Raw genomic sequence first — 57,671 nt, forward strand, 5'->3', positions numbered from 1 at the left:
GGGCCACCGCATGCTCGACCGCGCGCTGGAAGCGATGGACAGTTCGCTGGAGCGGCTGCCGAAGGGACGCCTGGATGCGTTCCTGGCCGAACACCGCTATCCGCGCCTGGAGGCCCTGCTGGCCGAAGTGGCCTTGGGCAACTGGATGCCGAACCAGGCCGCGCAGGCGCTGATGGCGTATGCCGAGCTGCGCGGCGGTGCGCATTCCAGGCACTCGCAGGAAAAAATCCTGATCAACGGCAGCGAACGTGGCGTGGTCAGTTTCGCCAATTGCTGCCAGCCGATTCCCGGCGACGAGATCATGGGTTACCACACCGCCGGCAAGGGCATCGTGGTACACCGCCTGGACTGCCCGAACCTGGCCGAGCTGCGCAAGTCACCCGAGCGCTGGGTGCCGATTGGCTGGGATACCACCGTCTCCGGCGATTACGACACCGCGCTGGTGGTGGAAGTGGAGAACGGCACCGGCGTGCTGGCCCAGCTGGCCGCCGCCATCGCCCAGAGCCACTCCAACATCGAGCGGGTGGACTACCTGGACCGCGACTTCAACGCCGCCGTACTCGCCTTCAACATCCAGGTCCGCGACCGCAACCACCTGGCTGAAGTGATGCGCCGGCTGCGGCGTTTGTCGGTCGTCCAGTCTGTACGCAGGCAATAACGCCGGACACGTGGAGCCACGCCCTGCGTGGCGGGCCGCGCAAAGCGCGGCAATGATCGAAACCGATACAATGGCCCCACCATTGTTCGACATAACGAGGCACTCCATGTCCCGCCAGATCATCAACACCGAAAACGCACCGGCCGCGATCGGTCCGTATTCGCAGGCCGTGCGTGCCGGCAACACCGTGTACTTCTCGGGCCAGATTCCGCTGGATCCGGCCACTGGCGACATCGTCGGCGCCGGTGATGTCGAAGCCCAGGCGCGACGCGCCTTCGACAACCTCAAGGCCGTGGCCGAAGCGGCCGGCGGCTCGCTGGACAAGGTGGTCCGCCTGGGCCTGTACCTGACCGACCTGGCCGAATTCGCCAAGGTCAACGCGGTCATGCAGGACTACTTCCAGGCGCCGTTCCCGGCCCGCTCCACCATCGAAGTGTCCGGCCTGCCCAAGGGCGCCAACTTCGAGGTTGATGCGGTGATGGTCATCGACTGACCGTCACGTGGCACGCAGACCGGCGGTCACTCCGGCGCTGGCGCCGTCCGGCGAAGCTTCGCTGGGCGTGCTCGCTGGCGTGGGGCCGGCCGTGGCCGCCAAACTGGCAGCCCGCGGCCTGGCCTCGCTGCAGGACCTGTGGCTGCACCTGCCGCTGCGGTATGAAGACCGCACCGCGCTGACCCGCATCCAGGACCTGCGCAACGGCGTGCCCGCACAGGTCGACGTCCGCGTCATCGCGGTCGACCGCGGCATGCGCTTCCGCCCCACCTTGAAAGTGGCGGTGGAGGACGAAGGGCAGGGCACCCTGGTGCTGCGCTTCTTCCACTTCCGCCAGCAGCAGGTGGCCCAGTTTGCAGTGGGCACCCGTCTTCGCTGCTTCGGCACGCCCAAGCCGGGTCAGTTGGGGCTGGAAATGGTCCACCCCAGTTACCAGGTGCTCGGCCGTACCGATGACCCTGCGCTGGGCGACAGCCTGGATCCGGTGTATCCCGCTGTGGAAGGCATCGGCCCGGCCACGCTGCGCCGCTTGATCGGCCAGGCGCTGGACCGTCTGCCGGAAGAATCCGCCCTGGAACTGCTGCCGTCGGGCTGGCTCGATGGGCTGGCGCTGCCCTCGTTGCGCAGTGCGCTGCTGACCGTGCACCGCCCGCCACCGGACGCCAATCTGGCCGCACTGGCCGCAGGCACCCATCCCGCGCAGCGCCGGCTGGCACTGGAAGAACTGCTGGCCCACCACCTGAGCCTGCGCCGCCAGCGAATTGCCCTGCAGGCACACCACGCACCGCCGCTCGCCGGTCCCGGAAAACTCGCCAAGGCCCTGCTGAAACAGCTGCCGTTCGCCTTGACCGGCGCACAGAAACGGGTGTTCACCCAGATCCGCGAGGACCTGGCCCAGCCGCGCCCGATGCTGCGGCTGGTGCAGGGCGACGTCGGCTCGGGCAAGACCGTGGTGGCCGCACTGGCGGCCATGCTGGCGGTGGAGCAGGGCAAGCAGGTGGCGCTGGCTGCCCCGACCGAACTGCTGGCCGAACAGCACCTCACCAATCTGCGCGGCTGGCTGGAACCGCTCGGCGTGCAGGTGGCCTGGTTGGCGGGCAAGGTTACCGGCAGGGCGCGTGCAAAGGTGATGGAGCAGGTGGCCAATGGGCAGGCCCAGGTAGTCGTGGGTACCCATGCGCTGATGCAGGAGGCGGTGGTGTTCAATGATCTGGCGCTGGCCATCGTCGATGAACAGCACCGCTTCGGCGTGCACCAGCGGTTGGCCCTGCGCGACAAAGGACCGGGCGGGCGCAGCGTACCGCACCAGCTGGTGATGACCGCCACGCCGATTCCGCGCACGCTGGCGATGTCCGAGTATGCCGACCTGGACGTGTCGGCGATCGACGAACTGCCGCCCGGGCGCACACCCGTGCAGACCGTGGCACTGAACAATGATCGCCGCCCGGAACTGATCGAGCGCATCGCCCTGGCCTGCCGCGAGGGCCGCCAGGTCTACTGGGTGTGCACCCTGATCGAAGAGAACGACGAGCTGGATGCCACCCCGGCACAGGCCACCTTCGAATCGCTGCAGGCGTTGTTGCCGGGCGTGCGGGTGGGGCTGGTACACGGCCGACTGAAGGCGAGCGAGAAGCTGGCCACCATGGTCGCTTTCAAGGCCGGACAGATCGATCTGCTTGTGGCCACCACCGTGATCGAAGTGGGTGTGGACGTGCCCAATGCCTCACTGATGGTGATCGAGAACGCCGAGCGGCTCGGCCTGGCCCAGCTGCACCAGCTGCGCGGCCGGGTCGGGCGTGGTTCGGCTGTATCGCGCTGCGTGCTGCTCTACCAGGCGCGGCTGTCGGCGATGGCGCGCGAACGCCTGGAAACCATGCGGCAGACCAACGATGGCTTCGTGATCGCCGAGAAGGACCTCGAGCTGCGCGGCCCCGGCGAGCTGCTGGGCACCCGCCAGACCGGCCTGGCCGGCTTCCGGATGGCCGACCTGGCCCGCGACGCGGACCTGCTGCCGGACGTGCATGCGCTCGCAGACCGTCTGCTGGCCGAGGCCCCGGCGGTGGCGGACCGCGTCGTCGAGCGGTGGATTGGATCGGCGGTGCGATACGCCGGCGCGTAACGACCAATGGTCGTTACCGCATCGGTACCGGCCTTGTATTTGTAACCTCCGGGTGAGACATTCCGTTGCCGCTAGATGAAGACGGCACGCATGACCAAGAAGATTCCGCTGTTGATCGACACCGATCCGGGTGTCGATGACGCCCTGGCCCTGTTGATGGCCTTTGCCGACGAACGCCACGACGTGGTCGGCCTCACCATTGCCGCCGGCAATGTCGGCCTGGACCACACGGTCCGCAATGCCCTGAAACTGTGCGAAGTGGCCGGGCGGGAGGACGTTCCGGTGTTCGCCGGAACCGCCGATCCGCTGCTGCACCCCTCGGTGGATGCTGCTCACGTGCACGGCGCCGATGGCTTCGGCGACGTCAACCTGCCGGCCGCCAGGCGCCAGGCCGAAGCCGAACACGCCGCGCTGGCCATCCTGCGCCTGTCCCACCAGTACGCCGGTGAGCTGTTCCTGGTCGCCCTGGGTCCGCTGACCAACCTGGCCCTGGCACTGAAGCTGGACCCGACCCTGCCCCAGCGCGTAAAGCGCTTCCTGGTCATGGGCGGGGCGGTGACCTGCCACGGCAACATCACCCCGGCTGCCGAGTTCAACATCGCCTTCGATCCGGAAGCGGCGCACGTGGTGTTCACCGGCTTCCCGCACATCGAAGTGGCCGACTGGGAAGCCACCGTCGCCCACGGCCTGCTGCACAAGGATGTCGAGCAGTGGCTGGCCTTCGACAGCGACAAGGCGCGATTCTACGAGCTGATTTCGCGGCAGACCCGCCTGTGGTCCGAAGACAGCCGCGGGGAGCGCTGGTTTGCTGCCGATGCCCTGGCGATGGCCTGGGCGCTGCAGCCCGAAGGCGCGCTGCGGGTTGAATCGCGTCCGCTGAACGTCGAACTGACCGGCACCCACACCCGGGGTGCTACCATTGTCGACTGGAACCGCCAGACCGGGCAGCCGGACAATTCCCAGCTGCTGATGGCCTACGACCAAGGGCGCTTTGAAGCCCAGGTCCGGCGTGCGCTCGGCGTTGCCTGAGGCCGCAGCGGCGGTCTCTTCACGCGGAACATGGCCTTGGCTTGCCCTAGGGGAAGGCCTCGGCTATAATGCCGCTCTTGCGTTTCCCTGACCTTATTTACGGTGTGTGCCCCATGAAGGACGATATCCATCCGAACTACCGTGACGTCGTTTTCCAGGACGTCACCTCCGATTTCAAGATCCTGACCCGTTCCACCATGGCGACGAAAGAAACCGTGAAGTGGGAAGACGGCAACGAGTACCCGCTCGTCAAGATCGAAATCTCCTCTGCTTCGCACCCGTTCTATACGGGCAAGCACAAGGTGATCGACACCAGCGGCCGTATCGACAAGTTCCAGAAGCGTTTCGGCAAGCCGGCCGCGGCTGCTGCTGCCGAATAAGCGCTCGACGCTGCTGTCCAAAAACAACGGTCGCCCTGGCGGCCGTTGTTTTTTTGTGCGCGCGATAAACCCTGCTGGCGGATGAACGGCGGTTCAGAAATTGCGTGGCTCGACGGAACGCAGTGTCCACCCCGGCCATGGTCGCAGCGCTGCCAGGCTTGCGCGGACAGGGCCACGGCCCGCTTCGTCTACGACTTCCGTCCTAGGGCGTGGCAAATGTTGCTGTGCGATAATGACGTGATCCACAGCACAGGTTGTGGACTTCATTCACGTGCCCGCCCCACGCGCTTGGGTGGGCGCCTTCCCCTGAGGAGCGCACACAGTGTCCGATCTTGATCAGGTCACGCTCAACGCCGGCGACAAGCCGGTTGTTCTGCCTGTCATCAAACCCACGCTCGGCAACGATTGCGTCGATATTTCGAAGCTGACCAAGGAAACCGGTCTCTTCACCTACGACTCCGGCTTTACCGCCACCGCCAGCTGCAAGTCCGCCATCACCTTCATCGACGGTGACAAGGGCGTGCTGCTGTACCGCGGCTACCCGATCGAGCAGCTGTCGGAAAAATCCAGCTACGTCGAAGTGGCTTACCTGCTGATCCATGGCGAGCGTCCGAGCGCCGAGCAGCTGAAGGCCTTCACCGATGAGCTGGCAGCCGAAGCCAACGTCGATGCCTCGATCAATGCCCTGATCGCCAGCTTCGACAAGGATGCCCACCCGATGGCCATCCTGGCCGCTGCCATCGCGCAGCTGTCGGCGAAGTACCACGCCTCGCTGGACCTGTCCGACGCCGAACAGCGCCGCCAGTCGGCCGTGCGCCTGATCGCCAAGGTGCCGACCCTGTCGGCGCTGATCTACCGCCACGGCAAGGGCCTGCCGGCCAATACGCCGGACACCTCGCTGGATTACGTCAGCCGCTTCCTGAAGCAGACCTTCGAATCGGCCGATGGCCAGTACGAGCTGAACCCGGATGTGGTCAAGGCGCTGGACCTGCTCTTCATCCTGCATGCCGACCACGAGCAGAACGCCTCTACCTCGACCGTGCGCCTGGTCGGTTCGACCGGTGCCAACCCGTATGCATCGGTTGCCGCTGGCGTCACCGCGCTGTGGGGTCCGGCCCACGGCGGCGCCAACGAGGCCGTGCTGAAGATGCTGGAAGAAATCGGTTCGGCCGACAACGTTGAATCGGCCGTGCTCAAGGCCAAGGACAAGACCTCGGGCTTCCGCCTGATGGGCTTCGGCCACCGCGTGTACAAGAACTTCGACCCGCGCGCCAAGGTCATCGGCGAGATGACCAGCAAGGTGCTGCAGCAGCTGGGCGTGCAGGACCCGCTTCTGGACGTGGCCGTGAAGCTGGAACAGGCTGCGTTGCAGGATGACTACTTCGTTGCCCGCAAGCTGTACCCGAACGTCGATTTCTACAGCGGCATCATCTACAAGGCGCTGCAGATCCCGACCGAGATGTTCACCGTCATGTTCGCCCTGGGCCGCACCTCCGGCTGGGTCGCGCACTGGCTCGAACAGCAGGTCGATCCGGAAATGAAGATCGGCCGCCCGCGTCAGGTCTACACCGGCCACGACGTGCGTGACTACCAGGGCTGATCAGCTGCCGTGGTACATGAAAAGACGCCTCCGCAAGGGGGCGTTTTTTTTGTTTCAAAAGCCTTCATGCAAGAGCCTTCAAGCAGCATCCTGCAAACGACGGCTCTGGCTCTGGCTTTAAGCCTTTCGCTTTCAGCCAATGCCAACACCACGCCGTGCCGCGGCGAGCATAAAGCCAGCAACCCGCAACATGCGCATGCGCGCGCGTCGGAATGCTTGCGTTGCGTCCGGTTCGCGTGCGCTGTCGCAGAACATGCGCGTGCGCAATGGGTTTAAGAATGGTTGCGTGGGGCGACATCGCGCACAGAACTAACGTGATCGTGTCGCCGGCACTGCACATCGCAGGGTGGGTGATCGCCTCGACCGAGGCGTTTTTCAATCATGGGAGAGAACCACATGTACCGCACCCTGAAGCAGGCCGCGTTGGGCCTGGCGATCTTTACCGCCGCACTGTCTGCCCACGCCGTTGAAGCGCACATCACCGTCTGGGCGAACGTCGACCCGACCCTGTCGCTGCTCCGGGCCGATGGCAGCGCGCTTCCCGCCGAGGTGGAAATGCCCTACCGCGCCGGGCAGGGACTGAGCAGCTGGAGCGAACGCGTGCGCGTGTTCTCGAATGACACCAGCCTGGACGTCGACGTTCGCCTGGCCGAACCGGCCGTGTTGATGCCCAAGGTCACCGCCGCCGGCGCGGTCGACATACCTCTCTCGGTCACTCTCAATGGACGCGAGCTGGGCCTGGCGCCGGTTGCGTTCACCGCGCAACAGCTGTTCTACGGTGCCATCCCCGGTGCTTCCATCGAAATGCCGCTGACCGTTGCCCAGTCCACGCCGGGCCCCATTGCCGCCGCCGGCCTTTACGACGGTCCGGTCAGCCTGGTGCTGGTGCAGAAGGCCAGCAGCCTTTAAGCCCCTGCGCGGGAGCCGGTCCTGCGGGGCCGGCATGCCTGCAGTCCTGCCATGCGCATTCCTGCTCCCGCCGTGGTCCGGCTGGCGGTGGCGCTCGCCCTGGTGCTGGCCTGCGTGGCCGTCCAGGCGGGCCCGGTGCCGGCAGGATTCGAAGATCTTGTCAGTGGCCAGCGCGAGCGCGTGGAAGTACGCGCGTTCGGGCGTTCTGCCGGCCTCTGGCCGGCCTGGGTGACGCTGGACCACGTGCAGCTGGAACAACCCGCGCAGGTGTTGGCCGCGCTGGGTGTGGCCGCGCCCGCGCAGCAGGCGCTGCTGCCCGCGCTGTCGCTGCCGCTGCCGCGCAACAGCCACATGGCCTGCGTCCACGGCCAGCCGCAGCCAGGCTGCGGCTGGCGCCCCCCGCCCGAGGATCCTTCCCACGTGCATGCCATCTTTGACGAAGGCGACAGTGCGTTGTTGCTGTTTCCCGCATTACGCTGGCTGCCGCGCGCGTTGCCCGGCAGCGCCGGGCTGCACGAGCCCAGCGAGAAGGCCGAAAACGCATTGCTGCACCAGCAGACGCTCGCGCTCAGCGGCAATGGCGGCCAGTACGCCCTCAACGCGCACGGCAGTGCCACGCTGGGCGTGCTGCGCAGCGGGCATGTCGGCGGCAACTGGAACTACGCACGCCACGCCTGGCCCGGCCAGCGCGCGCGTACGCGCTTCCAGTTCGACGATCTGTACTACCGGCATGACCTGGCCCGGCGCCACTACCTGCAGGCCGGAAGGATGGACCGGCGCAACCTTGCCAGCACTCAGGGAGGGCAATTCGGCTTCGGCCTGTTGCCGCTGGATCGCTTCGATGGCGTCCGCGCCGGTACCACCCAGGCCTACAGGGATGCCAGCGCCGACGTCGGCGCCGCGCCCCTGACCGTATTGCTGGCGCGACAGGCGCGCGTGGATGCCTACGACGGCGAGCGATTGCTGCAGACCTTCTACCTGCCCGCCGGCGTCACCGACCTGGATACCCGCCAGTTTCCGCCCGGCAGCTACGACGTGACCCTGCGCATCCACGAAGACGGGCGCCTGCTGCGCAGCGAGACACTGCCGTTCTCCCGCACCCGGGAATGGGGTGAACCGGGCCTGCAGTGGTTCGTGCAGGGCGGGCGCAGCCGCGCGCGCGACCTCCGCCCGGCCTCCGGCGACAGCGTGCTGCAGGCCGGCCTGCGCCTGCCGCTGGCCGACCAATTCGGCATGAGCCTGGGCGTGTCACGCCTTGGCCATGCCAGCCATGCCGAATTGCGTACCGGCCTCCGCCACCGCCTCGGCGGGCATGACCTGTACGCCGAAATGGGCGCGATCATCGGCAGCGACGGCCGGCGTGGCAGCCAGCAACAGCTCAGCGTGCGCAATACCGTTTCCTGGAACCTGTACCGGCAGCGCCTGGGCGGCGCCCGCTGCCGCGCCCACCCCCGATCCGCCAACAGTGCATCGGACTGCGCCGACGCCCTGGGGGCATCGCTGACCATCCCGCTGACCGGCGGCAGTCTCCATCTGGGGCACACCCGCCGCCGCGCGCTGGCACCCGGCCGCGGCCCGGACGGCAGCGCCCGCAGCCTGCAGGCCAGCTATGGCCTTACGCGGCAGTGGCGCAGCGTGAGCATCGGTACCCGCCTGGGTGCATGGCGGCAGACCGGGAGCGTGTCCGACCAGGGGCTGCAGTTCTCCGTCACCTTTTCGCAGCTGCAGCGTGCGGCAGGCGCCAGCACACTGCGCCGCATCGGCGCGGAAGCACGGCGCACGCAGTCCGGTGATGCCGGACAGCGCATGCTGCTGGCGCACTCCTGGCGCAAGGAACAGGATGCCGGCGCGCGCGAGATGGCCACCGAAATCAGCGTGCAGGACGCCGATGCCGTCGATGCGCTGCTGGCACTGCGCACCTACGCGCCGCTTGGCCAGACCAGTGCCGTGCTGTCGCACCACCGGCAGGCGCATGCCCGCGACACCGGCTACAGCCTCAGTCATGGATCGGCGCTGGCAGTATCGCCGCGCGGCGTGTTCTGGGGCGGGGCGCCGGGGGCCGATGCGGGCGTGGCCGTCAGCGTCGAGTACGCCGATGCCAGCGGGTTCGAGGGCGCGGCCGCCGAGGTGCAGGCCGGGGCCAGCCGTCGCCAGGTGCTGCGCGTTGGACAGCGCCGGCTGTTGCCGCTGAGCGGGTACCAGCGCCATCGGGTGGAGGTGCAGGACGTGTCAGCGCAGGCCCACGAGGCAAGCGTGCGTGTGGCCCATCCCGGGCCTGCGCAGCAGCCCTTCCTGTTGCCTGGCAGGGTGATCACGTTGCCGGTAGGGGTGGAAGCCACCTTCACCTACATCGGCAACGCCGTGGACGACGCCGGTACTGCCCTGGCCGGCGCGCGCATCCTCAATGCCGCGGTTCCCCGGCTGGGAGCCGACGGCGGGTTCATCACCGAATTCGCGCAGCGCGAACCCGCCCTGTACCTGTTGCAGGCCGGCCGCCTGCTGCACTGTCCATTGCAGGTGCGTGAGCAGCGCAGCGTGGTGCTGCTGGTGGGGCGGGTGGCCTGCGCGCCTATGGCGCGCGGCGCGTTGCCCAGCAGCATCGCCCGCCAGCCGCGGGTACGACAACTGCTGGACGACACGGCGCCGATGGCGCAGGGGGTGCCATGGGGCGGACCCTGATGCGCGCCTGCAGCGTCCTGCTGATACCGGCACTGTGGGTCGCGCAGCCTGCAGCGGCGCAGCGCCCGCCGCTCACCACGCCCGCCGCTGGCACCACCGTGACCACACTGAGCCACACCTTCGACCGTGCCGCGCCGCAGCCGCTGCAGTTGTGGGCACCGCGCACCGTGCTGGGGTTCGACGAGGTGGAGCATGGCCATGGTCGCCTGCATGTCACCTGCACCGATGTGCCGGCACGCGGGCGCTGCCCGCGCAGCGACACCGGGGAAGGCCCGATCGGGCGCCAGCCGATCCTGCTGGAGTTCCACGAACCACGCAGCGGCCAGCGTCGCGAGGTAGGCGTGAGCGGATGGCTGGAGCGGGTCGAGTGGGAGCGCAGCTGCAGCGACGATTACTGGGACAAATCGCAATACCCGCTGTGGACCTCGGCGACCCGGGAGTGCCACGTCGCCCCGGCCGGCACGGCGGTGACGCTGCAGGTGGGGGCGACGGACATCGGCGCGCTGGTGGCCGGGCGCTGGCGTGCCGAGCTGCACCTGGACGTGCGCGGCGGCGTGGGCGCGGCCGTCCTGGGCAGGCACGTGTTCGTGCTTGAGGTCACCGTCACCGATCCGGACCGCGCGGCCATCCATCTGCCGGAACAGGACGGCCCGGTCGGGCTGATGGACCTGCAGTTGCAGCTGCAGGCCGTGCCGCCACCGGCCAGCATCGGCGGCCAGGCGGTGCTGGACATGTGCCTGTACGACGGCCTTGGCTCCCACAGCAGCCAACTGGTGCTGGTCGCACGCGACCGCGGTCCGGACGTGCCCGGGCGGTCGTCCGATGCCTTTTCGGTCTGGCACCACGCGGGCGGCCGCGCGCCGCACGACCGCGTCGATTACCGCCTGCAGCTGGTGCACGCGGGTGGCACGATCGAGCTGCGCCGCGATGCGCACACGGTGCTGACCGGCATCGACAGCGCCGGGCTGCGGCCGGTCCTGCTGCCTGGCATGGACCAGGCCGTGCACTGTGTGCCGACCCCACTCACCTTCATCACGCCCCGGGTGTCGGCCGCCGAAAAGCGCGACGGACGCTACCAGGGTGATCTCACCCTGGAGATGCACCTTCCCACCCGCCGCCCCTGACTCCGATCGAGACCTACATGCGCCTGCATCGCCTTTTCCCGTTGCTGTTGCTGCTTCCTGCCCTGCCGGTGTCGGCCAACCTGGACGTGCACCCCATGCGCGTCCACGTCGACACCGGCGGCACCACCAGGATCCGCGTGCAGGCGCAGTCGCCGCGCACCCAGTACGTCAGGGCCACGGTCAAGCGCGTGGTCGCGCCCGCCACCGAGGACGAGCAGGAGATGGATGAGCCGCCCGGTGACGCCGCGGCGATCGCCGTGACACCGGGCATGTTCGCGCTTGCCGGCGGCGGCAGCCGGTTGGTGCGCGTGATCGCCCTGGCGCCCGTGCAGGAGGAGACCGCGTTCCGGGTGTACTTCGAAGGGGTGCGCGCGGACGACCCGGATGCCCGGTCCGATCCCTTGCAGACGCCCGCTGCCACCCTTGGCGTCAGCCTGGTGTGGGGCGTGCTGGTCAACGTATTGCCGGCCGACGGACGGGTCGCGATGCAGGTGGCCGGAGGGCGGCTGCACAACCGCGGCACGCTCCGCCTGGGCATCCGCCGGGTCGAGTACTGCGTTGCGGCGGCCTGCACCACCCATGACATCGAACGCAGTGTCTACCCCGGCGCTGCGCTGGCGTTGCCATTCGAGCCGGTGCCCGGCGCGCGGCTGCGCGTGGATTACCGGCTCAGTCGTGACGGCTACCGCGAACACCAGCAGATCCTGCTGCCCTGAAAGGAGAACCACCATGTTCCGTCCCCGCCGTGCACCTGCCTCCGCGTCCATCACGCTTCTGCTGATGGCACCGGGACTTGCAGCCGCAACGTTGCCGGAGCCGTCGCCCGAGGCGGTGGCGCCGTCCGCTGCGCAGCAGAGCGCCCCGTCAACCGTGGCACCCGTGTTGTCGTTCCTTGGCGGGCTGGGTGTGGGCATGGGCGTGGCCGGTGTGTTCGACCGCGACGGCGTGCGCGAACGCATGATCCACTGTCCGGCGCCGTCGCCGGTGCAGATCCCGGACCCGGCGCCGCCACCGGGCTGGGCGGACGCGCTCCGGCAGATCGACACCCATGGCGGACAGATCGCCCGCAACCGCGGCGACATCGATTCGCTGCACGACAACGTGCGCGGCGTCAGCGCCGACCTCGGCGACGTAGTGCGCTTCGACAAGGATGCCACCGTGCACCTGCGCGGTGCGCGCCTGGTCGCGCTGGGCGCGGGCGAGATCAGCGCCGACAGCCACCAGGCCATCACCGGCGCGCAGCTGTTTGCCGCCAGCCAGCGCGTGGCGGCGCTGGAGTACACCCAGTTGTACGCCAAGGTCGGGGCGGATGCGCAGAGCCTTCCGGCCCAGGCGGGCCACCTCGGTACCGCGATGGGCAGCGATGCACGCGCGCAGGGCGCGGGCTCGACCGCCCTGGGCAGCTTCACCACCACGCTGGGCCGGAATTCGGTGGCGCTGGGTCGCGCGGCGATCGTCCTGGACGGCGCACACGATGGCTTCGCGCTGGGTTCGCGTTCGCGCGTGCTGGCCGAAAACGGCATGGCCCTGGGCGCCTCGGCCCAGGTTTGGGAGGGCGCGCACGACAGCGTGGCACTGGGTTTCGGATCGATCGTCCAGCACCCCTTCGAGGTGTCGGTGGGCGGGCAGGGCATGCGCCGGCGGATCACCAACGTGATGCCGGGCATCGCCGATGATGACGTGGTGTCGATGCGGCAGCTGTCCGCCTTGGCGGGGTTGCTGGGCACCGGCGTGGACGGCCAAGGCGGCGTGCGCGGCGTTGGGTTCACGGTGCGGGGGCGGTGGCACGGCAGCGTGGCCGAGGCCGTGGACGCACTCGATGATGCGGTGGGCGCCGCTCACGACGCGCTGGACAGCCTGGGTGGGCAGATGGGCGCGCTGCAGGCGCAGCAGGTCGCGGGAGACGCAGGACCTGCGGACGAGCCGGAGGCTGCGGATACCGCCCCCGCCAAGGCAGCCGCGCCTGCCGTTGCCCGTGCTCCCAAGGCCGACGCAGCGCCGCCCGCCGTTGATACCCGCGCGGTGGATGAGGCCGTACAGCGCGCCAACGGCTACACCGACCAGGCAATGGCGTCTGTTGACCGCCGCTTCTCGCGGCTGGACCGCCGCATGAACCGGATGGCGGCGATGGGCAGTGCGCAGGCCGCCATGGCCATGAACACCGCAGGACTGCCCACCTGGAACCGGCTCGGGGCGGGCATTGGCCATGCCGATGGCGAATCTGCGCTGGCGGTAGGCTACCAGCGCGTGCTGGAGCGGCGCGCCGCCACCACCTTCAGCCTCAACGGCGCCTTCAGCCAGGGCGGTGAGAGCACCGTCGCGGTGGGGGTAGGCATAGGCTGGTAGGTACCGACCGTTGGTCGGTACTCACCCCTCCGCCAACAACAACCGCAGCTGCGCAGCCGATGCACGCCGCATCGGCTTTTCATCGATGCTCGACAGGGGCGGCTGACGCAACCCATCGTAGGGCAGGACGGCCACGTCGAAGGTGAGCCCTTCGGCGCTGAACAGCCATACCGGAACATCCAGCGTGCGTTCGCGGTCCAGACGCAGGCGACGCGTGCGGGAGTCGGCGGGGATGCGGTGTTCCTCCAGGAAGCGCTGCACCGCATCGGCGTCGTCGCTGTGCAGCTGGAGCTGCACGGGGCTGTTGGCATCGGCGGTGCCATCCAGGACCGGCCCGCACAGACGTGGGGCGAATCCATGCAGAAACTCCAGCGCGCGCAGCGCTGCCTCGCGCCGGTGGCGCAACTGCGCGTCATGCCCGGCACCGGCAAACAGGCGCTGGTACTCGCGCAGTGCCTCTTCGATCTCGGTATTGCGCGGCAGCGAAGCATCGTCGTGGATGCCCAGCCGTCCGGCGGCTTTCAGCTTGGCCTGGTGGTAATCGCGGAGACCACTTTCGGCCATCAACCGGGCCGCCTCATGGGCAAGCCGGTGGCGGCGTTCGCGGGTCTGGCTCTGCGAGTGCTGTCGTGCCCGATGCATGAGCGACTCCCCTCTTGCGACCTGGCACAGAATGTACACCGACCGTGTGACATCGATGTGGTGGCGGCCGCCGGCCGGCACCCCGGTCCCATCAGAAAATATCGAACGCCGCGTCGTCGGCCTGCGGTGTCTGGGTGTTGAAATCGTACTCGGCCAGTTTTTCCATGTCCTCCACCTTGACCCATTCGGTGGCGCCGTTGAGCGTGGCCTGGACCATGCCGGTCGGCGGTTCGTTCTGCGCGATCGGCGTGTCCTTCAGCGCCACCCGCATGTAGTCGATCCAGATCGGCAGCGCGGCACGGCCGCCGTACTCGCGGTACCCCAGCGAACGGAAGTCGTCGCGACCCACCCACACGGTGGTCGCGTAGGGTCCGCCGAAGCCGGAGAACCAGGCATCGCGGTGGTCGTTGGTGGAGCCGGTCTTGCCGCCCACGTCTTCGCGGCCGAGCACCTTGGCTGCGGTGCCGGTGCCGCGCTGGACCACGTCACGCATCATCGAGACCAGCTGGTAGGCGGTGCGCGCATCGATCGCACGCGGTGCGGTGCGCGCGTTCGGGTCCACCGGCACGGCCGGCTCCGCGGCCTGCTGGGGCTTGGCCGGGCCGGCCGGCGCCGGTGCGGTGGCGGCACCGAAGTTGAAGCCGTCCACCACCTGGCTTACCGGCGCGCCGCCACTGGTGCCTACGCATTCGCGGCAGGCGCGGGCCGGGTTCTCCTTGAACACCAGATTGCCATCGCGGTCGCTGACCTGGTCAATCAGCCAGGTGTCCACGCGCGAGCCGCCGTTGGCGAACACCGCATAGCCGCGCGCCACCGACAGCGGGGTCAGTGAGGCGGTGCCCAGCGACATCGACAGGTTCGGGGGCAGCTCGGCTTCGGCGAAGCCGAATTCGCTGATGTACTTGCGCGCGTACTCCACGCCCATGCCATCGAGCAGGCGCACTGACACCAGGTTGCGTGACTGCACCAGCGCTTCGCGCAGGCGCATCGGGCCACGGAAGCCGCCGCCGTCGTTCTGCGGCTGCCAGGTCTTGCCGCGGCGGTCGCGGAACACCACCGGCGCATCCAGCACGATCGAGGCCGGGTTGAAGCCCTTGTCAAACGCCGCCGCATAGATGAAAGGCTTGAAGCTGGAGCCCGGCTGGCGGCGCGCCTGGGTGGCGCGGTTGAACTTGTTGCCGGAGAAGCTGAAGCCGCCCACCAATGCCTTCAGCGCGCCGGTTTCAGCATCCAGTGATACCAGCGCGGACTGGCCGCGCGGGATCTGGTCCAGCAGCCATTCGCCTTCCTTGGCGCCGGCGCGCACGCGCACGATATCGCCGCGCTGCACCAGCTTGGCCGGGGTCTTGTTGGTCCACCTGGCCGCCGACGCCGGCAGCACCAGCTCAGTACGGTTGGCCAGCACCACCGTGGCGCTGCCATCGGCGCCGGTGCCGGCCACGATGGCCGGCAGCAGCCCGGACTGGGCGCTGATGCCGCGCAGGTGCGCGGCCATGGTGGTGGCATCGTCGCCCGCGCCCAGCGCCACCTGCTGCTCCACACCGTGCCAGCCATGGCGGTGGTCGTACTCCAGCAGGCCATCGCGCACGGCCAGATTGGCGGCGGTCTGCATGTCGGCGTTGATGGTAGTGGTGACGTGGTAGCCCTTGTTGAGCACATCCCCACCGAAGCGGGCGATCATCTCCTGGCGGACCAGTTCGGCCACGTAGGGGGCCTCGACCTGCACCGGCGGCTCATGCGCGCTGGCGTGCATCGGCACGGCTTTGGCCGCGTCGGCCTCGGCCTGGCTGATGAAGCCCAGGTTGGCCATCCGCTGCAGCACGTAGTAGTCGCGGCGCTCGCGGGCACGCTCGGGATTGCTGATCGGGTTGCCGCTGGAGGGGAACTTGGGGATGCCGGCCAGCGAGGCCATCTCGTCCAGGCTCAGCTCGCCCAGCTTCTTGCCGTAGTAGAACTCGGCGGCTGCGGCCACGCCGTAGGCGCGGTTACCGAAGAAGCTCTTGTTGAGGTACAGCTCGAAGATCTCGTCCTTGCTCAGTTCCTGCTCGATCTTGCGCGCCAGCAGGATCTCGGCCAGCTTGCGGGTGTAGCTGTACTCGGAGCTGAGGAAGAACTGGCGGGCCACCTGCTGGGTGATGGTCGACCCACCCGGAACCCGCTTGTCGTTGGTGGTGGCCAGCAGCCAGACGGCGCGGCCGATGCCCTTGTAGTCCACGCCCCCGTGTTCGTAGAAGCGGGCGTCCTCGGTGGCCAGGAAGGCCTGCTTGAGGCGCTCGGGCACCTCCTTCATGGTGATCGGGGTGCGCCGGGACTCGCCGAACACGGCCATGAGCTTGCCATCGGCCGCATAGACGTACATGGGCTCCTGCATCTCGATGTCGCGCAGGGTCTGGACGTCCGGAAGACGCGAGGAAATGGCGTAGTACAGGCCCCCGGCGACCGCGGCGCCGATCAGTGCCAGGACCAGGAAGGCGACCAGCAACCAGCGCAGCCAGCGGCGAAGGCGAGTCATCAGTGTCAGATTCCGATTGCGAATTTCGTGGCCGCAGAGTATAGATTACGCAAGGGAACGGCTGGGGTTGTTCCCGGGGAGAGCATTTCGGTCACCGTCAGGGGACGGGTGAAACGTGTCGTAAGTACACGTTTTGCACGTTGATGGTTGCGAATTGCAAAAAAAACGTTATTAATGCGCGGGCGCAAGTTTTGCGTCCAAGTGCCCGTCGGCAGGGGAGAAACCGTGGGGCTTATCCCAAAAAGCCAGTCGCCGCTTATTGGCGTCGACATCAGCTCGACTGCAGTAAAGCTCTTGCAGCTTTCCCGCAGTGGCAATCGTTTCCGCGTGGAACATTACGCCGTGGAACCACTACCGCCTAATGCGGTGGTGGAAAAGAACATCGTGGAAGTGGAGGCCGTGGGTGAGGCCATCCGCCGCGCGGTGAACCGTTCAGGCACCAAGGCCCGGCATGCTGCCGCGGCCGTGGCCGGCTCGGCGGTCATCACCAAGCTCATCCCGATGCCCGCTGACCTGGACGAGAACGACATGGAAGCCCAGGTCGAGCTCGAAGCGGTCAATTACATCCCGTACCCGATCGAGGAAGTGAACCTCGATTTCGAGGTGCTCGGCGCGATTCCCAACAACCCGGAAATGGTCCAGGTGCTGTTGGCGGCGTCGCGGTCGGAGAACGTCGAGCTGCGCCAATCGGCGCTGGAGCTCGGTGGCCTGACTGCGCGGGTGATGGATGTTGAGGCCTTCGCGGTCGAAAACGCCTTCGCGCTGGTAGCCAGTGAACTGCCGATCGCCAGCGATGGCGTGGTCGCGCTGGTCGACATCGGCGCCACCATGACCACCCTGAACGTACTTCGCGGCGGGCGCAGCCTGTACAGCCGCGAACAGGTGTTTGGTGGCAAGCAGCTGACCGACGAGGTCATGCGCCGCTACGGGCTGACCTACGAGGAAGCGGGCCTGGCCAAGCGCCAGGGTGGGTTGCCGGAAAGCTACGAGATGGAAGTGCTCGAGCCGTTCAAGGAAGCCACGGTCCAGCAGATCAGCCGGCTGCTGCAGTTCTTCTATGCAGGCAGTGAGTTCAACCGGGTCGACCACATCGTGCTGGCCGGTGGTTGCGCGGCGCTGGCCGGTCTTCCGGAGATGGTGGAGGAACAGCTGGGCGTGGCCACCGTGGTGGCCAATCCGCTGGCGCAGATGACGCTGGGTCCGAAGGTGCAGGCGCATGCCCTGGCCCAGGACGCACCGGCGCTGATGATTGCCACCGGTCTGGCGCTGAGGAGCTTCGACTGATGGCAAGAATCAATCTATTGCCCTGGCGCGCCGAGCGGCGCAAGCAACGCCAGCGCGAGTTCATGACCATGCTGGGCTTTGCCGCCATTGCGGGCGTGGTGCTTTCGGCGCTGATCTGGTTCTACTACGACCGCCAGATCAGTGGCCAGGGCGACCGCAATGCGTTCCTGACAGCCGAAATCGCGCGGGTCAAGGAGCAGAACAAGGAAATCGACCGCCTTGATCGCCAGAAGGACCGCCTGCTGGCGCGCAAGAAGGTGATCGAACAGCTGCAGGCCAAGCGCTCGCAGATGGTGCACCTGTTCGACGCGCTGGTCCGGACCATTCCCGATGGGCTGGTGTTGACCGCGCTGAAGCAGGAAGGCGACATCCTCACCCTGGAAGGCCGTACCCAGTCCAATGCCCGGGTCAGCGCCTACATGCGCAACCTGGAAAGTTCGGGCTGGATGACGAAGCCGGAACTGTCGGTGATCGAAGCGCGCAAGCCGGAAGAAGAGAAGGACAAGCCGGTCGGTCCCGTCTCCGACATCTCCGCGCTGCCGTACGTGTTCGTGGTCAAGGTGACGCTGCCGGCACAAAGCGAAGCGGTTGACGGTATCGCGCCGGATGGGACCGTGGTGGCACCGGGCACCGACCCGAATGCCGCGCCGGCCGCCCCCGCCGTGGCCCCGCTGGCCCCGGCCCCGGCCGGAAGTGCTGCCCCGGCCACTACGCCGACCCCGGCCGCCGAGCCGGCGCCTCCGGGCAGTCGCATCGTTCCCGCCCCGGCCGCGCAACCGGCGGCGTCCAGCACGCCGCAGAAGGGGGCCGCATGAGCCAGAAGAAAGTCAACCTGAAGGACCTGGACTTCAACAACATCGGCAATTGGCCGCAGCAGGCGAAGATCGTTTTCTGTGCGCTGCTGTCGCTGTTGATCGTGGTGCTGGCCTGGTTCGTGCTGATCAGCGGCAAGCGTGAAGAGCTCGACTCGCTGGAACGCACCGAGGTCTCGCTGCGCGCCGATTTCGAGAAAGAGCAGGGCCGCGCGGTCAACCTGGAGCCGCTCAAGCAGCAGCTGGCGCAGATGGAGCAGGTGCTGCAGCAGATGCTGCGCCAGCTTCCCAGCAAGACCGAGATGCCGGACCTGATCATCGACATCTCGCAGACCGCGTTGTCCAGCGGCCTGGTCAACGAGCTGTTCCAGCCCGGTGAGGAAGTGCCCAAGGAGTTCTACGCCGAAAAGCCGATCGCCCTGCGCATGGTGGGCAGCTACCACCAGTTCGGTGCCTTCGTCAGCGGCGTGGCCTCGCTGCCGCGCGTGGTCATCCTGACCATGCACGACATCAACCTCAAGCCCAAGGACCCCAAGACCGGCATTACCGCGCGCAGCGGCGCGCTGGAGCTGTCGGGCACGGTCAAGACCTACCGTTACCTGGACGACGTGGAAATGGAAGCGCAGGAGAAAGCGGCCGCACAGGCAGCAGGCCCGAACGGAGGCACGCCATGAACCTGGCCAGCACCGCACGGGTATGTGGCCTGCTGATGCTGGTCCTGTTGGCGGGCTGCGCACGCAGCATCTCCAGCACGCCCGGTGACGCGCCCAACCTGGAAAAGTGGGTTGCCGACGTGCGTGCACGCCCGGCACCGCCGCTCGAACCACTGCCTGTCATGCAGCAGTTCGAGACCTTCGAGTATTCCGCGCAGGGCATGCGTGATCCGTTCACCGATGCCTGGACGACGGCCCAGGGGGGCTCGGGCCTGCGTCCGGATCCGAACCGCCGCAAGGAGCCGCTGGAAGCCTTCCCGCTGGACTCTCTGGACATGGTCGGTTCGATCGGCAAGGGGAGCGCACTGGTCGCGCTGGTGATGGCGCCGGACAAGGTCACCTACCGGGTGCGTCCGGCCGTCTACATGGGGCAGAGCGACGGCCGGGTGACCGGGGTCTTCGAAGACCGGATCGAACTGATTGAACTGGTGCCGGATGGCGCGGGCGGCTGGCTGGAACGGCCTGCATCGCTTGCGCTTGAAGATCAATGAATGATTATGGGGATAGCACGATGACCTTTTCCAACGCCATGCTGCAGCGTCCCGACCGGCGCCCGAAGCTGATCCACCTGTGCGCGCTGGGAGTCGCGCTCATGGTGGCCAATGGCACCCTGATGGCGGCGACGCCGGCAGCTGCAGCCACGACCCAGGGGGCCGGCGCCGCGCCGGCCGTCGCACCGGCTTCGCTGGCGGTGTCCAAGATCGACTTCAAGCGCGGTGAAGACGGCAGCGGCCGGCTGATCCTGCAGTTCGATGGGAAGGGCGCCAACCCGGACCTGCGCAGCCAGGGCAACAGCGTCGTGATCGACGTTGGCAACGCGACCCTGCCGGACAACCTGCAGAAGTCGATCAACGTGGTCGACTTCGCCACGCCGGTACAGCGCATCGATCCCAAGCCCTACGGCGGCGGCACCCAGCTTGTGCTGGATACCAACACGCCGTTCGAGTCGCTGGCCTACCAGACCGGCAACGAATACGTGGTCGAGATCAGCGCCCGCAAGAGCGCCCCGGCTACCGGCGCGATCAACGCCACCACGGTGACCCAGGCGGCCACTGCAGTGGCCCAGCGCGGATACAGCGGCAAGCCGGTGACCTTCAACTTCCAGGACGTGCCGGTGCGCACCGTGCTGCAGTTGATCGCCGAAGAGTCCAACCTGAACATCGTGGCCTCTGACACCGTCGAAGGCAACGTCACCCTGCGCCTGGTCAACGTGCCTTGGGACCAGGCGCTGGACATCGTGCTGCGGGCCAAGGGCCTGGACAAGCGTCGTGACGGTGGCGTTGTGTGGGTCGCCCCGCAGCCGGAGCTGGCCAAGTTCGAGCAGGAGAAGGAAGACGCCCGCATCGCGATCGAGAACCGCCAGGACCTGATCACCGATTACGTGCAGATCAACTACCACAACGCAGCGCAGATCTTCAAAGCGCTGACCGAGGCCAAGGGCATCGGCGGCGGCAGTGGTGGTGGTGGTGGCGGTGGTGCCGGCAGCAGCAGCTCGCAGGAAGACAGCGGCTTCCTCTCCTCGCGTGGCCGCCTGGTGGCTGACGAGCGCACCAACACGCTGATGATCAGCGACATCCCGAAGAAGGTCGCGCGCATGCGCGAGCTGATCAACGTGATCGACCGCCCGGTCGACCAGGTGCTGATCGAAAGCCGCATCGTCATTGCCACCGACACCTTCGCGCGTGAACTGGGTGCCAAGTTCGGCATCACCGGCAGCCGCGACAACGTCTATTTCAGTGGCAACACCAGCAGCAACCACGACAACATCACCAGTGACGCCGAGAACGCGACCGAGTACCAGGAAGCGCTCAATGAGTGGGCTGCCGGCGGCGGTACCGGTCCGATCCCGGTGCGTCCCCCGCGCACCATCAATGCCGGTGGCCTGAACTGGAACCTGCCGGTGGCGGCGGCCAGCAACCCGGGTTCACTGGCCCTGTCGATCCTCAACGCCGGCTACCTGCTGGACGTGGAACTGTCGGCCATGCAGCAGGAATCGCGCGGTGAAGTGATCTCCAACCCGCGTGTGGTCACCACCAACCAGCGCGAAGCGGTGATCAAGCAGGGTAAGGAAATCGGCTATGTGACCATCACTGGCGGCTCTGCCGGCCAGGCGGCCACGCCCAACGTGCAGTTCAAGGAAGTGCTGCTCGAGCTGAAGGTCACCCCGACCATCACCAACGACAACCGCGTGTTCCTGAACATGGCGGTCAAGAAGGATGAAGTCGAAAGCTACATCGTGCTGGAAGGCTACGGCCAGGTTCCCTCGATCAACCGCCGCGAAGTCAACACCGCGGTGCTGGTGGATGATGGCCAGACCGTGGTGATCGGCGGCGTGTACGAGTTCACCGACCGCAACAGCGTCAACAAGGTGCCGTTCCTGGGCGACGTTCCCTTCCTGGGCAACCTGTTCAAGAAGCGCAGCCGCAACAAGGACAAGGCCGAACTGCTGGTCTTCGTCACCCCGAAGGTGCTGCGCGTGGCCAAAACCAACTGAGTCGCAGATCCAGCAGACGGTTGGCAAGCAAGAATCCGGTGCCCGCAGGGGCGCCGGATTTTTTTTTGGTCCGTCCATCGGAAACGGTTCAGGGCAGGGCAAGGGCGCCGCGCTATCCTGCTCCATGGCCCAGGCACACTGCTCCGGTTGCACCGCGCAATGCTGCCGGCTTACTGCCGTGCTGGCGTCGTCCGAACGCATCCCATCGAACCTGACCACCGAGATTGCCGACGGCGTGCTGGCCATGGCCAAGAGCGCGGACGGCTGGTGCGTGGCGCTCGACCGGGAAACCATGTCCTGCGGCATCTATGCCGAACGCCCGCAGGTCTGCAGGCGCTTCGAAATGGCCGGGCCTTACTGCAGCGCCATCTACGACGGCGCGGGTCGGGCGTAGCCGCGTTCAGGCAATCTTGATCCCGCTGCGCGGCCAGCCCTGCCATCATGTGCGCGGAACCTTACGCCTGTTGCGTGGGTCAGATGGACGCCATGAACCTGCCACCCCCCATGCCCGCAATCGACCCCGCGCCTTTCGTCGACACCCCCGAACACGACCGCCTGCATGCCGGCTTCCGTGCGCTGCGCGACTCGCTCGCGGCCGAGATCGTCGGCCAGGACGCGCTGGTCGAGCGCCTGCTGACCGCACTGCTGGCCGATGGCCACCTGCTGGTCGAAGGCGCACCCGGGCTGGCCAAGACCACCGCCATCCGCGCCCTGGCGGCCCGCCTGGAAGCTGACTTCTCGCGGGTGCAGTTCACCCCGGACCTGTTGCCCGCCGACCTGACCGGCACCGAGATCTGGCGGCCGCAGGAAGGCCGCTTCGAATTCGTGCCTGGACCGATCTTCCACCCCATCCTACTGGCCGACGAAATCAACCGCGCACCGGCCAAGGTGCAGTCGGCGCTGCTGGAGGCCATGGGCGAGCGCCAGGTCACCGTGGGCCGGCATACCTATGCGCTGCCGGCGCTGTTCCTGGTGATGGCCACCCAGAATCCGATCGAGCAGGAGGGCACCTTCCCGTTGCCCGAAGCGCAACTGGATCGGTTCCTGATGCACGTGCGGATCGGTTATCCCGATTCCAACGCCGAAGCCGAGATCCTGCGCCTGGCGCGCGAGCGCGCGCGTGATGCGCTCGGCACTGCGCCGGCGCCGCCGGCGCGCATGCCGCTGGACGACGTGTTCGCCGCCCGCCGCGCGGTGCTGTCGCTGCACATGGCACCGGCGCTGGAGCGTTACCTCATTGAACTGGTGCTGGCCACCCGCGACCCGGGTCGGTATGACCCGGCACTGGCAAAGCGCATCGCCTGGGGCGCCAGTCCGCGCGGCTCGATCGCGCTGGAGCGCTGCGCGCGTGCACGCGCCTGGCTGGCGGGGCGCGACTTCGTGACCCCCGAGGACGTACGCAGCGTCGCCCCCGACGTGCTGCGCCACCGCGTGCTGCCGAGCTATGAAGCCACGGCCGAAGGCTGGGACGGCGAACGGCTGGTGGCCGAACTGCTGGCCCGCATCCCGGTGCCTTGAGACCGGCATGACCGCTACGGATGACACTGCTGCCACTGCGTTGGCGGGCAACGGCGTGCAGCCGACCCTGGCCGAGCTGGTCGCGCTGCGGCGCAGCGCGCACCGGCTGGCACCGGCGCGACGGGGGCGGCTGGCGCATGCCGGGCAGGCGCCGTCGCCAATGCGCGGGCGCGGCATGGAATACGCAGAATCGCGCGAGTACGTCGCCGGCGATGACGCGCGGCACATCGACTGGCGGGTGACTGCCCGCACCGGACGCGCGCATACCAAGCTGTTCCAGGCCGAACGCGAGCGCCAGACGCTGCTTGTCGCCGACACCGACCCGGTGCTGTATTTCGGAACGCGGGTGCGCTTCAAGTCGGTGCAGGCCGCACGAGTCGGCGCCGTCGCGGCGTGGTTGGCACAGCGCCAGGGCGACCGCCTGTCCGCACTGCGCGGCAGCCGCACCGAAGCGCCGATCCCACCGGCCGGCGGCACGCGTGGCGTGCTGCGCGTGTTGGATGCGCTGACCCGCTGGTACGCCGCACCACCGCCCGACGACGCCGGCCTGGATAATGCATTGCAACAAGCCGCACGCGTGCTGCGCCCCGGCGCGCGCGTGGTAGTGCTGGCCGACCCGGCCCGCGCGGCCGCCATTGATGTTCCGCGCTGGACCGCGCTGGCCATGCACCATGAAGTGCAGTTGATGCTGCTGGCCGATCCGCTGGAGCTGGCGCCGCCGGATGGCGTGCTGCCGTTCCTGTCGCAGGGCCGGCAGGTAGTGCTGGATCTGCATGACAGCGCCGTGCGCGAACACTGGCACGCCCGCTTCGTTGAACCGCTGGAAACGCTGCAGCGCAGCCTCGGCGCGCGTCGCATCCAGGTGCACGTGGTGAGTACCGATGACGCCAGCGACTGCTGGCTGGGTCCGCTGCCGTCGGCGGTGGTCGCATGAGCGCAGCCGCCTCGCTCCCGCTGCGCGACGTGCATCTGCCGCCCACTCCGTCCTGGTGGCCGTTGCCGCTGGGCTGGTGGGTGGTGCTGGCGGCGCTGGCGCTGGTCGTGTTGCTGGCGTGGGCGTGGCGCGCGCACCGACGGCGCCAGCAGCGCCGCTGGCTTCAGGTGTTCGACACCGCTGTGGATGCCGCAGACAGCGGCAGCGCCCAGGTCGCAACGATGGCCGAGCTGCTGCGCCGCGCCGCGCGCCGCCACCAAGCGGGCGCGGAACTGCTGCAGGGCCAGGCCTGGCTGGAATTCCTCGATGCCCCCGGCAGCCGCGCCTTCTCCGACGGCGATGGACGCCTGCTGCTCGACGGTGGCTACCGCCGCAGCCTCGACGCGGCCGCCGTACAGCGTGTGCGCGACCTCGCGCGCGCGCGATTCCTCGACCTGATCAGCAGGCGCGGCCGATGATCCCGGGCCTGTCTTCCGTGCTGCCGTGGCTGGATGCGCTGGCCTGGCCGTGGGCATTGCTGGCCCTGCCGCTGCCCTGGCTGATGCGCTGGTGGCCGCGCCGGAACGCAGTGGCCCCTGCGCTGCGCGTGCCCTATGCCGCCGGCACCCTGGCCGCGCTGGGCCAGGCCACCGGCACTGGCGCATGGCGCGTCGGCCGGCTCCTGCTGTGGCTGGCCTGGGCCTGCCTGTGCGTGGCCATGGCCAGACCGCAGCAACTGGGCGAGCCGGTCACCCCGCCGCAGCAGGGCCGGCAGATGATGCTCGCCGTGGACGTCTCCGGCAGCATGAGCGAGCCCGACATGATGCTGGGCAACCAGGTCGTGCAGCGTCTTTCCGCAGCGAAGGCGGTACTGGCCGATTTCCTCGACCGCCGCGCCGGCGATCGGGTGGGGCTGCTCATCTTCGGCGAACGCGCCTATACGCTGACGCCTATCACCGCCGACCTCACCACGGTGCGCAACCAGCTCACCGACAGCGAAGTCGGCCTGGCCGGCCGCGACACCGCCATCGGCGATGCCATCGCACTGGCGGTCAAGCGCCTGCGCGAACAGCCTGAAGGCCAACGCGTGCTGATCCTGCTGACCGACGGCGTCAGCAACGCCGGCGTGCTGCAGCCGCTGCGCGCGGCCGAACTGGCCAAGGCCGAGGGCGTGCGCGTGTATCCGGTGGCCTTCGGCGGGGACGGTGGCATGAGCCTGTTCGGCGTGCAGATTGCCGCCGGCGACGATCCGGTGGACGAGGCCACGCTGCGCCGCATTGCCGACCTCACCGGCGGCCGTGCGTTCCGCGCGCGCAACACCGACGAACTGGCCGGCATCTATGCCGAGCTGGACCGGCTGGAGCCGATCACCGCCGCAGGCGCGGCGGTACGTCCGTATATCGAACGCTATGCGTGGCCGCTGGCGCTGGCCATGCTGCTGGGTGGGCTGGGCTGGCTGCTGCCGAGGCGTTGGGCATGAACACGCTGATCACCCACGTGCATCTGGCACGCCCTGCGTTGCTCTGGGCGCTGGCCGCGCTGCCGCTGATCGCGCTGCTCTGGACCTGGCGCCGCCGTCGCGGCAGCGTCTGGCGTCAGAATGTGGATGCGCACCTGCTGCCGCACCTGCTGGTGGCGGGTGGGCGCCGTGCGTGGAGCGGGCTGGCGCTGCTGTTGCTGGGCTGGACCCTGGCCGTGGTGGCCCTGGCCGGCCCTGGCTGGCGACAAGTGCCGCAGCCGCTGTGGCAGGCGCCGGCGCCGCTGGTGGTAGCGCTGGACCTGTCCTCGCGCACTACCGCCACCGACCTGCCACCCTCACGCCTGCTGCAGGCGCGGGCCAAGCTGGCCACACTGCTGCGCGAGCGCAGCGGCGGTGAGGTGGCGTTACTGGTCTACGCCGACGATGCGTTCACCGTTGCGCCGCTGACCGGCGACGCCGCCAACGTGGCGTTGTACCTGGACGCGCTGGCCCCGGATGTGATGCCACGCGACGGCCAACGCGCCGACCGTGCGATTGAAGCGGCGGTGCTGTTGCTGCAGCAGTCCGGCGCCAAGGGCGGCGACATCCTGCTGCTGACCGACCGTGCCGATGACGCCGCACGTGCCGCGGCCGCAGCGGCCAAGGCGCAGAACATCCACGTCTCGGTACTCGGGTTGGGTACCGCAGCGGGTGCGGCGTACCGCAGCGGCGATGGCCAGATCGCGCGCGCGCAGCTGGAGCCGGACACCCTGCGCGCGGTGGCCGATGCCGGCGGTGGTCGCTATGCGCCGGTGGCCGACGATGAGGGCGACCTGAAGTCACTGGGTGTGCTGACCCCACGCACGAGCACCGGCGGGCAGGAAAGCCGTAAAGGCGAAGGCCTGGCCTGGCGCGATGAAGGCTTCTGGCTGCTGCCACCGTTGATGCTGCTGTCGCTGTGGGCCTTCCGTCGCCGTGGCGTGGTGGCCGTGGCCCTGCTGTGCGTGATGCTGCCGCTGGCCATGCCCGCGCCCGCGCAGGCCGCCGAACGCAACTGGTGGCAGCGTGCCGACCAGCGCGACCAGCAGCGCGTGGCGGAGGGGGTGGATGCTTACCGGCGCGGCGATTTCCAGGCAGCGCAGCAGCAGTTCGAGGGCGTGAACGACGCCGAGGCCCGCTACAACCTGGGCAACGCGCTGGCCCGCCAGGGTCAGTACGACGCCGCGATTGCTGCCTACGACCAGGCGCTGGCCCTGCGCCCGGGCATGCCTGATGCGGTAGCCAACCGTGCCGCCGTGGAGGCCGCGCGCAAGCGCAAGCCGCCACCGGGGGGCGGGCAGCAACCGCAGCAACAACAGCAGAAGCCGTCGCCGCAGCCGCAGCAACAACAGCAACAACAACAACAACAGCAACAACAACAGAAGCAGGATCCCTCCTCGCAGGGCGAGCAGGGCCAGCCCAAGCCGGGGCAGGGCACGCCGCCGCAGGATCGCGATCCGGGCAAGCCCGACCCGGCCGAACAGGCGCGTGCCGATGCGGCCCAGCGCGAGCGCATGCGGCAGGCGCTGGAAAAACAGCAGGCCGGTGCGGGCAAAACCCCGGCGCAGCGCCGCGAGTCGAACGAAACGCCGCAGCAGCGCGAACAGCGCCAGGCGGTCGAGGCGTGGATGCGGCGGGTGCCTGATGAACCGGGCAATCTGCTGCGGCAGAAATTCCAACTGGAAAGCGAACGCAGGAAACGGGACGGACAATGAGCGCAGCACCTTCCACGCGACGTTGGTGGCGCGCCTGCGGCTGGCTGCTGCTGGGCGTGAGCAGCCTGGTCCAGGCCCAGCCCCGCGCGTGGCTGGACCGGCAGGCGATCAGCGACACCGACACGGTCACGCTCAACATCGAGACCGATGCCGGCGCACCGGATTACGCGCCGCTGCAGGCCGATTTCGAGCTCAGCGGCCAGACCAGCAGCCGCCAGGTGCAGTGGAGCCAGGGCGCGATGCAGTCGCGCTCGCTGTACGGCGTGGCGCTCAGCCCGCGGCGCAGTGGCGTGCTGACCATTCCCGCGCTGCAGGTGGGCGCGGCGCGGACCGCGCCCTTGCAGTTGACCGTGGCCGCCAGTGCCGCCGCGACGCCCGCCGTGCCCGGCAACGCCACCGCCTTCGTCGAAATGGAGGTCGATGACGCCAGCCCGTACGTGCAGCAGAGCGTGGGCGTGGTGGTGCGTCTTTACTACGCCTCCCAACTGCTGTCAGGCGAACTGGGTGTGGATGCGCCGGACGGTGCCTCGATGCAGCGCGTGGGCGAGGATCGCAGCCTGGTGCGCGAGGTCAACGGACGGCGATACAACCTGGTTGAACGCCGCTACCTGCTCATTCCCGAACGCAGCGGTCCGCTGGTGCTGCCCGGTGCACGCTTCAACGGACGCAGTGCAGGCGGCTTCTTCGATGACCTGTTCGGCGGCGATGGTCGCCTGCGCGCCAACGCGCCCGATCGCACCCTGCAGGTGCGCGCGCAGCCCGACGGCGCGCCGCAGCCGTGGCTGCCACTGCACGACCTGCGCCTGCGCTACACGGCCGCGCCCACCCGTGGCCGTGCCGGCGAGGCGGTCACGGTGGTGGTGGAAGCGGTCGCCGATGGCGCCACCCGCGCGCAGTTCCCTGAACTGCCGCCGCTGGATGCCGGCGCAGGCGCACAGGTGTTCGCCGAGCCGCCGCAGTATGACGAGACGTTCAACGGCAGCACCCCGCGCCTGACCCTGACCCGCCGCTATTCGGTGGTGCCACGCCAGCCCGGCACCCTGGTGATTCCGGGCCCGCGCATGGCCTGGTGGGATGTGCGCGGCAGCCAGCCACGCACCGCCACGCTGCCCGACCTGAGCCTGGCCGTCGCCGCCGGCGCCCCGGGCACGGTGCCCCCGCCGACAGCGCTGGATACCACCTCGCCCTTGCCCGGCACCACCGTCGCGCCGTCCGACACCCTCACCGTGGCCACCGCAGCCGGCCGGCCGTGGGGCTGGATCGGGGCAGCGGCGGCCTTTGCGGCGCTGTGGCTGATGACCCTGGCATGGGCATGGCGCCGTCGCCGGCAGCCTGCAGCGTCTGGCGCCTCCCATGCGGTGGTGGGGCCTGTGACCGCGGCGCAGATGCCGTCCCGGAGTGCGCTGCGCCGCGCCCTGGACCACGAAGGGCTGGACGAGATCGTCGCGATGCTGGGCCGGCTGGGCGGCGTACATGGCCTGGATGCCGTGCTGGCGCGGCTGGCCGACCCGGCGCAACGGCAAGCGCTGCGCGACATGCAGGCCGCGCGCTGGAGCCGTGACGGGGGCGATGCGACCCAGGCGCGACAGGCGCTGCGCCGCGCCTTCCATGACGGACCGCACTGGCAGCCGCCGCAGACCGCGGAAAATACTGGACTGGCGCCGCTCTATCCTTCGGATCGCTGAGTGGCCACCGGGCCGGGGTGGCCGGCTTTGCTAAGCTCTTCCTCTAATTTTCAAGGAACACCGCTCCATGACTGAGGCCGCAACGACCCGGCAGAAGCTGCCATTGCATTGGAAAATGGGCATTGGCTTCGGGCTTGGCCTGCTGTTGGGGCTGATCGTGCACGCCGTCGGGCCAGGCATTCCCTGGCTGCCCGATGCTGCCCGCGCGGTGATGACCTACCTGACCACGCCGCTGTCGGGGCTGTTCCTCAACCTGATCTTCATGCTGATCGTGCCGCTGATCTTCTCGGCGCTGGTGATGGGCGTCTCGGAGATGGGCGACATCCGCTCGCTCGGCCGGATCGGCTGGAAGACCCTGGCCTACACCGTGCTGCTGTCGGGCATCGCGGTCGGCCTGGGACTGGTGCTGGTCAACGTGCTCAAGCCGGGTGTGGGCGTGGACCCGGCCATGGCCCAGCAGCTGCTGCACGAAAACGTCGAGCGCAGCCGTGAGATCGTGGCCAACATCGGCGAGCAGCCCAAGGGCATGGACATGCTGCTGTCGATCGTGCCCAGCAACGTGCTGGCCGCCGCCTCCAGCAACGGCGCGATCCTGTCGCTGATGTTCTTCGCGCTGATGTTCGGCATCGGCATGGTGCTGTCGCCGGATGAAAAGACCGCGCCGCTGCGCAAGGTCATCGAAGGCGTGTTCGAAGTCTCGATGACCCTGATCAACCTGGTCATCCGCCTGGCGCCTTACGCGGTCGCCTGCTTCATGTTCAACCTGGCCGCGATCTTCGGCTTCGACCTGCTGATCCGCCTGGGTGCCTACGTGGGCGTGGTGGTGCTGGCACTGGCGCTGCACATGGTGGTGACCTACGGTGCGGCGGTGTGGCTGTCGGGGCGGTCGCCGCTGGCGTTCTTCCGCGATACCCAGGAGGCCACGGTGATGGCGTTCTCCACCGCCTCCAGCAACGCCACCCTGCCGACCGCGCTGCGCGTGGCCGACCAGATGGGGCTGCCGCAGAAGGTTTCGCGCTTCGTGCTGACCGTGGGCGCCACCGCCAACCAGAACGGCACCGCGCTGTTCGAAGGCGTGACGGTGATCTTCCTGGCCCAGTTCTTCGGCGTGGACCTGAGCATCACCCAACAGCTGATGGTGATGGTGGTCTGCATCCTGGGCGGCATCGGCACGGCCGGCGTGCCGTCCGGCTCGCTGCCCGTGGTGGCCATGATCTGCGCCATGGTCGGCGTGGACCCGATGGGCATCGGCCTGATCCTCGGCGTGAACCACTTCCTGGACATGTGCCGCACCGCGCTCAATGTCACCGGCGACCTGGCCCTGACCACCCTGGTGGCCAAGGGCGAAACCGAGGAAAGCCCGGTTCCGGGGCCGGTCGTGCCGCGCAGCTGACCGCGCCAATACTGGGTTCGTTCAAGAAAGTGAAGGTCCGGGCGGATTCCGTCTGGTGAGGTAGCCCCCTTGTGTTAAGGGGGCGCGCCGACAGGCGCGGGGATAGGAGGCATGCCCCGGGGCCCGCGTTTCGCATCGCGAAACGTGGGGCAGATGTTGGCGCAGCGCAAGCGCGCCAGCGCTGGAGCTGCGACAATATCTCGCCCGCATTAAGCGGGAGCCTCCCGACCCGACAGACTCATGACGCAGCCCACCCGCCGCCAGTTGGCCAACGCCATCCGCTTCCTTGCCGCTGATGCGGTCGAAACCGCCAAGTCCGGGCATCCCGGCATGCCGATGGGCATGGCAGATATCGCCGAAGTCCTCTGGAACGACTATCTCCGTCACAACCCGAACAACCCGAAGTGGTTCAACCGCGACCGCTTCGTGCTGTCCAACGGCCACGGCTCGATGCTGCAGTACGCGCTGCTGCACCTGAGCGGCTACGACCTGCCGATCGAACAGCTCAAGCAGTTCCGTCAGCTGGGCAGCAAGACCGCCGGCCACCCGGAACATCATGAAACCCCCGGAGTGGAAACCACCACCGGTCCGCTCGGCCAGGGCCTGGCCAATGCCGTGGGCTTCGCGCTGGCCGAAAAGCTGCTGGCCCAGCGCTACAACCGCCCCGAGCACGAGATCGTCGACCACCGCACCTGGGTGTTCCTCGGCGACGGCTGCCTGATGGAAGGCGTGTCGCACGAAGCCGCCTCGCTGGCCGGTACCTGGGGCTTGGGCAAGCTGGTCTGCTTCTGGGATGACAACCACATCTCCATCGACGGCAACACCGCCGGCTGGTTCACCGACAACACCCCCGAGCGTTTCGAGGCCTATGGCTGGAACGTGGTGCGCGGCGTCGATGGCCACGACCCGGAAAGCATCAAGGCCGCCATCGAGAACGCGCTGTCGCAGTCCGACAAGCCGACCCTGATCTGCTGCCGCACCACCATCGGGTTCGGTTCGCCGGGCAAGGCCGGCAAGGAATCCAGCCACGGCGCACCGCTGGGCAAGGATGAGCTGGAAGCCACCCGCAAGCAGCTGGGCTGGAACTACGGCCCGTTCGAGATCCCGGAAGAGATCTACGCCGGCTGGCGTGCCGGCGGTACCGGCACCCTGCGCCAGGCCGAGTGGGAACAGCAGTTCGACAAGTACGCCGCGCAGTTCCCGGCCGAAGCCGAAGAACTGACCCGCCGTTCGCATGGCGAGCTGCCGGCCGATTTCGTCGCCAAGGCCGATGCCTACATCGCTCAGGTGCAGGCCGAAGGCCAGACCATTGCCTCGCGCAAGGCCTCGCAGCTGGCCATCGAAGCCTTCGCGCCGCTGCTGCCGGAACTGGTGGGCGGTTCGGCCGATCTGGCGCACTCCAACCTGACCCTGTGGAAGGCCAGCAAGTCGGTCGCCACTGACGACCCGAACGCCAACTATGTGTACTACGGCGTGCGCGAGTTCGGCATGACCGCGATCGCCAATGGCCTGGCCCTGCACGGTGGCTTCATTCCGTTCGACGCCACCTTCCTGGTGTTCAGCGACTACGCCCGCAACGGCGTGCGCATGAGCGCGCTGATCCCGGCTCACGCCATCCACGTGTACACCCATGACTCGATCGGCCTGGGCGAAGACGGCCCGACCCACCAGCCGGTGGAACACCTGGCCTCGTTGCGCTACATCCCGAACAACGATGTGTGGCGCCCGTGCGATGCGGTTGAATCGGCGGTCAGCTGGAAGGCCGCGATCACCCGCCAGGATGGCCCGAGCTGCCTGGTGTTCAGCCGCCAGAACCTGCCGCACCAGCCGCGCAGCGCCGACCAGGTGGCGCAGATCGCCCGGGGCGGTTACGTGCTGGCCGATGCCGAAGGCGGCGTGCCGGACGTGATCCTGATCGGTACCGGTTCGGAAGTGGGCCTGGCCGTGGCCGCCAAGGCCGAACTCGACGCGGCCGGGATCAAGACCCGCGTGGTCTCGATGCCGTCCACCGACGTGTTCGAGCGCCAGGACGCGGCCTACCGTGAATCGGTGCTGCCCAACGCGGTGCGCAACCGCGTGGCGGTCGAAGCCGGCGTCACAGGTTTCTGGCGCCAGTACGTGGGCCTGGACGGTGCGGTGATCGGTATCGACACCTTCGGTGCATCGGCGCCGGCCGAGGCGCTCTACAAGCACTTCGGCATCACCTCCGATGCCGTCGTCGCCGCCGCGAAGGCGCAGCTGGCCAACTAAGGGCCAGCAACCAACGTAGTGCGAACGGCGCTTCCCGGAACGGAAGCGCCGTTTTCATTTGGACGCGAAGGCGATGCAGATGCTGTCGCGGGTAGAGTCGGTTCCCGAACGACTGCCGACACGGGGGGCGTTGCTGGGACGCATGACCTTCGAACGGAAACGCGCCTTCGTTTCAGGTCATGCGTTACCGGATGTTGCAGGGCCATCGGCAGTCGTTTGGGAACCGACTCTACCGGCGCGCGATGCGCGCCGCTTCAATGCCGGGCCACTCGTTCAGCCTTATGCGGTGCGCGCCAATCCGAGGCGGACCAGGCGTGCTTCCACCTTTTCGCCGAACGTGTTCGGGGCATCCAACCCCATCCGCTGCAGGTACACCACGTCCCCATCGCCGGCCGGCTGGGTGAACGCGGCCAGCAGCGTGCGCAGCTTCGCGCCGCGCGTCTGGGTGTTCTGCTTCAGCCAGCCCAATGCCTTGACCAGGTGCTGCTCCACTTCGGTGAAATCGCTGCCCAGCGGATAGTCGGGCAGGGCGCCGGACTGGCGGAACGGCGCCAGCGATGCGCTCACCGCGGCGGCCGTATTGCGCCGTGCCCAATGTTCGGGCGCGACGAAACCGGTGGCCAGTTTCTTCGAGGCCTTCGCCGTCTGCAGCAGGTTGCCCTGGAACGCCGCATCGGTGATCGCCGCCATGCCGATCACACAGTCCTCGTCGGTGAGGTTGCGCAGGTCGGCGATGCCGTATTCGTTGATGTAGATATCGCGCAGGTGGCGCGGAATGGTGGTGTGCCCGTAATTCCAGCGCACGTTGGACTGCAGCGTGCCCTTGTCCTCGCGCACCGCGCGGAACATCAGGGCGCTGCGCGCTTCGGGCAGTGCGTGCGCCATCGCCACGAAGTTGTACTGTCCGCCCACCCCCGACACCACGCGGCCATCTTCCAGCGCATCGGACACCGCCGCCCCCAGCGCGGTGGCCATCATGCAGGAGTTGAAGAAACGCGCATGCCGGCGCTGCAGCCGTTCCAGTGCCTCGTTGCCGCCATACAACTGGTTGATCTCGCTGATCCGGCGCATGCCGATCGCGCGGGATTCGTCTTCCGGCAGGTCGCGCAGCCACTGGTAGAACTCCGGCGAGCCCAGGTAGAACGCGCCATGCAGGTACTCGCCTTCGGCCTCCAGCGTGGCGTGGTCGATGGTCAGCGTGCTGCCGCTTTCGATGCGTTCCATCAACGCCAGGTCATCGTGCACCTTGCGTCGGATCACCCCGGTCTGCACCAGCCGGCGGAAACCCTCATTGAGCATCTCGCTGCAGCCGTACAGGCCCACCTCGAACGGTTCCAGGCCGCCACACGCCAGCACCGTCGGATGGCTGGCCAGGGTCGGGTCCAGCGCGTGCAGGATCTGCCGGTAGCGGGCGTTGTCCGTATGCCGCAGCACCAGCGCGTGGCTGATCGCATCGGCCAGCGTGCCGATGCCGATCTGCAGCGTGCCACCATCGCGGACCAGCGCGCTGGCATACAGGCCGATGGCGTAGTCGGCGTCGCTGACCGGCTGGCGCGGCAGTCCGAACAGCTCCGGATAGGGCGCCGGCGGGGTGATCACCAGGTCGAAGAAGGACACATCCACCGTGGCCGAGCCGCCCAGGTAGGGCAGCTGCGGGTCGATCTCGGCAATCAGCAGCGGGCGCGGCAGGCCACGCGCCAGCATCGCGTCGATGGTGTCCTGGGTGATGTCGTTGTTGCACGACAGCGACAGACGGCGGTCGTCGGGCCGCATCGCGACCTTCTGCACGATCGCGTGCGGCGCGCGCTGCGCCACCGCATCGGCGGCATGGGTGTAGTTGAGGCTGGTGTAGCCGCGCTGCGCCTGCGATGAACCGAGCAGCGCGCCGGACTGCATGTAGAACTCCTCCACCTGCACGTGGTCGGGCAGGCGGTCGCGCACCATCGCATCGGCGTAGGCCAGGCGCGGGAAATCCTCGCCGAAATGGCGCGCCGCGAACGGCGCCATGAAGCGCGCCTCCAGCCCGCCACCGGCCTTGGGCGGGTTCAACGACAGCGCGGTGTAGATCTGCAGCGGACGCGAGGGGTCGTTCTCGATCCGCGCATACAGCGCGTTGAGCAGCCGGTGCGGCTTGCCCAGCGCCAGCGGTGCGCCGATGCGCAGCGGCCCGTCGACACGCTGCAGCAGCCAGTCGGTTGCAGCGTCCAGGTCGGTGAGATGCTCGGTCATGCGGCGCGTTCCTGCGAAGTCTGTTTTTCATTACAGCACTTCCGGCTTGAACGGACCCGTGACACGGGGGGTTGACAGCGCGAAAGATTACGCGCGTAATTGGATCGTCGATTACAGGTGTAAATGATGAGCCAGATCAGCGAAGCCGAAGCCGTTGTCATGGAAGTGCTCTGGAACCGGCACCCGCAGGGCGCCGATGAGGTGGTGGCCGCGCTGGCCGATCGCGACTGGGCCGAGCCCACCATCAAGACCCTGCTCAACCGCCTGCTGACCAAGGGCGCGATCAGCGCCAGCCGTGATGGCCGCCGCTATCTGTACTCGCCGGTGCTGCAGCGCCAGGCCTGGGTGGCCGAGCAGAGCAGCGGGATGCTGGACAAACTGTTCGCCGGCCGGGTCGCGCCGCTGGTGGCGCATTTCAGCGAACGCGGCGAGTTGAGCGCGCAGGACATCGCCGAACTGAAGAAGCTGATCCAGGAGCTGGACCATGACTGAGCTGCTGCAGGGAGTGCTGCTGGCAAGCATGTGGGTGTCGATCGCCGTGGTGCTGCTGGCCGCGCTGCGCCCGCTGCTGCGCCGGCTGGGCGGCGCACCGCTGGTGTACCGCAGCTGGTGGCTGCTGCCGCTGGTGATGCTGGCACCGCTTTTGCCACTGCCCCGCGTGCCACTCGTCGAGGCCACGCCGGTGCACGCGCTGGGGGCCGCGCTGCGTGCGCCGGTGCTGCCGGCCGACGCGGTGCTGTGGCCGGCGCTGCTGGTCGCGCTGTGGGCGGCCGGTGCACTGCTGGTCGGCATCCTCCAGTGGCGTGGCCAGCGCCGCTTCGAACGTGGCATGGGCACGCTGCAGCCCCGCGGCGATGGCAGCTGGCAGGCCAGCGCCGATCCCGGCCTGCCGGCCCTGGTGGGCCTGTGGTCACCACGCGTGGTGGTCGGCCCGGATTTCGATCTGCGCTTCAGTGCGGCCGAACGCGCGCTGATCCTGCAGCACGAATGCCAGCACCGCCGTCATGGCGATCACTGGGCCAATGCCGCGCTGGCGCTGCTGCGCTGCCTGTTCTGGTTCCATCCGTTGTTGCCGTGGGCCTCGCGCCGCTTCCTGCGTGACCAGGAGCTGGCCTGCGACGCACGCACGGTCGACCCGCATCCGGCCTCGCGCCGGCTGTACGCCAACGCGCTGCTGAAGGCGCAGTTGGTCCACCCGGTTGCGCCCATGGCGTGCCACTGGCGCAGCCAACCGATGTTGAAGGAGCGAATTGCCATGATGAAGGAACACAAGCGCAGGGCGTTGCCGTGGGTGACCGGCCAGGTATTGGTGGTGGGGCTGTGCATGGGGCTGGGCGCGGTCGCCTGGGCCAGTCAGGCCGGCAGCGGCGGCAGCCCGGCGATCAGTGCCGAACCGTTCCAGTTCGCGCAGGAAGACGCGGCCAAGGCAGGGCTGGAGCGCCCGGTGACGATCGACAGGATGCCGCCGCCGAGCTACCCCGCCAGCGCCTTCGAGAACAACCAGAGCGGCGAAGTGGTGCTGCGCGTGGATGTGGACGCGCAGGGCAGGGTCAGCGATGTGCGCGTGCTCAGTGCAACCAACCCGGGCGTGTTCGACGCGGTATCGATCGCCGCAGCGCGGCAGTGGACCTACCGTCCGGCGATGAGGGATGGCAAAGCCGTGGCGGCCGCAGTCCGCATTCCAGTGAACTTCGCCCTGAGTGAAACGGTGACCGGCCAGTGAGGTGGCTGCTGCCTGCGGCGGTTGCGCTCGTGGTGGGGGTGGCGGGCTGCGCCGGCCACGACCGCGTCACCACGGTGGATTCACGGGCCGAATCGGTCGACCACCAGCGGCTGCGACCCGCCGCGGCGGGCGGCGCCGGGCAGGTGGAGGCTTACACGCTCAAGCCCAGCGAGGGCTACCGCATGCCGCAGCTGTACGCGGCGCCGGACCCGGTGCTGGGGGAGCGCGATCCGCGTCGTGAGCTGCCGCCCACCACAGTCTGTCTGCAGGTGGTGGTGAGCGCCGACGGTGCCGTGGAACGCAGTGCGCCGGTGAGTGATCGCAGTGAGTGTGTGGCCGGCGCCGCGCCCGAAAACCGGGTGCTGGTGGAGGCGGCACAGGAAGCGGTGGCAATGTGGCGCTACTCGCCTGCGGCCGTGTGCCACTTCGCCGCGGGTCATGCGCCGGCCGACCGCAGTGACTGTCGCGATGCCGAGCGGGTGGAACCGGTAGCCGTGAGCCTGTTCTACGCCTTCACGTTTGAGATCGTGCACGGCCAGCACACGGTAAAGACGCGATAAAACCACGCGTTGCCTGGCTTCTACGCCCCGCCCTGGATGTTCGCCTTTACCGACGGGTGCATCAACCTCGGCTCGGCAAGCGTAGCATCGCGCGCTTGCCGGGTCGCCACGAACTCCGCTTCGCTCACTCCGTCATGCAGGTGGATGTTGCGCGCGCGCTGCTCGCCGATGGTGGTTTCGTTGGCCACTTCCCGCCCGCCCGGGCCGTAGTCGTGGCAGACGAATACCCGGGTCGCATCGGGTAGCGCCAGCAGGCGCTGGATCGAGCGGTACAACAGGGCCGCATCGCCCCCTGGGAAATCGCAGCGCGCCGTACCGCTATCGGGCATGAACAGCGAATCACCGGTGAACAGCGCATCGCCGATCCGGTAGGCGATGCTGTCGCTGGTATGCCCTGGCACCGCTATTACTTCCGCCGTGATCCCGCCCACCGCGAAGCGTTCGCCGTCCACGAACAGATGATCGAACTGCGAGCCGTCGGTAGGACCATCCAGCCCATAGCGTGGCGCGAACGTACGCTGCACCTCCACGATTCCGCCGCCCATCGCCAGCGTGGCCTGCGGGAACGACTGCTTCAGCCGGCGCCCGGCGCTGACATGGTCGGCATGCGCGTGCGTCTCCAGCAGCCAGCGCACCTCCAGCGCATGCTCGCGCACGTGCGCCAGCAGCGGCTGCAACGGCCCGGCACCCACCGCGTCGGTGTCCAGGTCGTAATCCAGCACCGGGTCGATTACTGCCGCCTGCCGGGTGGCCGGGTCATGCACCACGTAACTGAAGGTGTTGCTGCCCGGGTGGAAGAAACTGGCGACGTGCGGTGACATGGTGAAACCTCAGCGTTTACCCAACGTGTCATTGAGCAGCACCGCCAGACGTTCGCCGGCCAGGCGCAGCTCGGCTTCCGCCACCGGCAGGTAGGTCGCGGTGTACTCCGGGGCAAGCGTACGCCGGGTGGGGTAAACGCCAGGTGCAATGGCGATGCGGCAGCTGGCTTCGGCCCACTGCACGGCGTCGGTGGCGATCGCCGAGCGCTTGGCCACCTTCGGCGCCTTCAGCGCGGACAGGCGCCTGGTGTACGCATCGTCGTCGAGCTTGAGCGTGTTCAGCATGCCGCTGTCCCACAGCGAATGCAGGTTGGTGCCGCGCCCGTTGTACTGCACCTGGAAGTCATTGCCGCCCTTGTCGTGGCCGTAGCCGGCGTGCATCGGCTGATGGATGTCGCCAACGAAGTGGACGACGAACTTCAGCGCCTGCGCGCGTTCGGCATCCGGACGGCTGCGGTCGCCGAGGATGGCGGTCTGCGCCTTCAGCGCTTCCACCACGCAGTTGCCATTGCGGCAATTGCGCTCAGCCTCGTACTGGCAATCGTCCTCGCCGATGTTCACGTAGTGCCAGGCGGCCGAACGCTTGCCCAGTCCCGGATCCTTGGCCCGCAGTTCGTCGGCCCACGGCGCGATGGCGGCCAGGGTCGGGGTGGGTTCGTTGGCCAGCAGCCGCGCTACTTCGGCGCGGGTCTGCGGGGTCAGGCGTGGTTCGGCAATGCGGGCCACCAGACGGTGGCCCTGTGCGCCCCAGGCAAGGGCATCGGTGGACACTACGGTGAGCGCCAGGACCAGGGCGGAAGAAGACAACAGGGAGGCGATTTTCATCGCCGCATTGTAGCGGCCCGGTCTGCCGGGCACGTTTTCCTGATCTGGCCGCCTGGCCGGTTGAAGCCGCCGGGCACGACAGAACGCGGGTTCTGGCGCCCAGCGGCTGGCCTCTACAGCGCAATCGGCTGACTGAAAGCGTCCCCAAACCGGAACACCTTGCCGCTGGGCCTTGATGATGCGGGCGGTGTCGGGCGAGCTGCTTCGGAATCGTTGGCAGCCACGTCCGCGATGGCCAGCCTCGACGCGTGCGGCGCCATCACTGCGGGCGGCGTGCCGTGCTCCCGCTGCAGCATCCAGGTCCGCAGCAAGCTCCGCAACGGTGCGATCTTTTCCTTATCGAACGGAGACAGCAGCGGCCACACCTGCTCGACGTTGGCGCTGCCATTGGCAAGGATGTCCGCGTCGGCGTGGTCGGCCATCAGTACCGCAAACGTCTGCACCTGCCCGGCGTACAGGGCTGTTTCCAATGGCGAGCGCTGAGTGACCGGGTCGAGGCGCTGGGCATAACCGGCCGGTGCGTGACGCAACAGCAGTCTCACCATCTCGGCGAAGCCCTTCTGGGCTGCATACTGCAACAGCACGTTGTCGTTGGGATCCAGCCTGGTTCCGTTTTCAAGCACGAAGCGTGCAACGTCGACCGAACCTTGGACGACCGCAGTTCCCAGCACAGCCTGGAAATCGATCTTGGGCACCTTGCGGGCCGGGCCGAGGGTCGCGTGCGCGGGTGCCTTCAGGTGTTCGTACAACATCTGGAACATGCCCAGGTCGTTCCTCACCGCAAGCCATTGGAAGTCGTCGGTCTTCGGCGTGGCGCCGTAACCGAGCAGCAGCTTCGCGCCACGGTGGTTGCCGCATTGTGCGGCAACGCCAAGCGCGGTTTCCTCGAATACTTTGGAGATCTGGTCCACATTGATCAGGCCGACGCTTTCCTCCAACAGGATCTTCAGGCGATCGTTGTGCCCGGAAAAGACGGCCAGATGGGCGGGCCCATAGCTGCCGGCATTGGGATTTCCGTGGTAGTCCCCGCCCTGCAGCAGCGTGCGGATATGCGTGCCGTTGGAGGAACTCTTCAGGCGCCCCAAGGCGGATCTGGTGGCGTGCGTGTTGCAGTGGTATTCCAGCTTTGTGTAGGCGTCCGGCTGCGGGGTGTTGCGGATGTTGTCCCGAGCCACGATATTCCGCTGCAGCTTCTCGGTGGCCATGTTGACGTGGCTGGAGCACCAGGCGCCCACGGTGCCCACCAGGCGGGTGAGGGCGCTTTCGTTGCTGTTTCCCTGCAACAGATCGCTGAAGATCGCGCCGCCGCGTAGGGCCATTGGGCCAGCATCATGGGATGCGGCAGACCGGGGTTGGACGCACCGAGTGCCCTGGACCGGAAAGACAGCGTCCGCCGTGGCCAGGGAGCGTCCCACGTGATCAGCGTTGCGGGTTGTGGAGTGCGCTGTGGGGGGGGCAGGTGGGGCTGGATCGCAAGGAACGACCTGCAACCGTGGCTCCGGCAGGGATGTGGCGGGGGTGGACAGCGCCTGTGCCGGCATCGGCTCGGCCGGCAATGGTGTCCTTTCGCGCTCGGGCAGCAGGGATTGCAGGCGCATCATCTGCGCCAGCTGCTGTGTGCGGGCGTCTGGGTCGTCCGTGGTGAGGTACGCCAATCTCAGCACCGTCAGCGTTGCCTTTGCGCTGGCGACTTCCTCGATCAACAGGTCCTCGGATGACGGTTGGCCATGGAGAGTCGTTGTCCGGTTCCAGGCGTTGAGAAGGAAGTCTTTCGCCTTGGCCATCTTTCCGGCCCCTTCGGCGGGCGCCGGGGCCTGCGGTTCCTGCAGGGGATGCGGTGTAATGTGGGCGGTGCCGGGAGTGGCGGGTTGTAGCGGAGTTGGGAACATGGCAGTCCTTCAGTAGGCCGACGGATGCGGCCAGTCATGCTCTGCAGTTGTGCATGGATCGCCCATGAATCCTTGCCAGTCACGTCACGTCGATTGACCGCGTGAATTGACGCGAGTTGCTCTACCCGATTTCTTCATCGCCGCTGCGGCGCAGCGATGCGCTAAGTATTTGGCATATCAATCGAAATCCGCGTTCTCATTGAAGAAAAAATGAACGTCTGCGTGGCAGGCAAAAAAAATCCCCGGCCGAAGCCGGGGAAACGTCATTGCTGCGAGGGTGGTGCGCGGTGCGTTTCTGATGTGTGGATCAGAACTTGAACACGTAGGAAACGCCATAGGCGAGCGGATCGATCTTGACCGTGCCCAGCTTGGTGCCGTCGAGCTTGACGTCGCTGTCGATGTCGATCCAGCGCACGTCCACCCGCAGGGCGCCCTTGTCGGCGATGGCGAAGTCGATGCCTGCGTGTGCGGCCAGGCCCCAGGAGTCTTCCAGCTTGAGGGTGCTGCCGGCCAGCGCGCCGCGGGTGTCTTCGCTGAAGAAGGTGGTGTAGTTCAGGCCGGCGCCGAGGAACGGGGACACCTTGCCCTGGGTGTTGAAGTGGTACTGCAACGACACCACCGGTGGCAGGTGCTTGGTGCTGCCGACGCGGCCGAGGCCGTCGATGTTGATGTCGTGCTTGAACGGCAGGGCGGCCAGGACTTCGATGCCCAGGTTGTCGGCGATGAAGTATTCGCCGGTGATGGTGGGCTTGATGTCGCTGTCGACGTCGACCTTGAGGCCGCCGGCCAGGGTGCCGTTGTTGGACTTGGGAGCCACCTGGTGCACGCCGGCGGCCAGGGTCCAGTCGCCCTTGGACTGGGCCATGGCGGGGCTGGCCGCCAATGCGAGGGCGGCGGCGAGGCTGGCGGACAGGAGGAGGGGGGTCTTGCGCATGGTGCTGTCTCGTGGCGGGGTGGAATGGGGCCAGTTTTCCCGGCCGGGCCCTGGCGCGCCTTGATCCGGATCAATCCACGATCTTTACGGGTGTAACCGCTTCCCATCCCGGTTCCGGGGGCCGGGGCGGGTCGGGCTTTGCTAGAATGGCGGCCCTTTCCATCGGCGCCGCTCTGTCGCGGCTGCAGGAGCTTGTGAACATGGCAATCAAGGTTGGCATCAACGGTTTCGGTCGCATCGGGCGCAACGTGCTGCGTTCGGCCGTGCTGAATTTCGGTAATGACATCGAAATCGTGGCCATCAACGATCTGCTGGAGCCGGATTACCTGGCGTACATGCTGAAGTACGATTCGGTGCATGGCCGCTTCAAGGCGGACGTGGACGTGTCGGGCAGCGACCTGCTGGTCAACGGGAAGAAGATCCGCCTGACCCAGGAGCGTGATCCGGCCAACCTGAAGTGGGACGAGGTCGGCGTGGATGTGGTGATCGAATCCACGGGCCTGTTCCTGACCAAGGAAACGGCGCAGAAGCACATCGATGCGGGCGCGAAGAAGGTGATCCTGTCGGCGCCGTCGAAGGACGATACGCCGATGTTCGTGTACGGCGTGAACGACAAGACCTATGCGGGCCAGGCGATCATTTCCAATGCGTCGTGCACCACCAACTGCCTGGCGCCGTTGGCCAAGGTGATCAACGACAAGTGGGGCATCAAGCGTGGCCTGATGACGACGGTGCACGCGGCGACTGCAACGCAGAAGACCGTGGATGGTCCGTCGAACAAGGATTGGCGCGGTGGCCGCGGCATTCTGGAAAACATCATCCCGTCGTCGACGGGTGCAGCCAAGGCGGTTGGCGTGGTCATCCCGGAGCTGAACAAGAAGCTGACGGGCATGAGCTTCCGCGTACCGACCTCGGACGTGTCGGTGGTCGATCTGACCGTCGAGCTGGAAAAGGAAGCGACCTACGCCGAGATCTGCGCGGAAGTGAAGGCGCAGAGCGAAGGCGCGCTGAAGGGCATCCTGGGCTACACCGAAGACAAGGTGGTGGCAACGGACTTCCGCGGCGAGACGCACACCTCGGTGTTCGATGCCGAAGCGGGCATCGCGCTGGACAGCACCTTCGTCAAGCTGGTGTCGTGGTACGACAACGAGTGGGGCTACTCGAACAAGTGCCTGGAAATGGCCAAGGTCGTTGCTGCGAAGTAATTGCGGCTTTCTGATCTTCGAGAACGGCGGACTTCGGTTCGCCGTTTTTTTTGGGTCGATACTTGCCGGCGGTACGTGTCGCCGGCCTTCGTTCGGCTGCTGACGTTTTTTGGCGAACAGCCCTCGTCTGAGGGTCGCCGGGTTGGGGCCGGCGGGTGCGGGGGTACGGGACACGCCGTAAACCGCCCTCCGGGCCCCGGCCCAACCGCCAGCGGTTGTGCGTTCAGTCGCACGCGAGGCAGTGCCTCGCAAGCAGTGCGCCTTCACCCATGGGGGCTTGGCAAAAACATCCATGTTTTTGACAGTCCCGTACCCCCGCACCCGCCGACCCCTCGACGCTGGGTCGGTGGCCATGGGCAAGCGGGTTGGCCTCCCGGAGCGCCGTTCCCCCCGATTCAGTTAGCATGGCTGCGCTGCCGCTGGCGCCATGCTTGTCTTGGTGGGCCGTGGCGTTCCCTTGAGGATGACGCGGAATGGAAGCTTTGATTGTCCTGGCGGTACTGGTGCTGTTGGCCGTGCCGGTGTTGCTGATCGTGGCGTTGGTGATGATTTCCGGCCTGCGTCGGCGGGTGGCGGCCCTGGAGCAGGCACACAGCGACAGTGCCGTTCCGGCGGCCCAGCCTGCGGTGAGTGCTGCATGGGAGGAGCGTCCTCACGCGCCGGCTCCTGTGCCTGCGCCGGCCCCCACGGTGGAGGTTCCGCTGGCGGCTGCCGAGCCCGTGCCCGAGCCGTTTGCGGCGGCTGCGCGGGTGGCGCCGCCGCCGCTTCCCGCTGCGGCGGTCTCCGAACCCGAGCCCTTCGTGCCGCCGGCGCCGCGTGGGCCGGACCTGGGTGAGCGGATCGTGGGCACGATCAAGCGCTGGTTTACCGAGGGCAATGTGCCGGTGAAGATCGGCATGCTGGTGCTGCTGGCAGGTGTGGCGGCACTGCTGAAGTATGCGAGCGACCAGGGTTGGCTCAATGCGCCGATCGAGCTGCGGCTGGCGGCGATTGCGGCGGGGGCGCTGGCCGGGCTGGTGTTCGGCTGGGTGCAGCGCGAGCGGCGGCGGTTGTTTGCGCTGGCGTTGCAGGGCGGGGCGATCGGCATTCTGTTGTTGACGATCTTTGCGGCGTTCAAACGTTATGAGCTGCTGGATCCTGGGATCGCATTCGCGCTCAGCGTCCTGCTGATCGCGGGGATGGGGGTGCTGGCGGTGGTGCAGAATTCGCGCACGCTGGCGGTGCTGGGCATCCTGGCCGGGTTCATGGCGCCGATCTGGTTGTCCACGGGCAGTGGCAACCATGTGGCGCTGTTCTCGTATTACGCGGTGCTCAACGCGGCCATCTTCGCCATTGCGTGGTGGCGTCCGTGGCGGGCGCTGAACCTGCTTGGTTTTGCGTTCACGTTCGGTATCGGCACCACGTGGGGCGTCATGCAGTACAACGCGGACAAGTTCGCGAGTACCGAGCCGTTCCTGCTGCTGTTCTTTGCGTTCTATCTGCTCATTCCTGTTCTCTACGCGCGCCGCCAGCCTGCGGAGAAGCGCGATCTGGTCGATGGCAGCCTGGTGTTCGGTACGCCGCTGATCGCGTTCTCGCTGCAGGCCGGCATGCTGCATGAGGACCGGCTGCTGCTGGCGCTGTGCGCACTGGGGCTGGCCGCGCTGTATACGGGCCTGGCGTGGGCGCTGATCCGTCGCGAGCGGTATGCGGCGCTGGGGCAGTCGCATGCGGTGCTGGCAGTGGGCTTTGCGACGCTGGCAGTGCCGCTGGCGCTGTCGGCGCGGGCGACGGCCAGTGTGTTTGCGCTGGAAGGCGCAGCGCTGGTCTGGCTGGGGCTGCGCCAGCAGCGGTGGTTGCCGCAGGTTGCCGGTGCGCTGCTGCAGTTGGGCGCGGCGTTCGGGTTCGTGGTGGGCGCCGACTACTGGCTGGACGATGCCACGGCGATTGCCAATCCCACCTTCATGAGCGGGTTGCTGCTGGCGCTGGCGGGCTTTGCGTCGTCCGTCAGTTATCGCCGTGCCGGGCGCGATGCACCTGCCATCGTGTACTACCTGTGGGGCCTGCTGTGGTGGCTGGGCGGCGCCAGTCATGAGATCAGCCGGTTCGTGGTCTTCGATACGCGCCCGGACGCACTGCTGGTGGTGGTGGCGGTCACCGCATGGATCGCGGCCGAGGTGCATCGACGCATGCCAGCGCGGGCGCTGGTGTTGACCACGTTGGCGATGCTGCTGTGCGCGTTCCCGTTGGCGCTGTGGCAGGCCGATGTCCACCGCCAGCCGTTCGCCGGGTACGGGGCGCTGGCCTGGGCGGCGTTCGCCGTGCTGGGCGTGCGCAGCCTGTGGTGCCTGCGCGGCGGCCAGGACCGGGCGGCAGTGGCGGCGCAGTTTGTCTGGTGGCTGCTGTGGCCGACGGTGGTATCGCTGGCGGCGTCGTGGCTGGCCGATCGCTTCGAGCTGGCGCAGGGCTGGAGCCTGGCCGCAGCGCTGCTGCCGTGGCTGGTAGTGGCCACGGTGTCGCTGCAGCGCTGGCGCTGGCTGACGCTGCCGCTGGGCGAGCGCTTCAACGTGGCGCGGCATGCGCTGCAGACCACGCTGTTCGCGGTGTTGGGGCTGGCCTGGGCAGGCTTCCTGTTCGCGCAGGGTGCGGCCGATCCGCTGCCGTGGGTGCCGGTATTGAATCCGCTGGAGCTGGCGCAGCTGGCCGTGCTGGCGTTGCTGGCGGCGTGGTTGTGGCGGGGACAGGCGCCGTCGGCGCTGCAGGCGCGGCGGGTGCCGCTGCTGGCGGTGGCCGGGTTCGTGGCGCTGACCAGCATCACCCTGCATGCTGTGCACCACTGGGGCGGGGTGTCGTGGGACGGGCGGCTGTGGTCGTCCACGTTGGCCCAGACCAGTTTGACCGTGGTCTGGAGCGTGCTGGGCGTGATCAGCTGGGTGTGGGGCTCGCGTCGCGGGCAGCGCGCCCTGTGGCTGGTCGGTGCGGTGCTGATGGGCGTGGTCCTGGCCAAGCTGGTGCTGATCGACCGCCAGCACCTGGGCAACCTGCTCGGTATAGCTTCCTTCATCGCCTACGGCCTGTTGTGCACGGTCGTGGGTTACCTGGCGCCGGCACCGCCGCGTGCGCCTGAAACGCCGCTGGAGACACAGTCGTGATGCTCTTTTCCCGTGTGATTGCTGCGGTCTCGCTGCTGGCCGCTGCCCCCGCGCTCTGGGCCGCCGACGCGCGCCAGGACTATCGAGAACAGTGGCCGCTGCAGCTTTCCGCCCCGCAGGCGGGCGCGTACCGGCTGATGCTGGGCGAGGCGCAGTACCGCAGCGCGGTGTCGCCGCAGCTGGCCGATGTGCAGGTGTTCAATGCGCAGGGCCAGGCATTGCCGGCGGCCTTGTTGTCGGCCGACCAGCCGCTGGCGCAGGCCGCGCAGTGGCAGGAACTGCCGTGGTTCCCGCTGCCGGCCCAGGCCGGTGGCGGCGGTGATGACCTGCAACTTCTGACCGAACGCAACACCGACGGCAGCGTGCGCCGGGTCGAGGCGCGCTTGGGCCGCAGCGTGGGCAGTGCCGCGCCCGGTGGCTGGCTGGTGGATGCCAGCGCGCTGCGCGGTGCGGTGCAGTCGCTGCGGCTGGACTGGCAGGCACCGTCCGCGCTGCAGGCACGGGTGCGGGTGGATGCCAGCGACGACCTGCGCCAGTGGCAGCGCGTGGCCGACAATGTGCCGCTGGTGGATCTGCAGCACGGTGGCCGCCGCTTGCAGCAGCGTCGTGTCGAGATCGGGCAGGAGGCGGAGTATTTCCGCATCGTGCCGGTCGGCGGCGATGCGCTGCCGGTGCTGTCGGCGGTGCACGCCGAACGCGTGGCCGCACCGCAGGCGATCGACTGGCAATGGCGCGCGCTGGCCGGGACCGCCGGCAAGCCGGGCGAGTTCGAGTACACCCTGGATGGCCGCTTCCCGATTGCCCAGGTGGGCATCGCCACGCCCGACAACAGCGTGGTGCAGTGGACCCTGCTCAGCCGCGACGATGCGGCCCAGCCCTGGCAGGTCCGCGCCGGCCCTTGGGTGGCGTACCAGCTGCAGGAGACCGGGGAAAGCCGCCAGTCGCAGACCCAGTCGCTGGCCGTGCCCACGCGCGACCGCTACTGGAAACTGACCGCGGCGCAGGGCACCACGATGCCGGCCCCGACCCTGCGGCTGGGCTACCAGCCTGAAGCGCTGGTGTTCCTCAGCCAGGGCGAGGCGCCATTCAGCGTGGCCGCCGGCAGCGTGCGCGCGGCGCGTACCGATGCTCCGGTAGGCACGGTGATCGCGCGGCTGCGCGAGCAGAAAGGTGCGCAGTGGCAGCCGGCGCTCGCGACCGCGCAGGGCACCGCGCAGACGCTGGGCGGCGACGCCGCCGTGCAGCCGGTGCGCGACTGGAAGCGCTGGCTGCTGTGGGGCCTGCTGGTGCTCGGGGTGCTCATCGTCGGCGGGTTCGCGGCCACGTTGTTGCGCAACAACGCGCGGTAGGTAACGACCGTTGGTCGTTACTCGCCGGGGGGCCGTTACAATGGGCGTCTGCGCCGTGCGCGGCGCCCTTTCCCTTTCCGCCAAAGAGTTGCTGCCCCATGTCCATCGTTCGCATGACCGACCTCGACCTTTCCGGCAAGCGCGTGCTGATCCGCCAGGACCTGAACGTGCCGATCGAGAACGGCCGCATCACCTCCGAGCAGCGCATCACCGCATCGCTGCCGACGTTGAAGCTGGCGCTGGAAAAGGGCGCGGCGGTGATGGTCACCTCGCACCTGGGCCGCCCTCAGGAAGGCGTCTGGAGTGAAGCCGAGTCGCTGGCGCCGGTGGCACTGCGCCTGTCGCAGCTGCTGGGCGTGAACGTGCCGCTGGTGCGCGACTGGGTCGACGGCGTGGACGTTGCCCCGGGTTCGATCGTGCTGCTGGAAAACTGCCGCATGAACGTGGGCGAGGGCAAGGATGACGAAGCCCTGTCGCGCAAGTATGCCGCGCTGTGCGATGTGTTCGTGATGGACGCCTTCGGCACCGCACACCGTGCCCAGGCCTCCACCCACGGCGTGATCCGCTTCGCCCCGGTCGCCGCCGGTGGCCCGCTGCTGATGGCCGAGCTGGACGCGCTGGCCAAGGCACTGCTCGCCCCGGCCCAGCCGCTGCTGGCGATCGTGGCCGGCAGCAAGGTCAGCACCAAGCTGGAACTGCTGGCCAATCTGGTCGGCAAGGTCGACCAGCTGATCGTGGGCGGCGGCATCGCCAACACCTTCATCGCCGCGGCGGGCTACTCTGTCGGCAAATCGCTGTACGAGCCAGACCTGCTGGACACCGCGAAGAAGATCGTGGCCGATGCCAAGGCCCGCGGCGCCGACATTCCGCTGCCGACCGACGTGGTGGTGGCCAAGCAGTTCCTCCCGGATGCCGAGGCCACCGTCAAGGCGGTTGCTGACGTGGCCGAAGACGACCTGATCCTGGATATCGGCCCGCAGACCGCCCAGCACTACGCCGGCCTGATCGCCAGGGCCGGCACCGTGGTCTGGAACGGCCCGGTCGGCGTGTTTGAATTCGAGTCCTTCAGCCACGGCACCCAGGCGCTGGCCCAGGCCATCGCCAGCTCGCCGGCATTCTCCATCGCCGGTGGCGGCGACACCCTGGCTGCAGTCGACAAGTACGACATCGCCGACCAGGTCAGCTACATCTCCACCGGCGGTGGCGCCTTCCTCGAGTTCCTCGAAGGCAAGACCCTGCCGGCAGTCGCCGCGCTCGAAGCCAGGGGCAACTGATGGACAACGATCGGTGGGTGACGACCGTTGGTTGTCACCCACCTGGAGAGCGCGCAGCACTCTTCTTCGATCTCGACGGGACCCTGATCGACTCCGCCGTCGGCATCACCCAATGCGTGGCGCATGCGCTCACGCAAATGGGTCGCCCGGTCCCGCCGCAGGAGGAACTGCGGCGCTGGATCGGCCCGTCGCTGCGCACCAGCTTCGCGCCACTGTTCGATGATCCGGAGCAGGTGGAGCAGGCGGTGACGTATTACCGCGAGCGCTTCGACGTGGTCGGCTGGCGCGAGCACGACATCTACCCGCGCATCGGCCAGGTGGTGCAGGAGCTGCACGCGCGTGGCCACCGGCTGGCGATCGTCACTGCCAAGAACGAGCCGCATGCGCGGCGTATTGTCGAGCATCTGCCGTTTGGCGCGTGCTTCGAGGATGTCATCGGCGCAACGCCGGACGGCAGCCGCAGCGAAAAGCCGCAGTTGGTGGCCGAAGCGCTGCGGCGGCTGATGCTGGCACCGTCGCAGTGCTGGATGATCGGCGACCGGCGCATGGATATCGAAGGCGCGCGCCATCATGGCATGCGCAACATCGGCGTGCTGTGGGGCTTTGGCGGCGCCGAAGAACTGCAGGCGGCGGGCGCCGGCAACCTGGGCGCGACCCCGGATGCCCTGCTCGCGTTGATCGATTGAACGCTGCGGCGGCGCTCCGTACGCCGCCGCATGTCGTCCCCCGGCCCGGCCCTGTCTTGTGCGGTCTGGATGGACTGTCTGCAGGACATCGGCAAAACCCAGACGCGACAATGCTGTAAACGTATTCATGGGACGTGAAGGGTGTGCTAATTTCAATCCTTTCCCGGGAGCCCTTTAACCATGATTGAGCGTCAGCGCCGTACGAAGATCCTTGCCACCCTCGGACCGGCCACCGACCCGCCGGGCGTGCTGGAGGATCTGTTCCGCGCCGGCGTGAACGTGGTCCGCCTCAATTTCAGCCACGGTGACCCGTCCGGCCAGGCCAAGCGTGCCGCCGACGTGCGCGCTGCCGCGCAGCGCGTCGGCGTTGAAGTGGGCATCCTGGCTGACCTGCCGGGTCCGAAGATCCGCATCGAGCGCTTCGCCGAAGGCAAGATCCACCTCAAGGCGGGCGACCGCTTCGACCTGGTCGCTTCGCCGAACGCGCCGGCCGGCGACACCACCCAGGTGGGCGTGAGCTACCTGGGTCTGCCGCAGGACGTGGTGGCCGGTGACGTGCTGCTGCTTGACGACGGGCTGATGCAGCTGCAGGTGGTGGAAGTGCAGGGCGAACGCATCGTCAACACGGTGCTCAATGATGGCGTGCTGTCCGACCGCAAGGGCCTGAACAAGCAGGGCGGTGGCCTGTCGCTGGGCGCGCTGACCGAGCGCGACAAGGAACTGATCGGCATCGTGGCCAAGATCGGCGTCGATTTCATTGCCGTGTCCTTCTGCCGCAACGCGCAGGACATGAACGATGCCCGCGCCATCGCCCAGTCGCACGGCTGCTACGCCGCGCTGGTGTCCAAGATCGAGCGCACCGAAGCCATCGAAAACCTGGAAGAGATCGTCGACGCCAGCGATGTGGTGATGGTGGCGCGCGGTGACCTGGGCGTGGAAATCGGCGATGCCGAACTGCCGGGCCTGCAGAAGAAGATCATCAAGGCCTCGCTGGCCCAGAACAAGGTGGTGATCACCGCCACCCAGATGCTGCAGTCGATGGTCGAAAGCCCGATCCCGACCCGTGCCGAAGTGCTCGACGTGGCCAACTCGGTCATCGACGGTACCGATGCGGTGATGCTGTCGGCCGAAACCGCCGCCGGCGCCTACCCGGTGAAGGCCGTGGAAGCCATGGCGCGCATCTGCCTGGGTGCCGAACGCCAGTTCCAGACCGAAACGGATTTCGGCGCCTCGCCGCGCAACCTGGAACGTGCCGACCAGGCCATCGCCATGGCCACGATGTTCCTGTCCCAGCACGTGGGTGTGCGCGCGATCGTGGCGATGACCGAATCCGGTGGCACTGCCCGTTACCTGTCGCGCTTCCGCGCCTCGGCCCCGGTGTACGCGGTGACCCGCCACGATGGCGCCCGCCGCCAGATGGCGCTGATGCGCGATGTGTTCCCGATCAATTTCGACAGCCGCGGTTTCACCCCGCGCGAAGCGGCACGTGGCAGCATCCGCCTGCTGGTGGAAGCCAACCAGTTGCAGGCCGGTGACCGCGTGGTGTTCACCAGCGGCGAGCACATGGAAACCCATGGCGCCACCAACACCCTGCGCCTGCTCGAAGTAGGTGACGATGGCCGCGCCAGCGGTCTGGGCGACCTGTAAAGAGGAATGCCGGGCTTTGCCCGGCATCCCGAACCGCCCGCGTTCATACTGAAAGCGCTTCCATCCCCCGTGAACGGCCAGTTCACGGGAACGGACCGCTATAATCGTGTTTTTCCCGCACCCGCCACAGGAAATACATGAGCATCGAACAGCTGGCTGAAACCGCCCAGGCCATGGTCGCCCCGGGCAAGGGCATCATCGCAATCGACGAATCCACCGGTACCATCGCCAAGCGCTTCGCCAGCGTGGGCATCGAGAACACCGAAGAGAACCGTCGTGCCTACCGCGAGCTGCTGCTGACCACGCCGAAGCTCAACGAGCATATTTCCGGCGCGATCCTGTACGACGAAACCATCCGCCAGTCCACCAAGGACGGGGTGCCGTTCGCCAAGTACATGGCCGACAACGGCATGATCCCGGGCATCAAGGTCGACAAGGGTGCCCACCCGCTGGCCGGCTGCCCGGGCGAGCTGGTCACCGAAGGCCTCGATGGCCTGCGTGAGCGCCTGCAGGAGTACTACAAGCTGGGTGCGCGTTTCGCCAAGTGGCGCGCGGTGATCAACATCGGCGAAAGCATTCCGTCGGGCACCTGCATCGAGTCCAACGCGCATGCGCTGGCCCGCTACGCCGCGCTGTGCCAGGAATGCGGCCTGGTGCCGATGGTCGAGCCGGAAGTCATCATGGACGGCGACCACGACATCGAAACCTGCTACGAAGTCACCGAAGCCACCCTGCGTTCGCTGTTCGACGCGCTTTACCAGCAGAACGTGTTGCTGGAAGGCACCATCCTGAAAGCGTCGATGGTCATCTCCGGCAAGGGCTGCGAAGAGCAGGCCGATGTCGAGGAAGTGGCTGAATCGACCGTCATGTGCCTCAAGAGCACCGTGCCGGCGATCCTGCCGGGCGTGGTGTTCCTGTCCGGTGGCCAGAGCGACGAGCAGTCCACTGCGCACCTCAATGCCATGAACCAGATGGGCAACCTGCCGTGGCCGCTGAGCTTCTCCTACGGCCGTGCCATGCAGCAGGCCGCGCTGAAGCTGTGGGCCAAGGACACCAAGGCCAATGTCGCCAAGGCACAGCAGACCGTGTACGACCGCGCCAGGGAAAATGGCCTGGCGGCACTGGGCAAGTGGAACGGCTGATCCTGCCGACCGCATGAAATGAAAAAGACGCCGGCGCAATGCCGGCGTTTTTTTTTGCATCCCGACGGCGCTACTGCGGTGCGGCCGCCGGTAATTCCAGCCCAGTCCCGAGCGGCGGCAACGGCCCCGCCACGGCCGCCGGTTGCCCCAGTGCCACCAGCGCCTGCTGGTACACCTTGAACGTTGCGGCGTTGTAGGCCACCAGGATGATCCGCAGCGGTTCGCGGTGCGAACGCTGCCAGGTCAATGTCTCGGTCGCCGCGATATGTGCGGCCTGGTGCAGCGGATAACCGAACACCCCGCAGCTGATCGCGGGGAACGCGATCGATGCCAGGCCGAGTTTCTCGGCCAGCTGCAGCGATTTCCAATAGCAGTTGGCCAGCAGCGCCGGCTCATCGCGCAGGCCGTCCTGCCACACCGGGCCTACCGTATGCAGCACATGCCTGGCCGGCAGGTTGTAGCCGGCCGTGGCACGCACTTCACCGGTCGGGCAGCGTATGCCCGGGCGGATCTCCGGCAACCCCGCGCACTCGGCCAGCAGCCGCGGGCCGGCCGCGCGATGGATCGCCCCATCCACGCCAGCCCCGCCGAGCAGGGATTCGTTGGCCGCATTGACGATCGCATCCACCGCCAGGGTCGTGATGTCGCCCTGCCACACTTCGATCTTCATGCGTGCCGCTCCTTCTAAACCGGGTCCATACAACGGGATGACTGCCGCCTCACACGCTAGCGGCCACGGCATCTAGGCTGCGTCATCGTCGTCTCAGGCAGTGCGACCCGGCGGGCGCTGCCCAACACCCCTACCTTGCGTCGGGGTGGCTTCACGGCAGATGAAGGTCGCGTTGCAAACGAAAACGCCCACCGCGGCGGTGGGCGTCCACGGTCAGCCAGGGCCGCCGGTTCAGGGGGTGCCGGCCAGCCACTCGTCGTCGGAGCCGTCGTTGATGTCGGCAAACAGCGGCGTGGAGAAGTAGCGCTCGCCGGTGTCGGGCAGCATCGCCAGCAGCACGCTGCCGGGCGCCGCCTTGGCCGCCACATCCAGCGCGCTGGCCACCGTGGCACCGGCCGAGATGCCGACGAAGATGCCTTCCTCGGCGGCCAGCCGGCGCGCGGTTTCCATCGCGCGGGCGTCGTCGATGCTCAGCAGTTCATCGTAGACCTCGCGGTTGAGCACGTCCGGCACGAAATCCGGGGTCCAGCCCTGGATCTTGTGCGGCTTCCACTCCGCGCCGCCCAGCAGCGCCGCGCCTTCCGGCTCGGTGGCGATGATGCGGGTTTCCGGGCGGGCCACCTTCAGCACCTCGCCCACCCCGGTGAGCGTGCCGCCGGTGCCCCAGCCGGTCACGAAGTAGTCCAGCCGCGTGCCGGCGAAGTCACGCAGGATCTCGGCCGCCGTGGTGTTGCGGTGATAGGCCGGGTTGGCCGGGTTGGTGAACTGGCTGGCCAGGAACCAGCCGTGTTCCTCGGCCAGCTCGCGGGCGCGCTTGACCATGCCCGACCCGCGCTCGGCGGCCGGGGTCAGGATCACCTTGGCGCCATAGGCGCGCATCAGCTTGCGGCGCTCAATGGAGAAGGTCTCCACCATCGTGGCCACGAACTTGTAGCCACGCGCCGCCGCCACCATCGCCAGGGCGACGCCCGTATTGCCGGAGGTGGCCTCCACGATGGTATCGCCGGGCTTGAGTACGCCGCGGGCCTCCGCATCCAGGATGATCGCCAGCGCCAGCCGGTCTTTCACCGAGCCGCCGGGATTGAACGATTCCACCTTCGCGTACAGGGTGACGTGGTCCGGGGCGATGCGGTTCAGGCGTACGACCGGGGTGTTGCCGATGGTGTCCAGGATCGAGTTGTACAGGGCCATGGGAATGCTCCACGGGGAATCGATGACGGGTTCCGCCAGACCGTAGCGCTCGCATATGAGCGCGCGAAATGACCTGATTACCTTCATAAACAACATTTGGTTATAAGCTGGTGACGGCAACTGCCTTACAGTCGACTTGACCCCTCCTTCCTGCTGCGCGCACGCCCATGACGCTGACCCAACTCCGTTACCTGGTCGCCATCGCCGACGCCGAGCTCAACATCACGCTGGCCGCCTCCCGGGTGCACGCCACCCAGCCCGGGCTGTCCAAGCAACTCAAGCAGCTGGAAGATGAACTGGGATTCCTGCTGTTCGTGCGCAAGGGCCGCAGCCTGGAAGCCGTGACCCCGGCGGGCGTGGAGGTGATCGGCCGTGCCCGCGCGGTGCTGTCCGAAGCCAACAACATCCGCACCTACGCGGCCAACCAGCGCCGCGAGAGCCAGGGCCAGCTGATCCTGACCACGACCCACACCCAGGCGCGGTTTGTGCTGCCGCCGGCGGTCGCGCGCATCAAGCAGGCCTACCCGCAGGTCAGCGTGCACCTGCAGCAGGCCGCCGAAAGCGACGCGCTGGACCTGCTCAGCCAGGGCGATGCGGATATCGCCATCATCAGCACCGCCGGTGCCGAACCCACCGCCGGCATCGCCATTCCGCTGTACCGCTGGCGCCGGCTGGTGCTGGTACCGCGCGGCCACCCGCTCGACCGCCCCGGGGCCGCTCCGGACCTGCAGGCGCTGTCGACCCAGCCGCTGATCAGCTACGAATCCTCCACCCGTGGCAGTTCCTCGCTGCAGCGTGCCTTCGCCGCGTCGGGACTGACCCCGGACATCGCGCTGACCGCGCTCGATGCGGACCTGATCAAGACCTACGTGCGCACCGGCCTCGGCGTGGGCCTGCTGGCAGAGATGGCCGTCAACGCCGGCGACGAAGACCTGCGCTCGTGGCCGGCGCCGGCGCCGATCGACGAATGCATCGCCTGGGCCGTGCTGCCACGCGACCGCGTGCTGCGCGATTACGCGCTGGAACTGGTGCATGTACTGGCCCCGCAGATCGACACCCGCGACCTGCGCCGGGTCATCGATGGCAACCAGGAAGCGGATTGGCCGCTGCCGCCGACGTGGGAATCGTTGACCCAGACCATTACGGTCTGACGCCGCCCGACCAACGGTCGGGCGCTACCGATCCGGAGTCCGGGTGCCCGCCGCAGGCGGGCATGCCGTGGGTCGTCACGCCGTCCCTGCGACGCTTGGTCGCAGGTGCCTGTTCAGGCGTGTGCGCGTAGAAACCGACCGCTACAATCGCGCGGTGAATCGCCGTCGCCGCCCGTATGCCGCCCTGCTGAAACTCGCCTTCGTGGCGACGCTGCTGATGGCGCTGGCGCCGCTGGTCAGCCGCTGGCAGCAGGCCCAGGGCCCGTCGGTAATGCTGATGCCCGGTGGCACGGCGCACGTCATGCCCCGCAGCGCGGCCAGCCTTGAACCCATGCCGCATTCCGGCATGTCGCATCACGACATGCACGCGATGGCGGCAAGTGACAGTGACACGCACGACATGGCGATGCACGACATGTCAGGCCATGCCGCTGCAACGGCCCACCCACAACCCGCTGCCCCGATCGACCCGCATGCCGGCCATGGCGAGGCGTGCGAATACTGCATGATGGCCTCGCGGTTGATGCCGTGGCTGGCAGTGCTGATCGTTCTGCTGCCCGCGCTGCCGATCATCGCCCCCACGGTGCTGCGAAGTATCGCCACGCCGCGCAGCCTGCGCTGGCCTGCCCACGCCGCGCGTGGCCCCCCGCTTCACGCCTGAGACCGCCCTTTCATTTTCCTGCTGCGTGACGCCGTGATGGCGTCGCGCGCCTGTGCGTTTTCCGGAGTTCCACCATGAAGCTATCCTCCCGCAGCGCGGGCGCAGTGACGCGCCTGTCTGTTTCCCTGTCGCTTGCGCTGGCCGCGCTGCCGTTGCAGGCCACCGAACGCGACGATGCCCGCACCCTCGACACGATGGTGGTCACCGCCAGCGCGCCGTCCTCGCCGCTGCACTGGGTCACCGACCCGCGCCTGCCGCGCCAGCCGGTGCCGGCCAGCGACGGTGCCGATTACCTCAAGACCGTGCCCGGCTTCGCGGCCATCCGCAACGGCGGCACCAACGGCGACCCGGTGCTGCGCGGCATGTTCGGTTCGCGCCTGAACATCGTCAGCAACGAAGGCAACCTGATCGGCGCGTGCCCTTCGCGCATGGACAACCCGCTGTCCTACATCGCCCCGGAGACCTTCGACCGGCTGACCATCATCAAGGGCCCGCAGAGCGTGCGCTGGGGCGCCGGCGCTTCAGCCGGCACGGTGCGCTTCGAGCGCGATACCCCGCGCTTCGACGCGCCGGGCATCGAGCTCGATGCCAGCGCGCTGGTCGGCTCGCGCAACCGCAACGACCAGGTGCTGGACCTCACCGCCGGCGCGTCGCAGGGCTACGTGCGCGTCAACGGCAGTCGTTCCGAAGCCGATGACTACAGGGACGGCAATGGCGAAGTGGTGCCGTCCAGGTGGCGCAAGTGGAACAGCGACGTCGCCGTGGGCTGGACCCCCGACGCAGATACCGTACTGGAGCTGTCCGCCGGCACCGGCGATGCGATCGCGCGTTATGCCGGGCGTGGCATGGATGGCGCCGCGTTCAGGCGCACCAGCTACGCCGCTCGCTTCGAGCGCGACAACCTGCCCGGTGCGTGGGACAAATTTCAGGCCAACGTGTACTACAACGACGCCGACCACGTCATGGACAACTACACCCTGCGCGACCCCAACCCGGGCAGCAGCATGCCGATGCCGATGGCCTCGAACGTCGATCGCCGAACCGCTGGCGGTCGCATCGCCTCCGAATGGCGCTGGCAGGACATCGCCATCGTCGCCGGCGTGGACGCGCTCGACAGCCGCCACCGCAGCCGCAACGGCATGGGCCGCAACACCTACCGGCTCACGCCATGGTCCACCGACGCACGCCAGAAAAACCAGGGCGTGTTCACCGAGATCACCCTGGGCGAAGGCACCGCGCAACGTTGGGTCGGCGGGCTGCGCATCGATCGCGCGGACGTCACCGACGAGCGCGCCACCACCGGCATGATGGCGATGCCGAACCCGACCGCCGGGCAGCGCCGCCGCGAAGACCTGGGCAGTGGCTTCCTGCGTTTCGAGCGTGACATCAGCAGCGCGCTGACCACCTACGCCGGTATCGGCCACAGCGAACGCATGCCCGATTACTGGGAGCTTTTTTCGCCCACGATGGGCCCGGCCGGCAGCATCAACGCCTTCAGTGCGGTGCGGCCGGAAAAAACCACCCAGCTCGATATCGGCCTGCAGTACCGGGATGAGCGGGTGAACGCATGGGTGTCGGCGTACGCAGGGCGCATCCAGGACTACATCCTGTTCACCTACCGCGACGGCGGCATGATGGGCAGCACCACCCAGGCCAGCAATGTCGACGCACGCATTTCCGGCGCCGAAGCAGGCGCCGAGTTCGCGCTCGGGCAGGGCTGGAAGGTCGGCGGCACGGTGGCCTACGCATGGGGCGAAAACCGCACCGATGGTGGCGCACTTCCGCAGATGCCGCCGCTGGAAGCACGCCTGAGCGCA

The 57,671-nt window shown here is 67.8% G+C and carries 47 protein-coding genes (2 of these 47 cut by a window edge); 38 read left to right on the forward strand and 9 right to left on the reverse strand.

Going from position 1 to position 57,671, the window contains the following annotated elements; all coding sequences use genetic code 11:
- The 11 genes from ACTJI4_RS03470 to ACTJI4_RS03520 form a co-directional block, all read left to right on the forward strand.
- On the forward strand, positions 1–658 hold the 3' end of the coding sequence (locus tag ACTJI4_RS03470; RefSeq protein ID WP_440868511.1) for a RelA/SpoT family protein. The gene continues 1,502 nt to the left of window position 1, outside the view; the window shows 658 of its 2,160 coding nt (coding positions 1,503–2,160); its start codon lies beyond the left edge, outside the window; the stop codon is at positions 656–658.
- A 106-nt stretch (positions 659–764) separates the two neighbouring features.
- Positions 765–1,151, forward strand: a complete 387-nt coding sequence (locus ACTJI4_RS03475; RefSeq protein ID WP_068853882.1) for a RidA family protein — start codon at positions 765–767, stop codon at positions 1,149–1,151.
- A 7-nt stretch (positions 1,152–1,158) separates the two neighbouring features.
- Positions 1,159–3,270: an ATP-dependent DNA helicase RecG gene (gene recG, locus ACTJI4_RS03480; RefSeq protein ID WP_440868512.1), complete on the forward strand. Its 2,112-nt coding sequence runs from the start codon at positions 1,159–1,161 to the stop codon at positions 3,268–3,270.
- A gap of 90 nt (positions 3,271–3,360) precedes the next feature.
- Positions 3,361–4,299, forward strand: coding sequence for a nucleoside hydrolase (locus ACTJI4_RS03485; protein ID WP_440868513.1), 939 nt, complete (start codon positions 3,361–3,363; stop codon positions 4,297–4,299).
- 113 nt (positions 4,300–4,412) lie between these two features.
- A complete protein-coding gene (locus tag ACTJI4_RS03490) occupies positions 4,413–4,679 on the forward strand; it encodes a type B 50S ribosomal protein L31 (RefSeq protein ID WP_093533653.1) in 267 nt (88 codons plus the stop codon).
- A gap of 322 nt (positions 4,680–5,001) precedes the next feature.
- Entirely contained in the window at positions 5,002–6,279 is a 1,278-nt protein-coding gene (locus tag ACTJI4_RS03495; protein WP_392917869.1) for a citrate synthase, read from the forward strand.
- 396 nt (positions 6,280–6,675) lie between these two features.
- Positions 6,676–7,188, forward strand: coding sequence for a CS1 type fimbrial major subunit (locus tag ACTJI4_RS03500; protein WP_392917866.1), 513 nt, complete (start codon positions 6,676–6,678; stop codon positions 7,186–7,188).
- Positions 7,189–7,239: 51 nt separating this feature from the next.
- Positions 7,240–9,867, forward strand: a complete 2,628-nt coding sequence (locus tag ACTJI4_RS03505; protein WP_440868514.1) for a CS1-pili formation C-terminal domain-containing protein — start codon at positions 7,240–7,242, stop codon at positions 9,865–9,867.
- Positions 9,852–10,991 (forward strand): CfaE/CblD family pilus tip adhesin, encoded by a 1,140-nt coding sequence (locus ACTJI4_RS03510; protein ID WP_440868515.1) that lies wholly within the window; start codon positions 9,852–9,854, stop codon positions 10,989–10,991. Before ACTJI4_RS03505 ends, ACTJI4_RS03510 begins: the two co-directional genes overlap by 16 nt.
- Before the next feature lie 17 nt (positions 10,992–11,008).
- Complete coding sequence (locus ACTJI4_RS03515; protein WP_440868516.1) at positions 11,009–11,707, forward strand: pilus assembly protein; 699 nt, start codon at positions 11,009–11,011, stop codon at positions 11,705–11,707.
- Positions 11,708–11,720: 13 nt separating this feature from the next.
- Positions 11,721–13,337, forward strand: coding sequence for a YadA-like family protein (locus tag ACTJI4_RS03520; protein ID WP_440868517.1), 1,617 nt, complete (start codon positions 11,721–11,723; stop codon positions 13,335–13,337).
- A gap of 21 nt (positions 13,338–13,358) precedes the next feature.
- Here ACTJI4_RS03520 and ACTJI4_RS03525 read toward each other — a convergent pair whose 3' ends face one another.
- The gene (locus ACTJI4_RS03525; RefSeq protein ID WP_392917854.1) at positions 13,359–13,979 is read right to left on the reverse strand and encodes a hypothetical protein; all 621 of its coding nucleotides are present in this window, start codon (positions 13,977–13,979) and stop codon (positions 13,359–13,361) included.
- Positions 13,980–14,070: 91 nt separating this feature from the next.
- Positions 14,071–16,491 carry a penicillin-binding protein 1A gene (locus ACTJI4_RS03530; protein ID WP_440868518.1) on the reverse strand — a complete coding sequence of 807 codons (2,421 nt, stop codon included), beginning with the start codon at positions 16,489–16,491 and terminating at the stop codon, positions 14,071–14,073.
- A 225-nt stretch (positions 16,492–16,716) separates the two neighbouring features.
- Here ACTJI4_RS03530 and ACTJI4_RS03535 point away from each other — a divergent pair, with 225 nt between their 5' ends.
- The 14 genes from ACTJI4_RS03535 (at position 16,717) to tkt (ending at position 32,766) form a co-directional block, all read left to right on the forward strand.
- On the forward strand, positions 16,717–17,775 hold the full coding sequence (locus ACTJI4_RS03535) for a pilus assembly protein PilM (RefSeq protein WP_038686523.1): 1,059 nt from the start codon (positions 16,717–16,719) through the stop codon (positions 17,773–17,775).
- Positions 17,775–18,590, forward strand: coding sequence for a PilN domain-containing protein (locus ACTJI4_RS03540; protein ID WP_392917848.1), 816 nt, complete (start codon positions 17,775–17,777; stop codon positions 18,588–18,590). Before ACTJI4_RS03535 ends, ACTJI4_RS03540 begins: the two co-directional genes overlap by 1 nt.
- Entirely contained in the window at positions 18,587–19,261 is a 675-nt protein-coding gene (locus tag ACTJI4_RS03545) for a type 4a pilus biogenesis protein PilO (RefSeq protein WP_392917845.1), read from the forward strand. The genes ACTJI4_RS03540 and ACTJI4_RS03545 overlap by 4 nt, the downstream gene beginning before the upstream one ends.
- 35 nt (positions 19,262–19,296) lie before the next feature.
- Positions 19,297–19,791 carry a pilus assembly protein PilP gene (locus tag ACTJI4_RS03550; protein ID WP_392918869.1) on the forward strand — a complete coding sequence of 165 codons (495 nt, stop codon included), beginning with the start codon at positions 19,297–19,299 and terminating at the stop codon, positions 19,789–19,791.
- Positions 19,792–19,811: 20 nt separating this feature from the next.
- On the forward strand, positions 19,812–21,794 hold the full coding sequence (locus ACTJI4_RS03555; protein ID WP_392917842.1) for a type IV pilus secretin PilQ: 1,983 nt from the start codon (positions 19,812–19,814) through the stop codon (positions 21,792–21,794).
- Positions 21,795–21,918: 124 nt separating this feature from the next.
- Positions 21,919–22,188 carry a YkgJ family cysteine cluster protein gene (locus ACTJI4_RS03560; RefSeq protein ID WP_440868519.1) on the forward strand — a complete coding sequence of 90 codons (270 nt, stop codon included), beginning with the start codon at positions 21,919–21,921 and terminating at the stop codon, positions 22,186–22,188.
- A 92-nt stretch (positions 22,189–22,280) separates the two neighbouring features.
- Positions 22,281–23,312 carry an AAA family ATPase gene (locus ACTJI4_RS03565; protein ID WP_440868520.1) on the forward strand — a complete coding sequence of 344 codons (1,032 nt, stop codon included), beginning with the start codon at positions 22,281–22,283 and terminating at the stop codon, positions 23,310–23,312.
- A 7-nt stretch (positions 23,313–23,319) separates the two neighbouring features.
- A complete protein-coding gene (locus ACTJI4_RS03570; protein WP_440868521.1) occupies positions 23,320–24,246 on the forward strand; it encodes a DUF58 domain-containing protein in 927 nt (308 codons plus the stop codon).
- On the forward strand, positions 24,243–24,704 hold the full coding sequence (locus ACTJI4_RS03575) for a DUF4381 domain-containing protein (RefSeq protein ID WP_440868522.1): 462 nt from the start codon (positions 24,243–24,245) through the stop codon (positions 24,702–24,704). The genes ACTJI4_RS03570 and ACTJI4_RS03575 overlap by 4 nt, the downstream gene beginning before the upstream one ends.
- Complete coding sequence (locus ACTJI4_RS03580) at positions 24,701–25,705, forward strand: vWA domain-containing protein (RefSeq protein ID WP_440868523.1); 1,005 nt, start codon at positions 24,701–24,703, stop codon at positions 25,703–25,705. The genes ACTJI4_RS03575 and ACTJI4_RS03580 overlap by 4 nt, the downstream gene beginning before the upstream one ends.
- Positions 25,702–27,438 carry a tetratricopeptide repeat protein gene (locus ACTJI4_RS03585; protein ID WP_440868524.1) on the forward strand — a complete coding sequence of 579 codons (1,737 nt, stop codon included), beginning with the start codon at positions 25,702–25,704 and terminating at the stop codon, positions 27,436–27,438. The genes ACTJI4_RS03580 and ACTJI4_RS03585 overlap by 4 nt, the downstream gene beginning before the upstream one ends.
- The gene (locus tag ACTJI4_RS03590) at positions 27,435–29,123 is read left to right on the forward strand and encodes a BatD family protein (RefSeq protein WP_440868525.1); all 1,689 of its coding nucleotides are present in this window, start codon (positions 27,435–27,437) and stop codon (positions 29,121–29,123) included. Before ACTJI4_RS03585 ends, ACTJI4_RS03590 begins: the two co-directional genes overlap by 4 nt.
- 67 nt (positions 29,124–29,190) lie before the next feature.
- On the forward strand, positions 29,191–30,516 hold the full coding sequence (locus ACTJI4_RS03595; RefSeq protein WP_392917819.1) for a dicarboxylate/amino acid:cation symporter: 1,326 nt from the start codon (positions 29,191–29,193) through the stop codon (positions 30,514–30,516).
- A 240-nt stretch (positions 30,517–30,756) separates the two neighbouring features.
- Positions 30,757–32,766: a transketolase gene (gene tkt / locus ACTJI4_RS03600; RefSeq protein ID WP_440868526.1), complete on the forward strand. Its 2,010-nt coding sequence runs from the start codon at positions 30,757–30,759 to the stop codon at positions 32,764–32,766.
- A 279-nt stretch (positions 32,767–33,045) separates the two neighbouring features.
- On the opposite strand, the gene ACTJI4_RS03605 is transcribed toward tkt, so the two are convergent.
- Complete coding sequence (locus ACTJI4_RS03605) at positions 33,046–34,995, reverse strand: acetyl-CoA hydrolase/transferase C-terminal domain-containing protein (RefSeq protein WP_440868527.1); 1,950 nt, start codon at positions 34,993–34,995, stop codon at positions 33,046–33,048.
- 126 nt (positions 34,996–35,121) lie between these two features.
- Between ACTJI4_RS03605 and ACTJI4_RS03610 the strand changes: the two genes are divergently transcribed.
- Genes ACTJI4_RS03610 through ACTJI4_RS03620 form a run of 3 tightly spaced genes read left to right on the forward strand, consistent with a single transcriptional unit; the run spans position 35,122 to position 37,278 of the window.
- Positions 35,122–35,487, forward strand: a complete 366-nt coding sequence (locus tag ACTJI4_RS03610; protein WP_392917810.1) for a BlaI/MecI/CopY family transcriptional regulator — start codon at positions 35,122–35,124, stop codon at positions 35,485–35,487.
- Positions 35,480–36,718 (forward strand): M56 family metallopeptidase, encoded by a 1,239-nt coding sequence (locus ACTJI4_RS03615; RefSeq protein WP_440868528.1) that lies wholly within the window; start codon positions 35,480–35,482, stop codon positions 36,716–36,718. The genes ACTJI4_RS03610 and ACTJI4_RS03615 overlap by 8 nt, the downstream gene beginning before the upstream one ends.
- A 5-nt stretch (positions 36,719–36,723) precedes the next feature.
- Positions 36,724–37,278, forward strand: coding sequence for a hypothetical protein (locus ACTJI4_RS03620; protein ID WP_440868629.1), 555 nt, complete (start codon positions 36,724–36,726; stop codon positions 37,276–37,278).
- Between the two features lie 20 nt (positions 37,279–37,298).
- On the opposite strand, the gene ACTJI4_RS03625 is transcribed toward ACTJI4_RS03620, so the two are convergent.
- The 4 genes from ACTJI4_RS03625 to ACTJI4_RS03640 all read right to left on the reverse strand — a co-directional run bounded on the left by ACTJI4_RS03625 (position 37,299) and on the right by ACTJI4_RS03640 (position 41,747).
- Positions 37,299–38,099, reverse strand: coding sequence for an MBL fold metallo-hydrolase (locus tag ACTJI4_RS03625; RefSeq protein WP_440868529.1), 801 nt, complete (start codon positions 38,097–38,099; stop codon positions 37,299–37,301).
- Between the two features lie 9 nt (positions 38,100–38,108).
- Positions 38,109–38,924 carry a S1/P1 nuclease gene (locus tag ACTJI4_RS03630; RefSeq protein WP_392917801.1) on the reverse strand — a complete coding sequence of 272 codons (816 nt, stop codon included), beginning with the start codon at positions 38,922–38,924 and terminating at the stop codon, positions 38,109–38,111.
- Positions 38,925–39,037: 113 nt separating this feature from the next.
- Entirely contained in the window at positions 39,038–40,708 is a 1,671-nt protein-coding gene (locus tag ACTJI4_RS03635) for an ankyrin repeat domain-containing protein (RefSeq protein WP_440868530.1), read from the reverse strand.
- 412 nt (positions 40,709–41,120) lie between these two features.
- Entirely contained in the window at positions 41,121–41,747 is a 627-nt protein-coding gene (locus ACTJI4_RS03640) for an OmpW/AlkL family protein (RefSeq protein ID WP_440868531.1), read from the reverse strand.
- A 200-nt stretch (positions 41,748–41,947) separates the two neighbouring features.
- Here ACTJI4_RS03640 and gap point away from each other — a divergent pair, with 200 nt between their 5' ends.
- From gap to ACTJI4_RS03675, 7 genes are all read left to right on the forward strand, one after another.
- Positions 41,948–42,952 (forward strand): type I glyceraldehyde-3-phosphate dehydrogenase, encoded by a 1,005-nt coding sequence (gene gap, locus ACTJI4_RS03645; protein ID WP_392917793.1) that lies wholly within the window; start codon positions 41,948–41,950, stop codon positions 42,950–42,952.
- Between the two features lie 473 nt (positions 42,953–43,425).
- Positions 43,426–46,083 (forward strand): DUF2339 domain-containing protein, encoded by a 2,658-nt coding sequence (locus tag ACTJI4_RS03650; RefSeq protein ID WP_440868532.1) that lies wholly within the window; start codon positions 43,426–43,428, stop codon positions 46,081–46,083.
- The gene (locus ACTJI4_RS03655) at positions 46,080–47,432 is read left to right on the forward strand and encodes a DUF3999 domain-containing protein (protein WP_440868533.1); all 1,353 of its coding nucleotides are present in this window, start codon (positions 46,080–46,082) and stop codon (positions 47,430–47,432) included. Before ACTJI4_RS03650 ends, ACTJI4_RS03655 begins: the two co-directional genes overlap by 4 nt.
- Positions 47,433–47,530: 98 nt before the next feature.
- Positions 47,531–48,706 carry a phosphoglycerate kinase gene (locus tag ACTJI4_RS03660; protein WP_440868534.1) on the forward strand — a complete coding sequence of 392 codons (1,176 nt, stop codon included), beginning with the start codon at positions 47,531–47,533 and terminating at the stop codon, positions 48,704–48,706.
- Complete coding sequence (locus ACTJI4_RS03665) at positions 48,706–49,392, forward strand: HAD hydrolase-like protein (RefSeq protein ID WP_440868535.1); 687 nt, start codon at positions 48,706–48,708, stop codon at positions 49,390–49,392. Before ACTJI4_RS03660 ends, ACTJI4_RS03665 begins: the two co-directional genes overlap by 1 nt.
- 180 nt (positions 49,393–49,572) lie before the next feature.
- Positions 49,573–51,039 (forward strand): pyruvate kinase, encoded by a 1,467-nt coding sequence (pyk, locus tag ACTJI4_RS03670; RefSeq protein WP_392917780.1) that lies wholly within the window; start codon positions 49,573–49,575, stop codon positions 51,037–51,039.
- Between the two features lie 137 nt (positions 51,040–51,176).
- Positions 51,177–52,181: a class I fructose-bisphosphate aldolase gene (locus tag ACTJI4_RS03675; protein ID WP_392917778.1), complete on the forward strand. Its 1,005-nt coding sequence runs from the start codon at positions 51,177–51,179 to the stop codon at positions 52,179–52,181.
- A gap of 70 nt (positions 52,182–52,251) precedes the next feature.
- Here the strand turns inward: ACTJI4_RS03675 and ACTJI4_RS03680 are convergent, their stop codons facing one another.
- Positions 52,252–52,851 (reverse strand): O-acetyl-ADP-ribose deacetylase, encoded by a 600-nt coding sequence (locus ACTJI4_RS03680; RefSeq protein WP_440868536.1) that lies wholly within the window; start codon positions 52,849–52,851, stop codon positions 52,252–52,254.
- 231 nt (positions 52,852–53,082) lie between these two features.
- Complete coding sequence (cysK, locus tag ACTJI4_RS03685) at positions 53,083–54,042, reverse strand: cysteine synthase A (RefSeq protein ID WP_440868537.1); 960 nt, start codon at positions 54,040–54,042, stop codon at positions 53,083–53,085.
- Between the two features lie 167 nt (positions 54,043–54,209).
- On the opposite strand from cysK, the gene ACTJI4_RS03690 reads away from it, so the two are divergent.
- The 3 genes from ACTJI4_RS03690 to ACTJI4_RS03700 form a co-directional block, all read left to right on the forward strand.
- Entirely contained in the window at positions 54,210–55,193 is a 984-nt protein-coding gene (locus ACTJI4_RS03690; RefSeq protein ID WP_068853844.1) for a LysR family transcriptional regulator, read from the forward strand.
- 154 nt (positions 55,194–55,347) lie between these two features.
- Positions 55,348–55,854 (forward strand): DUF2946 family protein, encoded by a 507-nt coding sequence (locus ACTJI4_RS03695; RefSeq protein ID WP_440868538.1) that lies wholly within the window; start codon positions 55,348–55,350, stop codon positions 55,852–55,854.
- 74 nt (positions 55,855–55,928) lie between these two features.
- On the forward strand, positions 55,929–57,671 hold the 5' portion of the coding sequence (locus ACTJI4_RS03700; RefSeq protein ID WP_440868539.1) for a TonB-dependent copper receptor. Its footprint extends 318 nt past the window's final position; the window shows 1,743 of its 2,061 coding nt (coding positions 1–1,743); its start codon is at positions 55,929–55,931; its stop codon lies beyond the right edge, outside the window.

It is taken from the genome of Stenotrophomonas sp. 22385 (assembly GCF_052045085.1).
In the GTDB taxonomy this organism is placed as follows: Bacteria; Pseudomonadota; Gammaproteobacteria; order Xanthomonadales; family Xanthomonadaceae; genus Stenotrophomonas.

Bases quoted from the DNA above. Each gene is read 5' to 3' on its own strand.
- ACTJI4_RS03475 (WP_068853882.1), top strand. From the start codon at position 765: ATGTCCCGCCAGATCATCAACACCGAAAACGCACCGGCCGCGATCGGT.
- ACTJI4_RS03485 (WP_440868513.1), top strand. From the start codon at position 3,361: ATGACCAAGAAGATTCCGCTGTTGATCGACACCGATCCGGGTGTCGAT.
- ACTJI4_RS03490 (WP_093533653.1), top strand. From the start codon at position 4,413: ATGAAGGACGATATCCATCCGAACTACCGTGACGTCGTTTTCCAGGAC.
- ACTJI4_RS03500 (WP_392917866.1), top strand. From the start codon at position 6,676: ATGTACCGCACCCTGAAGCAGGCCGCGTTGGGCCTGGCGATCTTTACC.
- ACTJI4_RS03505 (WP_440868514.1), top strand. From the start codon at position 7,240: ATGCGCATTCCTGCTCCCGCCGTGGTCCGGCTGGCGGTGGCGCTCGCC.
- ACTJI4_RS03510 (WP_440868515.1), top strand. From the start codon at position 9,852: ATGGGGCGGACCCTGATGCGCGCCTGCAGCGTCCTGCTGATACCGGCA.
- ACTJI4_RS03515 (WP_440868516.1), top strand. From the start codon at position 11,009: ATGCGCCTGCATCGCCTTTTCCCGTTGCTGTTGCTGCTTCCTGCCCTG.
- ACTJI4_RS03520 (WP_440868517.1), top strand. From the start codon at position 11,721: ATGTTCCGTCCCCGCCGTGCACCTGCCTCCGCGTCCATCACGCTTCTG.
- ACTJI4_RS03525 (WP_392917854.1), bottom strand. From the start codon at position 13,979: ATGCATCGGGCACGACAGCACTCGCAGAGCCAGACCCGCGAACGCCGC.
- ACTJI4_RS03530 (WP_440868518.1), bottom strand. From the start codon at position 16,491: ATGACTCGCCTTCGCCGCTGGCTGCGCTGGTTGCTGGTCGCCTTCCTG.
- ACTJI4_RS03540 (WP_392917848.1), top strand. From the start codon at position 17,775: ATGGCAAGAATCAATCTATTGCCCTGGCGCGCCGAGCGGCGCAAGCAA.
- ACTJI4_RS03545 (WP_392917845.1), top strand. From the start codon at position 18,587: ATGAGCCAGAAGAAAGTCAACCTGAAGGACCTGGACTTCAACAACATC.
- ACTJI4_RS03550 (WP_392918869.1), top strand. From the start codon at position 19,297: ATGCTGGTCCTGTTGGCGGGCTGCGCACGCAGCATCTCCAGCACGCCC.
- ACTJI4_RS03555 (WP_392917842.1), top strand. From the start codon at position 19,812: ATGACCTTTTCCAACGCCATGCTGCAGCGTCCCGACCGGCGCCCGAAG.
- ACTJI4_RS03560 (WP_440868519.1), top strand. From the start codon at position 21,919: ATGGCCCAGGCACACTGCTCCGGTTGCACCGCGCAATGCTGCCGGCTT.
- ACTJI4_RS03565 (WP_440868520.1), top strand. From the start codon at position 22,281: ATGAACCTGCCACCCCCCATGCCCGCAATCGACCCCGCGCCTTTCGTC.
- ACTJI4_RS03570 (WP_440868521.1), top strand. From the start codon at position 23,320: ATGACCGCTACGGATGACACTGCTGCCACTGCGTTGGCGGGCAACGGC.
- ACTJI4_RS03575 (WP_440868522.1), top strand. From the start codon at position 24,243: ATGAGCGCAGCCGCCTCGCTCCCGCTGCGCGACGTGCATCTGCCGCCC.
- ACTJI4_RS03580 (WP_440868523.1), top strand. From the start codon at position 24,701: ATGATCCCGGGCCTGTCTTCCGTGCTGCCGTGGCTGGATGCGCTGGCC.
- ACTJI4_RS03585 (WP_440868524.1), top strand. From the start codon at position 25,702: ATGAACACGCTGATCACCCACGTGCATCTGGCACGCCCTGCGTTGCTC.
- ACTJI4_RS03590 (WP_440868525.1), top strand. From the start codon at position 27,435: ATGAGCGCAGCACCTTCCACGCGACGTTGGTGGCGCGCCTGCGGCTGG.
- ACTJI4_RS03595 (WP_392917819.1), top strand. From the start codon at position 29,191: ATGACTGAGGCCGCAACGACCCGGCAGAAGCTGCCATTGCATTGGAAA.
- tkt (WP_440868526.1), top strand. From the start codon at position 30,757: ATGACGCAGCCCACCCGCCGCCAGTTGGCCAACGCCATCCGCTTCCTT.
- ACTJI4_RS03605 (WP_440868527.1), bottom strand. From the start codon at position 34,995: ATGACCGAGCATCTCACCGACCTGGACGCTGCAACCGACTGGCTGCTG.
- ACTJI4_RS03610 (WP_392917810.1), top strand. From the start codon at position 35,122: ATGAGCCAGATCAGCGAAGCCGAAGCCGTTGTCATGGAAGTGCTCTGG.
- ACTJI4_RS03615 (WP_440868528.1), top strand. From the start codon at position 35,480: ATGACTGAGCTGCTGCAGGGAGTGCTGCTGGCAAGCATGTGGGTGTCG.
- ACTJI4_RS03625 (WP_440868529.1), bottom strand. From the start codon at position 38,099: ATGTCACCGCACGTCGCCAGTTTCTTCCACCCGGGCAGCAACACCTTC.
- ACTJI4_RS03630 (WP_392917801.1), bottom strand. From the start codon at position 38,924: ATGAAAATCGCCTCCCTGTTGTCTTCTTCCGCCCTGGTCCTGGCGCTC.
- ACTJI4_RS03635 (WP_440868530.1), bottom strand. From the start codon at position 40,708: ATGGCCAAGGCGAAAGACTTCCTTCTCAACGCCTGGAACCGGACAACG.
- ACTJI4_RS03640 (WP_440868531.1), bottom strand. From the start codon at position 41,747: ATGCGCAAGACCCCCCTCCTCCTGTCCGCCAGCCTCGCCGCCGCCCTC.
- gap (WP_392917793.1), top strand. From the start codon at position 41,948: ATGGCAATCAAGGTTGGCATCAACGGTTTCGGTCGCATCGGGCGCAAC.
- ACTJI4_RS03650 (WP_440868532.1), top strand. From the start codon at position 43,426: ATGGAAGCTTTGATTGTCCTGGCGGTACTGGTGCTGTTGGCCGTGCCG.
- ACTJI4_RS03660 (WP_440868534.1), top strand. From the start codon at position 47,531: ATGTCCATCGTTCGCATGACCGACCTCGACCTTTCCGGCAAGCGCGTG.
- ACTJI4_RS03665 (WP_440868535.1), top strand. From the start codon at position 48,706: ATGGACAACGATCGGTGGGTGACGACCGTTGGTTGTCACCCACCTGGA.
- pyk (WP_392917780.1), top strand. From the start codon at position 49,573: ATGATTGAGCGTCAGCGCCGTACGAAGATCCTTGCCACCCTCGGACCG.
- ACTJI4_RS03675 (WP_392917778.1), top strand. From the start codon at position 51,177: ATGAGCATCGAACAGCTGGCTGAAACCGCCCAGGCCATGGTCGCCCCG.
- ACTJI4_RS03680 (WP_440868536.1), bottom strand. From the start codon at position 52,851: ATGAAGATCGAAGTGTGGCAGGGCGACATCACGACCCTGGCGGTGGAT.
- cysK (WP_440868537.1), bottom strand. From the start codon at position 54,042: ATGGCCCTGTACAACTCGATCCTGGACACCATCGGCAACACCCCGGTC.
- ACTJI4_RS03690 (WP_068853844.1), top strand. From the start codon at position 54,210: ATGACGCTGACCCAACTCCGTTACCTGGTCGCCATCGCCGACGCCGAG.